Source organism: Deferribacter autotrophicus, assembly GCF_008362905.1.
Lineage (GTDB): Bacteria > Chrysiogenota > Deferribacteres > Deferribacterales > Deferribacteraceae > Deferribacter > Deferribacter autotrophicus.
The window spans coordinates 57,672-115,342 of sequence record NZ_VFJB01000006.1 but is presented as its reverse complement, the minus strand read 5'-3'; the positions used below and the strand labels follow the sequence as shown (position 1 = coordinate 115,342).

Genomic DNA, 57,671 nt, shown 5'->3' with positions numbered 1-57,671 from the left:
AAGGCATCATCATTTTTATTTTTCAATAAGATTTCATTACCATTGAAACTTGGTTCAATATCTAGGAGACTAAGTAACTTCAATAAAGTTCGTACATCTCTCAAATTTGGAACATTATCTATTTTATATTCACCATCACAAAGAATAGTTGCAGCAATAATGGGTAATGAAGCATTCTTAGAACCGCTAACTTTAACCTTACCCTTTAAAGTATTACCACCCTCAATTACGAGTTTTTCCAAATCAATACCCTCTCTTTTCCACTCAAATCTTTCTTCAATTCAATCTCTCGACCCTTGAAAATCTCAAACAAATTATCTCTCTTATTATGCGGTACTTCAAAAATTATAAATCCATCTTTTTTACACAAATTAGGTAGTTTATACAACAACTTTTTATAAAATATCAACCCTTCATCCTCCGCAAAAAGGGCTTCTTCAGGCTCATATAAAATCGACTCTTCATAATTATCCATTCTATCCACATAAGGAGGATTACAGGTAATTATATCAAAATATATCCCTTGCTTAAAAAGATTATCTATTTGAAGCACATCAAAACAAACTGGAATAAATCTTTCATTCACTTCTAAATTTACGGCATTTTTCCAAGCTATTTGCAATGCCCTAAAACTTATATCCACGGCTACAGCTTTTAAATTTTCATTATTTTTAATCATAGAAATAGGTATACAACCGCTACCAGTGCAAAGGTCGAGCATTATTCCCTTATTTACTCTTTTTAATGCTTCTTCCACAAGTATTTCTGTTTCATAGCGAGGGATCAACACATTTTCATCTACATAAAAATCATATCCATAGAAATGCCTTTTTTTCGTTATATAGCTAATAGGATATTTCTTTTCTACCTTTTGCAACACATTTAATAAATTTTCATTTACAGGGAAAGGGTGCTGAAAGAAAAAAATTAGATTTTCATAAGGTATTTTATATACAAAAGATAAAAGTTCCTTTACCTGAGACCTGGAAACATGAGAAAAATTATCTACAATATAGGTATAAATATCAAATAATCTGTAATACTGCCCCTTTTTAAGAGACATCTAACTTTAAAGTCCAATCTCTTTCAGCTTTTCCGCCTGATCATAGGCTATTAGAGCATCAATGATTTCATCTAACTCCCCTTCCATCACCTGATCCAAATTGTAAAGAGTCAAGTTAATCCTATGATCAGTAACCCTGTTCTGAGGAAAATTGTAAGTTCTTATCCTTTCACTTCTATCCCCAGACCCTACTTGCAGCTTTCTGCTAGAAGCAATCTCTTCCTGCTGTTTTCTTATTTCCATCTCAAGAATTTTTGCCTTAAGTAATTTCATCGCTTTTTCTTTATTTTTAATCTGACTTCTTTCATCTTGGCATGAAACAACAATTCCTGTTGGGATATGGGTAATTCTTACTGCCGAGTCTGTAGTATTTACATGCTGTCCACCTGCACCGCTTGCCCTGAAAACGTCAATTCTTAAATCATTTGGATCTATTGTTACTTCCACATCTTCAGCTTCTGGTAAAACTGCCACAGTACATGCAGACGTATGAATTCTACCACCTGATTCTGTTACAGGGATCCTCTGCACCCTGTGACCACCACCTTCAAACTTCAAACGGCTATAAGCACCTTTCCCTTTCACCAAAAGTACAACCTCTTTATATCCACCAACACCTGTTTCATTATAATCCACTATTTCGGTTTTCCACTTCTTTTTCTCCGCATACCTCATATACATTCTCAAAAGATCCGCAGCAAAAAGAGTAGCTTCATCTCCACCTGTACCAGCCCTAATTTCAAGATAAATATTTTTTTCATCATAAGGATCTTTTGGCACAAGAAGAAGTTTTAGTTCCTGCTCAAGTTTCTCAAGCAACTCTTTCCCTTCTTCAATCTCCATTTCAGCCAATTCTTTCAGTTCTTTATCTCCAGATTCAAGTATCTGTTTAGCTTCAGCTATATCTTGCTCGACCTTTTTATATTCTTGATACTTTTCAACTATTGGCTTTAATTCAGCATGCTCCTTTGCTATCTGCTGATATGTTTTGTTATCTGTCATTATATTTGGATCAGATAACTTCTCTGTAAGAATATTATATTTTTCTACAACCTCATCTAACTTATGAAACATATACAATCCCCTCACCTTCTACTTCTTTATCCAAAGCAAGTTTTAACGAAATAAGAGCCACTTCCAACTGACTCTCATCTGGCTCCTTTGTTGTAAGCTTCTGCAGCCACAAACCAGGCTTTATAAGTGACCTTACAACAGGATTATTATAGTATTTATCACTCAACTTCAAAATTTCATAGGAAATACCAGCAATAACTGGTATAAAAATAACTCTACTGAGTAACTTTATAAGAAAATGAGCATCCTTTGGAATGAGTGAAAAAACAATAATACTCACTATCATCACAATGAGAAGGAAACTCGTACCACATCTTGGATGAAATCTACTCATTTCCTTAGCATTAGCTACACTAAGCTCTTTTCCTTGTTCGTAGGTATAAATTGCTTTATGTTCAGCCCCATGATATTCAAAAACCCTTCTAACATCTTTAAAAAAGGTAATAACAAAAAGATAAAGTATGAAAAAAATAACTCTTATCACCCCATCCACAGCATTGTACAGCAAAAAAGAATTCTTCACTGCTGGCATCACATGTTTTAACAAATCAGTAATCAACAACGGCAAAAAAACAAACAATCCAATTCCAAATCCAAGACCAAGAATCATACTTATAAAAAGTTCTTTTTTACTTACTTTTTCTTCCCCTTCACCAAAAGCATGATACGCAGAAAAATTCAATGCACTAATACCTAATATTAGAGCATTATAAAGCGCAACAAGCCCTCTTATAAAAGGTTTCTTAAAAAAAGATTTTGAATCGATACTAATATCTTTCTTTTTAACCACAATTTTACCATCTTCACGGCGAACAGCAATAACAAACTTACCAGGTGCTCGCATCATAACACCTTCTATAACTGCCTGTCCACCAACATCTAACTTCTTTTTATTCATATATCACCATACCACAATAATTTATTTATTTTATACTTATTCAAAAAGCCAGTTATTATAATAGCCAACATTCGTGAAAAATAAAGAAATTTAATAAAAATTTTTAATCCTACGCTAACATTCTGCTAAATATTGATTAGATAATGTTTCAAGACCAAAAATCACAGGATATTGAGCATTTGTAGCTCAATATCCTGTACATCTAATTTAATCTGTTATATTTTCTTAAAAGCTCTGCATATTTTCTTTTCACATCCTGCGCCTTACCGCAAGTCATATCCCCTTCTTTACATTTGTCTGTAACACAGCTTGGACCAGCATATTTGAATATACCAGGTGCGACCTTCAAACATTCCTCAAGCATTAACTCGGCAACCCTTCTAATTTCCCATTGTGCCCTATTGCAACATCTCAACTCAAAAAAATGTAAGAGTTCTCTAGCATTCATCGTTACAATTATTTTTGTTTCACATGCATTTGGTAACACATACCTAGCATCCTCAGTAGGCACACCTGCTTCTATCATTTCGTCATATAAATCAGCAATTTTACTCATAAAATCTTCATATTTTAATTTTAGCTCTTCATTTGCCTTGATAGAAGGGGGAAGTATATATTCAAAACCACCTTTATGTTTTACGTATCTTTGCGATCTCTGCGAATAGCTGGCAATCCTATGTCTTACAAGCTGATGTGTCATCGCTCTAGAAACGCCTTCTATTCCAAAAGTGAATGACACATGCTCTAATACTGAATGATGCCCAATACTCACTATCTTTTCAATAAATTTCAACTGGTCAGTTTTTTCAATACTGTTCTGCAAACTATCAATATCAGCTTCAGAGGAATAACACAGCTTTGCAGCAAGAGCAGCTGTAAGCTCAGGATCGTGCGTATATTTTAAAAGCTTAACTTTTACTTTCGCTTCTTTCAACTCGATTACACCAAATTATTTGTTTTTCTTCAAACTCTCAGCGTAATTCCCGTATTTTTTCATAAATTTCTCTACTCTACCTGCTGTATCCACAAACTTCTGCTTACCTGTAAAAAATGGGTGACATGCAGAACAAATCGCAATACCTGTTTTTTTAGCAGTTGATAATGCTCTTATTTCGTTACCACAAGCACATTTAAATACCACTTCGTTTACTTCAGGATGAATACCTTTTTTCATTTATCCTATCCTCCATTACTAATAATTTTTCAAAGTTTAACTTTTAACACAATTTATTTTTCTTTGTAAAGCACTATTTACTCATTGACTCAAGAAACTCTTTATTGGTCTTAGTCCCTTTAATTTTATCAAGAAGAAACTCCATAGCATCCACAGAGTTCATATTACTCAAGAACCTTCTGAGTATCCATACTTTATTCAACTCTTCTTTAGTAAGTAAAAGCTCTTCTCTTCTTGTACCTGATTTATTAATATCAATAGCAGGAAAAATCCTTCTTTCAGCAAGCTTCCTATCAAGATGTAGTTCCATATTACCTGTTCCCTTAAACTCTTCAAAAATTACCTCATCCATTCTCGATCCAGTATCAATAAGAGCAGTAGCAATTATCGTCAGAGATCCACCTTCCTCAATATTTCTCGCAGCACCGAAAAATCTCTTTGGCTTATGAAGCGCATTGGCATCCACACCACCACTCAATACTTTTCCACTTGGTGGTTCAACGGAGTTGTAAGCTCTTGCAAGCCTTGTAATACTGTCAAGAAGAATACATACATCATTACCATGTTCAACAAGTCTTTTTGCCTTGTTTAAAACCATCTCAGCGACATGCACGTGTCTGAAAGCTGGCTCATCAAAAGTAGAACTAACTACCTCTGCTTGCACAGATCTCTGCATATCCGTAACTTCTTCAGGACGTTCATCTATAAGCAAAATTATAAGATATACTTCTGGATGATTTTTAGTAATACTGTTCGCAATGGATTTCAGAAGCATTGTCTTACCAGCTTTTGGTGGAGCAACAATAAGCCCCCTCTGCCCTTTCCCAACGGGTGCAAGCAGATTCATAATTCTTGTATCATAGGCTGCAGGAAAAGCCTCTAGATTCATCCTTTCGTCAGGAAATAATGGAGTTAAGTTCTCAAAAAGATTACGCTGCCTTTTGGGTGGCTCCCAATTCACCCTCTCTACTTTCAAAAGAGCAAAATACTTTTCATTATCCTTTGGAGGTCTGATTTCACCCTGAATGGTATCACCACTCCTAAGTCCAAGCCTCTTAATCTGAGCAGGTGAAACATAAATATCATCAGGCCCAGGTAAATAATTGGCATCAGGAGACCTTAAAAAACCAAAACCATCAGGGAGAACCTCTAAGACACCTTCTCCGTAAATTTGTCCATTTTTCTCACTTGCAGCCTTTAAGATTTCAAAAATCAATTCCTGCTTCAAAAGATTATCTGCATGCTCGATATCAAAATCATTGGCAATAGCAACAAGTTCTTCAATAGACTTTTTCTTTAATTCCGATAAATTCACACTACACCTCATTGTTTGATTGAAATTGTTTATGGATTATTTATTTCCTATGTCTTAAGTTATGAACACACAAAACCCGATGTATCAAAACAACAATTTCTGTTTTTTGTATAAGTGTGAAATTAATAACATTGAAATCACTTGTCAAGATTTTTTTAATAAACATACAAACTATTTTTTCTCAAGTTATTATAAATTAATTTCCAGCTTTTTATTTTTAATTCCTATTTAAAATTAGTCATTGATTAAATTGTGGCAGAAGTGGGAAAAATCAAAGATTCAAGCAAACGGTTATTCCATTATGAAATGGTTATAAAAAATATTATGTATAAGTAAGTTACAGCAAAAAGGTAAATTTGTTTATAATCTGAAAATAACGGATTTTATCACAATCTTAATCCAGCACCAGAAGGTTACAATCCTTACTTTTCATTGAAGACTTGCTGTGTTAATGATATTATATTCATTAATGAAAGAAGTAGCTGCAGCAATTATACTTGATGATGAAAAAAGGATATTATTAGCACGTCGTAAAACAGGAGAAGTTCTAGCTGGTTATTGGGAATTCCCGGGTGGTAAAATAGAAGACGGAGAAACTCCTCAACAATGTATAGAAAGGGAGCTTTTCGAAGAATTGAATGTAAAGTCCGTCGGAAAAAAGATTCTGGGGGAAATAATATACCATTATAATCGTAATAAAATCAAATTGATAGGTGTATTAACTGATTTAATAGATAAAAATTTTTTGCTAACAGTTCATGATAAGATTCTGTGGGTGTCATCTACAAAAGTACTAAATTATAATTTGGCACCAGCAGATGTAGTTCTCTTTCAGAAAATTAGAAGGTATATAAAAAATGTTTGATCCTAAGTTTAAACCAGGACAAAAGATAAGTAATAAAGAAAACATAAAGGTTCAAGTAAACGGTTATGAAAAATTATTATGTGTGAGCGAATTACAACAACTGGGTATAATTGTTTACGATCTGAAAACAACATATTTTATCACAATTTTAGTCCAGCACCCGGGAAGAGTTAAAGTAAATTTATTACACGGATTTTATTAGGCTTTATCACGATAAATTTACGGTAAAGGTTTTCATTATATTTGCTTATTACCTTTAAAAGCGTATTTGTAATATTAATAAGCTCATCATAGCGATAGCGTAAATATATTACTCCAATTGTTTCTATCTTATGAGCAAATACCCATTCTCCAAAATCTGAATCTTCCGTGATAATAATTGCTCTTTTATTTATTGCAAGCTCAATCACTTTTTGGTCGGTAATTCCTGGGTAATTTTCCATAACAGATATTACATCTATTGATTTTTGACGAAGAATTTTGACTAATTTATAATTGACACTTTCATCAATTAGAAATTTAACCAACAACTTCCTCGTTAGCTACCAAATCGGCAGAATAAGCAAGAACAGCTTTAATATCTTCTTCTGTTAAATTAGGATATGAATCAAGCAACTTCTCAATAGGCATACCTTCACTCAACCTACGAAGAATGAGCTCAACAGGTATTCTGGTGCCTTTTATCACAGGTTTACCCAGCATTACAGTAGAATCATAGATGATTCTTTCTTTATAGTCTATTTTGCTCATAATTGCACCTCTATATCATATTTTAGAATAGTTTCTAATTTACGGCAAGCGATTTTATAACAAAGGTAATTGGTAATATAATATTGAAAATTTAAAAATTCTTATAGTTGTGATAAAATCATAATGACAGTTGCGGCTAAAAAGACATGACGCTAACAGCCCTGTTCCTGTCCATAACAGTGGCAAGTAAGGAACAGGAGGAGGAAATGACTAATTTGGTTAGTTTAGGCGGATTTTCTTTATTGTTAAAGTCAAGCAAAAATCCCCATCCTTAGGGGTTTGAAAATTCCCCAGTTAAATTCAGTTGTTATCAACAGATTGTAAATTTGATTCGATAGCTTTCACCTGTAATCCTGAATATATGAGCATGATGAACCAATCTATCAACAATAGCTGATACTAAACAGCATTTCCAACTATGTTAGCCCACTCCTCAAAAGACCTATTCGTGGCAATAATAATTGAACCATTTTTTATATATGCGCCTTATTATCTCAAAAAACTCAGCCACATGATTTAGCGGTATATTCTTAATCCCAACCTCATCTAATAATTAACAAATCAACCGAAAAAATGGCGGGAGTGGGAAGGAATCGAACCTTCCTTTCGCCACAAGGACGAAACAGTGGGCTTTGAAGGCCCCGGGAGGCACCAGCACTCCAACCACTCCCAGTCCAATGTAATTTACAGTTTTTTTCACAAAAATCAATATCTGCTAATATTTGCGTCCCCCAATTTTACAAATACCCCTAATAAGTAAGGGTATTAAAGGTATTAGAGGTTGTAAGGGTAATAAGGGTTGTAGAAGTGGTACTAGAATTCAATTTCTATAATTTCCTCAACCTAAACCTTAACCTAAACTTTTTTAAACGTTGAACATTGAACATTGAACTTTTTCTACTTTCCAACCTCCCCATTCTCCCATACAACCCATACAACCTTTAATACCTTTACAACCCTTACTACCCATTATTTATATATTATTTTTCTTGTTTTTAACATAATTATCAATATAATTGAACTATGATTCACCAAGCTACAAACTTTTATGAATTAACTGCATACAAACTTGGTAGATTTTATAATGCAATAAATCTTACTGTCCATTTCTTTACACTTCCTGAAATATATATTGACTCTGCTCAACCTGTAATGGAAAAACATTTCATCGAGATTGCTAAAAACCATATACCAAGGTACTGCTTGTTAACCCATTATCATGAAGATCATTCAGGTAACGCGGCAAAACTAAAAAAATTATTTAATACCAAAATAATCTCTCATAAACTTTCATATTCTTATCTCTCTAACGGGTTTAAACTTTTTCCTTACGAAAAAATGATATGGGGAAAACCTGAAAGATTCACTCCTGATCTCTTTTATAAAGAGCTTTTGGATTTAGGAAAATACACATTTAAAATAATCCATACACCAGGACATTCAATTGATTCAATATGTCTTTTAGAAATAAATAGAGGGTGGCTGTTCACCGGAGATTTATATATCTCATCAAAACCTAAGTACCTTAGAAAAGATGAGAATATCTACGAAATTTTAAAAAGTCTAAAAAAAGTTTTATCTTTAGACTTTGAAGTGATGTTTTGTGCCCATAAAGGAATTATTACTGACAATCCAAAACTACTAATTAAGAAAAAAATAACCTACATTGAAGAAATTATCGAAAAAGCCAAAAATCTGCGGAAAAAAGATATGTCTTTAAAAAAAATCAGGAATAAACTGCTAGGCAAAGAGGATATAACTTCTATTGCAACAAATTTTGATTTTTGTAAATTAAATTTTATCAAAGCAATTTTTCAGGAGGAACTCAATGAAGGCAATGGTTATCAATAAAATCTGCAACGTCCTCAATGAAGCCCCTTTAACTTTAGTAGATATTCCTGCACCTAACATAAGTAATAATGAAATTTTAATAAAAGTGAACACCTGTGGTGTATGTCATACAGAACTTGATGAAATAGAAGGAAGAACTCCTCCATCTTCCTTTCCAATGATACCAGGACATCAAGTAGTTGGAAAAGTTATAGAAAAAGGCAAAAACGTAACACTCTTCGAAATAGGTGATAGAGTAGGTGTAGGTTGGATTTTTTCAGCTTGCGGTAAATGTGAATTTTGCCAAAGGGGGCTTGAAAATCTTTGCAATGATTTCAAAGCCACAGGTAGAGATGCTCATGGTGGTTATGCAGAATATATGAAAATAAATGAAAATTATGCTGTAAAATTACCCGATAATTTCAGTGATGAAGAAGCAGCACCTTTATTATGTGCCGGTGCAATAGGATATCGCTCATTAAAACTTGCAAATATTAAAAATGGAATGAATCTTGGCTTAACGGGATTTGGAGCATCTGCACATCTTATTCTGAAACTGGTCAAATACCTATATCCTGATTCAAATGTATTTGTTTTTGCAAGAAACCCTAAAGAACGCGAATTTGCATTGGAACTTGGCGCCGCATGGAGTGGAGACACAACTGATAACGCTCCTGAATTGCTTCATGCAATCATAGACACTACCCCCGTTTGGAAACCTATCGTTGAAGCAATGAAAAATCTTGCTCCGGCAGGAAGACTTGTAATAAATGCTATTAGAAAAGAAGATATTGATAAAAATTACCTTTTAAACCTTTCTTACGAAAGGGATTTATGGCTTGAAAAAGAGATAAAATCTGTAGCCAATGTTACAACCTCTGATATTAAAGAATTTGTTGAAATTGCCTCAAAAGCAAATATTAAACCGGTTTATCAAACATACTCGTTGGAAGAAGCCAATTTAGCATTAAGGGAATTAAAAGAGAAAAAAATAAAAGGTGCAAAAGTATTAAAAATCAACTGAACCTACTCACAAACTATTTCTCTTTTGCAACTAGAAACAGGTAAGATAATTTTAAATGTTGTTCCTACACCTTCTTTTGATTCCACTTCAATCTTCCCCTCATAATTTTCAACAATATTCTTAACAATTGTTAACCCCACCCCTGTTCCTTCCTCTTTAGTAGTAAAACTCAAAGAAAATACTTTCTCTACAATCTCCGGCGGAATCCCTTTTCCATTGTCGGCGACAAATATTATAACATTTTCATCAACAATATCTGTACCAATAACAATTTCACCACCACTTTTAGTTCCAAATTTTTCTGTTATTGCATCTTTAGCATTTACAATTAAATTCAACAAAATCTGCTCTAAATGATTTTGATTTATATAAAGATCACAGCATTTGTTGAATTTAATTGTAAACTTTATATTCTTTCCTACAAGTCTGTTGTAGAATGAAGTAATTTCTTTAATAAACGAGCATAAATTAACTTCTGTAATTCCATAAGAATCAGTTTTACCTAGATTTTTTAATGAATATGTAAAATTTTTTAGCACTTCTACATATTTATGAATTTGCTCGATAATTTTTTTATCAGGATTACTATCATCCACCCTTGCTCTAAGATAATCTGTCAGTGAATATATACCTGTAAGTATGTTCTTCATATCATGGGCAATATTATGGACAAACCTTCCCATTGCCACAAGCTTTTCGTTTTGAATTAAATTTCTTTCTAATCTTTTAAGCTCTGTTATATCCTGCTTAATTGCACAAAACTCTACAATTTCCCCTTCCTCATCAAAAAGAGGAAAGATTATACTCTCATCCACATAAAGTTCACCATTTTTCTTCCTGTTTACAAATTCCCCTTTCCACTCTTTCCCTGATAATATTGTATCCCATAAATTTTTGTAAAACGCTTCATTTTGATGATCAGTTCTCCAAATCCTAGGATTTTTTCCATAAACCTCATCAAAAGTATAACCACTTAGCTTTTCAAATCCATAATTCACAAATACTATATTTCCTTTTATATCCGTAATAATTACCCCAAATGGAGCCTGATTAATGATTGAGTTTAAAGTGAAATATTTATCTAGGAAATCCTCTAGATTAGTCCTGTCCTCAAGAGTAAAAACAATATTATCGTCAATTTTTGAAACAACTATTTTAAAAACTTTCCTTAGTTCTTTAATATCAATAGTAAAAGATTCATTTTCCCTGTTATCATTGTAGTAATCTCTAATTTTATCAATAATTATTTCATAGTTGTATAGGCTACTAAATTTACTATTAACAAATATTACCTCAAGGTTTTCATTTGTAACTAATATTGGATAATTATAACTGTCAAATATCTGTTTTAAATCCATTTAACATCCGGTATTTTACTGAATCTCTATGAGCTGTAAGCCCTTCACTATCTGCCATATCCATAATGTTTTTTCCAAACTTTGTCAGGTAGCCTAAAGAGCACTGAATGATGCTGCTTCTTTTAATAAAGTCATAAGTACCTAGAGGAGAAAAAAATCTCGCACTTCCCCCTGTGGGAAGTGTATGATTAGGTCCTGCAAAATAATCCCCCACAGCTTCAGGAGTATAATGCCCCATGAATATGGCACCCGCATTTTTAATCTTATAAAGATATTCAAATGGATTTCTCACACACAGCTCAAAATGCTCTGGAGCAATTTTATTTACAAAATCTATCCCTTCTTCAAGATTCTTAACAAGTAAAATACCTCCAAACTCTTTCAACGATTTCTCAGCTATAGATCTACGCTCCAACTTAAAAAGCTGAGAAATCAGCTCTTGTTCAATTTCCTTTGCAAGATCTTCATTATCAGTAATTGTAATTGCACTGGCAAGCTCATCATGCTCAGCCTGTGAAAGCATATCAGCTGCCACAAAGGTAGGATCAGCACTATCATCAGCAAGAATAAGTATTTCACTAGGACCAGCAATCATATCTATATCTACTGTTCCAAAAACCATCTTCTTAGCCAAAGCTACATAAATATTACCAGGTCCTACTATTTTATCCACTTTTTCCACACTCTCAGTTCCATAAGCAAAAGCAGCAATTGCCTGAGCTCCCCCCACTAAGTACACCCTATCCACACCTGCAAGGTAAGCCACACCTAGCACAAGTTCATTTATCTCCCCACCACTTGTAGGGCTCATCATATAAACCTTATCCACTCCAGCAACCTTTGCTGGCACAGCATTCATTAGCACAGTGGAAGGATAGCTTGCCTTACCACCAGGTACATATATTCCAACTTTTTCTAGCGGAGTAATCTTCTGCCCCAAAACAGCTCCATTGCTCTCCACTAAAAAGGTTTTCTCCAGTTGAGCCTGATGAAAAAACTCAATATTATCCTTTGCTCTGTTGAAGGCTACCTTTAAATTTTCAGGAATTTTTTCATAAAAGGTTTTAAGCTCACTTCTCTCAAAGTAAAATTTCTTTTCAAGATCATAGTTATCAAACTTTTTAGTTAATTTAATTAAAGCCCTATCACCCTCTTTTTTTACTTTTTGAATAATCTCAATTACAGAATTAAGATATTTCTCCTCAAAAATTTCTCCTCTATTTAAAATCTTTTCAATCTTCTCAGAGTCAGGATAAAATATCATCGTTAACCCCTATAATTTTTCCATTCCCTGTATTTTTACCTTTATAAAGTTTCTCATCAGCTACTTTAATTATATATTCTGGTTTTATTTCACTTATTTCTTCAGAAGGAACTAACACAATTCCTCCAGTAATATCTAAAGTTTCTGGCAATGCTAGTTCTACACGCAACCTAGCAACAATATCTTTTATCTTTTTTGCAACACCTTGTGTCATTAAATTATTAGCTTCTGGCAATATTAAATAGAATTCATCTCCACCAAACCTTCCCACAATATCAGCTTTTCTGAATGTTTCTCTCAATATCTTAGCAAAACTTTTTAAAAAGTCATCACCTGCAAGATGACCTTTAGTATCATTTATCTCTTTAAAATTATCGATATCAAAAATTCCAAAAGCAAAACTCTTTCCATATCTTTCATACATATTTACAAATCGCTCAAGAAAATCATAGAGAGCAAGTTTATTATAACTACCTGTTAAAAAATCTATTAACATTTGTTTTGATAATCTCTCAGCATCAAACAACTTTCTAAGAGATACTGCAATTTTAAATGATAAATCTTTAATAAAATCTGTTCCTCGTCTTTCAATAAATCTTTTAGGATTAGCCGAATATAAATTTAGCGAACCGATAATTTTACCATTCTCAATTATTGGCGAAATTAAATATGAATTCATCTCTTTACAAACATCATACTCACTAATAAAGTTAACCCTTCCTACCCCCGCATAAACCTTCTTCTCCAAGAAAAAATACTTAAAAATCTTTCCCTCTACAAAATAAACTTTCTCATCTATTATATCACTCTCTCTTTCAAAAGGAAAAGCTTCCCTATCAATAAAAAGCGCTGCTTTATCAATTTCAAAAATCTCTTCAAGATACTTTAGAGGTTTTTTTGCAATTTCATCTATTGATTCGGAAAGCAAAAAAGCATATTCAACAACCTTAAAACCCTTCTGTTTAACCTCGTTTTCTTTTATCAGCTCCAGAATCCCTTCCAGTTCTTTCTTTAGGTCATGATTTTCTTTTAAGATTTCATTAAGTTTTTTACTCACTACTTTAAATCTCCCCAGGTTTTTCCAACCCCATAATTCACTGAAAGGGGTACATCTAGTTCGATCACGCTTTCCATCAATTCTTTTGTATCTTTTATAAATAGATCAATCACATCATCTTTTACTTCAAAGATCAGTTCATCATGTATCTGCAGTATCATTCTAGCATCAATCTTTGTATCTTGTAAATATTTATATACACTAATCATAGCAAGTTTTATAATATCTGCTGCAGATCCTTGAATGGGAGCATTAATAGCAATTCTTTCGGCACGCTGCCTTAACATCTTATTTTTACTATTAATATTCCTTATAAACCTCTTTCTGCGAAGTATGGTTTCCGTATACCCCTTTTCACCGGCCTGTTTTATAATACTTTCAATATAATCCTTTACCTTGGGATAAAGTTTAAAATATTTATCGATAAAATCCGACGCTTCTTTTTGTGAAATTCCTGTATCTCTTGCTAATCCATAAGGGCTTAGACCGTACACTATACCGAAATTCACTGCTTTAGCAATCCTTCTTAATCTGGCATCCACCTTATCCACATTAAATATCTCTTTGGCTGTCTTTGTATGAATATCCTCATTTTTATGAAATGCTTCTAATAATTTTTCATCTTTTGACAAATGAGCCAAAATTCTAAGTTCTATCTGAGAATAATCAAAACTCACAAAACTGAACCCACTCTCGGCCTCAAAGCAATCTCTGATCCTCTTTCCATAATCCGAACTTGTAGGAATATTCTGCAAATTCGGATTTGTAGAACTTATTCTGCCCGTTGCAGTTCCTGTTTGATTAAACTCTGAATGAATCCTTCTAGATTCATCTGCATAATTTAATAAGTTTACAGTATATGTGCTCTTAAGTTTATTCAATTCTCTATATGCAAGAATTTTTTCAATCAATATAAAATGCTCTGGATTCTGAATAATCAGCTCTTTTAAAGCCTCTTCAGATGTTGAAAAACCTGTTTTTGTCTTCTTAACCGGCTTCAAACCCAGCTTTTCAAATAAGATTACCGATAACTGCTTAGGCGAATTTAAATTAAACTCTTCTTTGCAATAATCAAAAATCTCTTTTTCAATGTTAATTAATTTTTCATCAAGCTCTTTGTGTATATTATATACCTTGTCTGCATTTATCTTAATCCCAATTTTTTCCATCTCTGCAAGGATAAGCAATATATTGCATTCAATATCACGATAAAGTTTTTCTAGCTGAAGGTTTTTAAGTTTACTAACTTCTTCTTCTGCCAAAGAAGATAACCTTTTTAAAAAAGTCTCTACACTCTCATCTTTATGTTTTTTAACGCTTCCTTCATCCGGATTATTCATCCAGGATATTATTTTCAAATCATAAAACTTTTTCAGATCTACCTTATTATTTTTGATAATCCCTTTTAAATCATAAAAATAATTAATCTCTTTAAGTATTGAAAAATCATTAACCAACTTTCCATTTTTGAAAAGAAATAATTCATTATCTATCCAAGCAGCCAAATCAACATAATTCTCCCCCGAAACTGAATCATCAAAACCTTCTCCAAATAGTCGCTTGTAAATAGTTTTTAGTTCAAGATCACTCAAATATTTCTTAAGCTTCTCATTGTCTTGTTTATTATCACGTATCTCAATATCATCTATTTCTTCAAGCTTAATTAATGACCTGCTAAAAAAAGCATCCTCTTTTCCTGCTAACAGCTTCTCCTTTAGCTTACCTTTTACTTCATCAATATTTTCATATAGGTCTTCAAGAGATCCGAATTGACTAACAAGTTTTGCTGCAGTTTTTTCTCCAACCCCTCTTACCCCAGGGATATTGTCAGATTTATCTCCACACAAAGCTAAAAAATCCTTAATCTGCTCTGGATAAACGCCTATCTTTTTAAAGACACCATCCCTGTCCAGTGCAATGTCATCCTGATAATCATATATTTTCACTCTATCATTTACGAGTTGATGCAGATCTTTGTCCTTTGTTATAAGGTATATATTTTTATCATCATTCCTTTTAATTAAAGTATAAATTATATCATCAGCTTCAGTGGCTTCTTTTACTGCCACACAGACACCCATTAATGGTAAAATTTCTTTCAATCTTTCAATTTGAGGGATTAAATCTTCTGGCGTCTTTTCTCTCTGTGATTTGTATTCCTTATGAATTTTATGCCTATTAGTCTCACCCTTAGAATCAAATACTACATAAATTGTATCAGGATTAAGTTTTTCCCTTAAAGAGATGATTAAATTCAGAAATGAATGCAGTACCGATGTAGGTACCCCCTTTGAATTACTCAAAGGGGGAGTTTTATAATAAATTCTATAACTTACAGAATGACCATCAATAATCAGTATCATTTAACAAAAGCCAACCAATCACTGTATTTTTTGTTTTTACCTTTTACAATATCAAAAAATGTACTTTGAATTTTCTCTGTTATCTCACCTCTTTTACCGATTCCTATAGGTCTTCCGTCAAGTTCTCTGATAGGAGTCACTTCTGCTGCAGTACCAGTAAAAAACGCCTCATCTGCAATATACATTTCATCCCTTGTAAATCTTCTCTCAATTACTTCATATCCCAAATCTCTAGCAATTGTGATAATAGAATCTCTCGTAATCCCTTTCAGTATAGATGTAACAGGTGGAGTATATACAACACCATCTTTGATTATAAAAACGTTTTCACCACTCCCTTCAGCCACATATCCATCAGGATCTAAAAAGAGTGCCTCATCATAACCACTCATCAAAGCTTCCCTTTTTGCCAGTACGGAAGTAATGTAATTACCACAAGCTTTAGCTCTAGTTGCAATAGTATTAACATGAAATCTGTTAAAGCTTGATGTTTTCACTCTTATACCGTTTTTTATCCCTTCTTCACCTAGATATGCACCCCAACTCCACGCAGCAATAACTATATCAACAGGAAATTCATCATTTACTGAAAGTCCCAAACTTTTATATCCATAATAAACTATAGGTCTGATATAACAGCTTTTAAGCTCATTTTTTTTCACTGTATCGAGTATTGCATCAAATATTTCTTCCTCTGAAAAAGGTATTTTCATCATGAATATCTTTGCTGATTCAAAAAGCCTTTTAACATGTTCTTTGAGCCTAAACACCGCAGGCCCTTCATCTGTCTCATAACATCTTATCCCTTCAAATACTCCCACACCATAATGTAGGGTGTGCGTCAAAACATGAGTTGTTGCATCCTCCCAATTTAAATATTCACCATTTTTCCATATAAGCTTCCCACCTTCAAACATGATTCCTCATTCCTCCTATATATTTTCTTCTTTAAGCGGCCTTCTCATTATGTCATAAAATGATTCTTGAGGATCTTTTGACTCGTAAATTATTTTATATACCTCTTCAGTTATAGGCATCTCAATTTCCAATTTTTTAGCAAGTTCATACGCAGCTTTTACTGTATAAACACCTTCAGCAATCATTTTCGTACTCTCAGTTATTTCTTCAATCTTTTCACCTTTTCCAAGTCTTATCCCCACAGTTCTATTTCTGCTTAATTCACCAGTACAGGTAAGCACTAAATCTCCCATCCCAGACAAACCCATAAAAGTCTCTAATTTACCACCCATCTTCAAACCAAGTCGGGTAATCTCTCTTAGTCCCCGAGTGATAATTCCAGCCCTGGCATTATTACCAAAACCAAGCCCATCAGATATTCCTGTAGCAATGGCTATTACATTTTTCATTGCTCCACCAACTTCTACCCCAACGACATCGTCCAACGTGTAGCATCTAAAATATTCATTGGAAAATATCCGTTGCCATAACTTAGCCTCACTATTATCAAATGATGCTATGCTAACAGCGGTAGGTTTCCTCAAGGCAACTTCCTTCGCAAAAGAAGGGCCTGATAATACGGATAGTTTGACATTTACAACTTCTTCAAAAATCTCATGAACAAATTTTTTATGTTTTATTTCTATCCCTTTTGTTGCAACAATTACATGTTTATCATTTAACAATTCTTTAAACTTTACTAACGTATCTCTTGTGAATTGCGTAGGGACAACCCATAATATCTTATCAAAATCTGCACTCAATTCTTCAAAAAGAAAACATTTAAGTCTTTTATTTAGCTCTATACCTTTTAGAAATATACTATTTTCATGCTTTTTATTGATCGATTCTTTTACTTCTTCTTCAAGCACATAAAGCGATACGTCGTGATTATTATCTGACAATAAATTTGCTAATGCTGTGCCCCAACTACCACCACCGATAACTGCTATTTTCTCTTGCAATCAACTCCCTCCTATACTAAATTTAATTATCCCTATTTTAGGAGGATTTATGGCTAAAATCAACATTTATGATGTCGAAAAAATAAAAAATATTAATGAAAAGAGAGTCTGGGATCTATTAGTTCAATTTTATGAAACTCATTCTGAGTATTGTACATGTAGAGACTGTATTTTGGATGTTGTTTCAATTACTTTGAACACAATACCTCCTCATTATCAAGTTTCAGACGATCCTGCCCCTGCAATTAAAAAAATAAGTGACGAAGATATTTTAAAGACAATAAAAGAAGCTGCTGATAGAGTGGCAAAATACCCACATCACATATAAAAAAAGGGAGCTTTTAGCTCCCTTTTTAGTTCTCATCATAAACTATATCGTCATAAATATTCTGTATCTTATTTCGATGATTTGCCTCTTCAACGGCCATTCTTCTAAAGAACTCTTCTGCTTCACTTCCAGCAAATTTTTCTGCAAGCTTTTCGTAAAATATTCTTGAATTATCTTCATGTTTCATAGCTATTCTTAATACATCCTGAACTGACATATCTTCAGTAATCACCTGCGGAAGAACCATTTGTGCTATACCCAAATCTGTAGTATAAAATTTAGTATCAAGTCCTATATGTTCAATCTTCCCTGTTTCCATAGCTTTCGTAATCATTTCTCTATGTTTCACTTCCTCTTCAGCCAACTCTTTAATAATAGCTTTTGCACCAAGATCACTTAGCAAATCGTAAAGTTTCATATAAAAATCATGAGCCTTCTGCTCTTTATCAAGCGCATCTTCCAGCGCTTTTTTCAGTGTAATTTCACTCATATCTGTCCTCTTTAAACAATCATACTCTTAACAATATTAATTAATAAGCTTGGGAATACTGTTAAAAGCAATACTACAACAGATGCTATAAACGTTGCAATAAACGCTGCTGGTCTTAAATTAGCTTCTACATCGTATTCAGCTTCTTTAAAGTACATGTATACTGTAACTCTCATATAGTAGTAGCATGCAATTGCACTGTTCAATACACCGATAATGGCAAGCCAGTAAATTTTAGCTTTTATTGCTGCCATAAAGATGTAAAATTTACCGATAAACCCTGCAAGTGGTGGAATACCTGCCAATGAGAACATAAATAGTAACATTGCAAGGGAATATAATGGATGTTTTTTAGCCAATCCAGCAAAGCTTTCTAATCTTTCATCATCAATTATCCCTTTATTTTTAAGCACTGAAAGTAATGTAAATGCACCGATATTCATAAAAGCATAAATCATTGTATACAATGCTATAGCTTGATAACCAATATCATTTGCAGCAACCAAGCCTATCAACATATATCCAGCATGTGAAATTGCTGAATAAGCAAGCATCCTTTTAACATTGTTTTGAGCAATAGCCACCAAATTACCATATGTCATTGTTAACACAGCTAATATTGCAAAGAACAACTGCCATTTTTCAACAACTGGCACACCTGCAACCATTAAAAATCTAACCATACCACCAAATGCTGCTGCTTTGGGTGCTACTGTCATGAATCCAGCTACCGGAGTTGGTGCCCCACTATAAACATCAGGCGCCCACATATGGAATGGAAACGCTGAAATTTTGAATGCAAATCCTGCAAACATTAATATTAACCCAAAGATTATGCTAAAATGTGAAACGCCGTTATTTCTAATAAACTCTGCAATAATATGGTACTTAGTACTACCTGTATACCCGAATACATAAGTCAAACCATATAAAAAGATTCCTGATGAGAATGCACCCATTATAAAATATTTTATACCTGCCTCATTGGAAGTCAATTCTTTTTTGTTGTACCCAGCAAGTATATACATAGAAATAGCCATTGTCTCTAAGCCAAGATAAAATACAGATAAATCTGTAGCACTAACCATAAACATCATACCAATGATACTGAAAAACATTATAACGTAATATTCACCTTTGTTGATCCCTCTATCTTTAAGGTAATCAACAGAGCCAAGCGTACTCATTATATAAGCAAAAGCAAATGTTAGAAAAAATGCATAAGAGTACACATCCCAAACAACCATTTTGTTAAAACCGAATATTTTAAATCCATTAAATGGAGGAATTGACGCAATCAATGCCAATAAAACAAAAGCAATCCCAAAATACCCCACTCCAGATTTTCTGTCCTCACCGGCCAATACATCTATCACAATCAGTAAGAGGCCAAAAATCGTCATTAAAATTTCAGGCAATATTGATACGATACTTTGTGCCATTACGAGCCTCCCTATTTAAGCGCTATTTTAACTGTATTTATTTGTTCTATCAGGTTCTTAACACTTTCATGCATATATGAAGTGAATGTCTCTGGATACACACCCACCCAAAATACAATAATTATAAGTGGAAACAGATAGATAAACTCTCTTACATTCACATCTTCAATATTTTCCCACCTACTGTTAAACTGCTGGAAAAATACTCTCTGATACATCCAAAGCATATAAACAGCTGCAAAAATTACACCAGAAGCTGCTATTATAGCATAATCTGAAAATGCCTTAAAAGCACCAACAAGCACAAGAAATTCACCTATAAACGCTCCCATACTTGGAAGACCAATAGAACCGAAGGTAAATATTGCAAAAATTGTTGCATATACAGGTACTTTTTGAGCAATACCACCATAATCTGCAATCAATCTTGTATGTGTTCTTTCATAAATCAAACCAATTAATAAGAAGAGTGCACCTGTAATTATACCGTGATTGAACATCTGAAGAATGCCACCTTCAATACCTGATTGATTAAGTGCATATATACCTAATGTTACAAAACCCATGTGACTCACAGAAGAATATGCAACAAGCTTTTTCACATCCTCCTGAACCATAGCTACCAGTGCTCCATAAATGATAGCCACTACAGATAGTATGGCCACAAGAGGTACAAACTTAATTGAAGCAATCGGTGTAATAGGTAAACAGAATCTCAAGAAACCATAAGTACCCATTTTCAAAAGTACACCAGCAAGTATTACAGAACCTGCAGTTGGTGCTTCCACGTGTGCATCAGGCAACCATGTATGGAATGGAAACATAGGTACCTTAATTGCAAATCCCAAGAAGAATGCTAAAAATACTATTGTTTGGAATCCTAGTGAATATTGAGCACTAGCTGCAGTTATTTTTAATATATCAAATGTATATTCACCTGTTAGCTGTCCATGTTTGAAGTAAAGAGCTATAATTGCAAGCATCATTAATACTGAACCTGCAAGTGTGTAGAGGAAGAATTTGATAGCAGCGTAAACCCTTCTTTTGCCGCCCCAAACACCAATAATGAGATACATAGGTATGAGCATTGCTTCCCAAAAAATGTAGAAAAGGAAGAAATCCAATGCAACAAACACACCAACAATTGCCGCTTCTAAAATAAGCATTGCAATGTAAAACTCTCTTTGCCTTTTACCTATATATTTAAATGATGCTAAGATTGATATTGCTGTTAAAAGAGTTGTAAGAAATACCATTAAGATGGATATCCCATCCACACCTACATAATAGCTAATCCCCCAAGCTTTAACCCAATCATATCTCTCAACAAACTGCATTGCTGCAGTACCTTTATCAAAATTCCACATCAAAGGCATTGTGAGAATGAATTCGATAACACTTGCAACAAATGCAGCCCACATTGTAGCTTTACCACTTCTCCATAGGGCGAATATCACAAGTGCCGCTACAACTGGGAAGAAAATCAGAATTGATAAAATATTACCCATCATATCAAGCCCCCTACACCATATAGAAAATTGTTAATAATAGTATTACACCAAGTACAAAAGTGAATATGTATGTCTGTATTCTTCCTGTTTGAATAATCCTGAAAAATCTACCAAGAAACTGAGCCACCCATCCAAAGGCATTTACTATGAAGTCGATGAAATTTGCATCGAACCCTTTCCACAAGAATTTTGAAATCATTATAATTGGCTGTACAAAAAGTACATCGTACAACTCATCAAAATACCATTTGTTATAGAAAAATTTATGTACAGGTCTAAATGTCTTAACTGTCTTAGCAGGTAATTCAGGCATTTTAACATAGTATAAGTATGATACATAAATACCCGCTGCAGCAACAACAACTGAAAGAGCCATTAAGCCGTAGCTTGTACCAGCTGATAAGTGTGGTATATGGAAATGCTCAGGCACAAGAACAGGCTCAAGGAATTTATGGATAAACCCATGCTCAGGTGGAAATCCGAAGAATCCTGCCAATACTGACATAATAGCCAAAAGTATCAAAGGAAATGTCATTTGCCATGGTGATTCATGGGCATGATCATAAAGGTGTTTATCCCTTGGCTGTCCAACAAATACGTACCACCACAATCTAAACATATAAAATGCCGTCATAAATGCTACAACAGTACCTACAAACCAAGCAAATTTATGCCCACTTGCAAATGTCATAGCTAAGATTTCATCCTTACTGAAGAAACCAGCAAAAGGTGGAATTCCTGCAATTGCTATACATCCAATCAAGAATGTATAGCCCGTAATCTTCATTTTATTTAAAAGTCCACCCATTTTTCTAATATCAAGTTCATCCTGCATAGCATGCATTACGCTACCAGAACAAAGGAACAATAGTGCCTTAAAAAATGCGTGTGTAAAAAGGTGGAAAATACCTGCCACATAGGCACCAACACCGGTAGCCATAATCATATAACCTAACTGGCTCACTGTTGAATAAGCCAAAACTCTCTTGAAGTCATACTGTGTTAAACCGATTGTCGCACCAAGTAATGCTGTAGCAGCACCAACAAAAACCACTATATTACTTGTAATATGAGCTTCTGAGAAAAGTGGATTACATCTAGCTACCATATAAACACCAGCAGTAACCATTGTAGCAGCGTGGATTAATGCAGAAACTGGTGTAGGACCTTCCATCGCATCAGGCAACCACACATGAAGTGGAAACTGTGCAGATTTACCAATCGCACCGCAGAACAATCCGAATGTCATTAAGTCAAGAAGGCTCAAATCCAGTCCAAAAACATTAAATGTAGTATTCTTAACATGCTCAATAATTTCATAATTAAAAGCATCCTGATATGTTAGACTTTTGAATGTCATAATTACAAGTAGCAAACCTATATAAAATCCGAAGTCACCAATTCTGTTTACTACAAATGCTTTTTTAGAGGCATCTGCAGCACTCTTTTTATGAAACCAGAAACCGATCAATGCATAAGAAGATAAACCAACCAATTCCCATCCAACAAAAAGCATTAAGAAGTTGTTACCCAGTACTAAAATTAACATTGAAAGGGTAAACATTGATAAATATGTAAAGAATCTCCAGTATCCAGGATCATGATGCATATAACCGATAGAATAGATATGTACCATAGTACTAACAAATGTTACAACAATAAGCATTATTGATGAAAGCGGATCTATAAGAATACCAAAAGGGATTGTAATCTTTCCAGCAATAACCCATTCATAAACAGTGGCATCTACTCTATATCCGCCGGCAACCTTAAAAAACGTCATAATAGCCAAAGCTAATGATACCAAAACACCGGCAATAGCCACATAGTGAGCATTCCTCTTTATGTAAAGCCTTCCAAATATCCCGTTTATTAAAAATGCAGCTAATGGCGCTATTAGTATACCTAACTCAATCATATCCCTACTCCTATCCTCTTAGTGAATTGATTTCATCAGCATTTATTGTGGCTTTATTTCTGAAAAGTGTAATTATCAACGCCAACCCTACAGCAGCCTCAGCAGCAGCCACACACATAACAAAAACGATAAAAATTTGACCAGTCATTGTATGTAAATATTTCGAATAAGCGGCCAAATTTATATTAACAGCATTTAACATCAATTCCAGCGACATAAACATTACTATTAAGTTTCTTCTGATAAGTACTCCAGTAATTCCAATACCGAAGAGTATCGCGCTTAATATCAAGTAATGCTGCAATGTCATTTCCATTATCCACCTCCCCTACTCTTTCTTCGCCAGAACAATTGCACCAATCATCGCCACAAGCAAAAGGATAGAAGCAACTTCAAATGGTACAAGGTAATTAGTAAACAGTTCTTTACCAAACAGTTTAACATTCCCCATCTCTTTAATCATCTGATCAGTAATCCCACCTTCATGTCCGAGAATATTGCTTGTCTTAATTGCTATAAAAACTTGCACAACTAGTATTATTGAAACAATGGTTCCCAAAGCATACCTAAAAGGTATTTTGATAAATCCATGCGATTTTGGATTAAGCAACATAACTACAAAGAGATACAGAACCAAAATAGCTCCTGCATAAACCAAGACCTGGATTGCAGCTATAAATTCTGCATTAAGCTGTACAAAAATACCAGCTACACTAAAAAAGGTTAACAACATCCACAGGGCTGAATGGACAGGGTTAATTCTTGTTATCATAAATAGTGCTGATACAATGGCTAAAAACGCCAAAATATAAAATGCCACCTGCTCCATTTTATTCTCCTTTACCTTCTTCTATATATTCTTTATACTTTTTAACCAAAAACTTAATATTAACCCTGTAACCATCTCTTGTTGGTCTAACAACATCATAGCTTCTGCCCATGTGGATTGCATCAACTGGACATGCTTCTTCACAAAATCCACAGTAAATACACCTATCAAGCTCTATCTCGTATTTCCTAATTAATCTTTCTCCATTTGGACCTGCATCCGTTTCAATATGGATACATTCTGATGGGCAAACTCTTTCACATAAATAACAACCAACACATTTTGGCTTACCTTGTTCATCCGTTTTCATGTAATGAACGCCCCTAAATCTTTCAAAAATAGGGGTGGCCTCAAAGGGATATTTATATGTAACTGGTTTTTTAAACATATGTTTCAGAGTTACACCAAGCCCCTGCATTATTTCAGTAAAAAATACGTAGTCAAATATATTCCTCGCCATAATTCACCCCTATCTCACGATATATACAATAATAGATGTAATAAGTACGTTAGCTAGCGCAATTGGAATAAGGACTTTCCAACCAAGTGACATCAACTGGTCGAATCTTAACCTTGGCAAAGTCGCTCTTAACCATAGATAGAAGAACATAATGAAGAGAACCTTTATAACAAACCAAACAAATCCTGGTAAAATTGGTCCATTCCATCCACCTAAAAATACTATTGTTGCAATAGCAGAAACCACATACATATTTGCGTATTCTGCTAAGAAAAAGAGCGCAAACTTCATACTAGAGTATTCTACATGGAAACCAGCAACAAGCTCTGTTTCTGCTTCAGGTAGGTCAAATGGAGCTCTGTTTGTTTCTGCTATAGCAGAAATAAGGTATATAACAAATGCGACAAATTGCGGAACAATAAACCACAATCCTTTTTGGGCAATAGTAATATCTCTTAAAGAAAGTGAACCTGCCAACAACACTGGACCAACTAACGCCAGTCCCATAGCAGTCTCATAACTGATAACCTGTGCAGATGATCTTAAACTACCAAGGAGTGCATATTTGGAGTTTGATGCCCAACCAGACATAATAATACCATATGTACCCACAGATGAAAGCGCCAAAATGTACAAAAGACCAATATTTATATCTGAAATATAAGGTTGTACCTCTTTACCAAAAATAACAAACTTATCAGCAAAAGGGATAACAGCAAAGGCACTTAATGCAGGTATTAAACTGAGTAATGGTGCAATAATATATACAGGTTTATCCACCATATCAGGCACAATATCTTCTTTCATTAATAACTTCAAACCGTCAGCAATAGGCTGCAGTAAACCTTTCCAACCCACATGGGTAGGACCAAGCCTTACCTGCATATGACCGATAACCTTCCTCTCTGCCCATGTCATATAAGCTACACTCAACAGAAGTACAGTGATAACAATTAGGATCTTAATAACTGTTAAAATTATCCCCACTAACATACCCTTACCTCTTCTAAATTTTTATATATGCTTTATTAAATCTACCTTCAAATAACTTCCTTCGTAAAACAGAGGTGCTGTTTCTTTAAAATCTTTTGGTAATGAGATTGCGCCTTGCAAAATCTTTTTATCAACTTTTACTCTATATTTGTAAGAATCATTACCTATTTTAATGGTTAAATAATCGTTATCCTTTACATTTAATTCTTTTGCATCTTCAGGGTTAATTTCTATGATTGGTTCACCATATACTTTACTCAAATCATAAGACCTTCTTGTATACGAACCGCTATGTAACCTCAAATAAGCAGGGTACAATTCATATTTACCAGAACCTTTAATCTCAAATTTTACATCACCATCAATTTTCACTTTATATGGATAGCTTACAATACCACCATTCCAATCCACACCTATATACAATGGGTTTTCAACTTCAATCATTTCCCTGATTTTGTCTGTTTCATATGGTAATGTTGTACCGAATTTTTTAGCAAGCTCTACAATGACATCTTTATCAGTCTTCACACCTTTATCTACAGCCTTATGTAAAGACTGAACTCTACCTTCAAAGTTTGTAAAAGAACCATCTTTTTCAGCAAAGGTAGCCACTGGTATATAAACATTTGAAAGCTCAGCTGTCTCACTAAAGAATGGATCCGTAACAACAAATAACTCCAAATCATTCAATAAGTTTAGAATATCAAAGTATTCGGATCTAACAGCTAAATTCTCTCCCAACACAATTAATGCCTTTATTTTATCAGCTTCAATCCCTTCTCTAAGCTCAACCCCTTTATCAGTCTCCACAAGTCCTGGATTCATTCCATTGAAACATCCCATATCAACAATACCTTGGGAATTATTCTTTGCTTTAGCTGGAACCAATTTTACATTTGACACTTTATCAAGAACCTTTTTAGCAATTTCTACATCTTTAGGATTATAAGGGTTAAACACGAATACAGGTTTATCATCATTTTTAAAATTATCAGCAGCTTCGCTATACTTGTTGTTTTCACCATCTAATGCTTTTAAGAACAATTCAAACTCATTATAAAGTTCTGATGGTTTATATACATAAAACTCTGTGGCCACTCTTTTTAGTGGTGTATAATTCGGATAAAAAACATAGAGGTTTGACTCTTCTCTTCTACCTGCAACCCTTACTGAATAACCTAATACTGGGTTAGATTCTGTAACATCGATATTGAAAACAATTAATGCATTGCTTGATTCAACATCATTGTAGGTGCCATCAGGAAGTGCATTAATTGTTTCAAGGGAATAGATATTGTTTGTTTTAACAACTTCTCTAGCAAACTTTTGAGCAAGAAAAGCTTCTTCGTTCGTTAATCGTGGTGAAATAACAAAAGCTACACTATCATTACCATATTTGGATATTACCGCACTTAATTTTTCATAAATTGTATTTAATGCACCATCAAAATCTACATCCTTAAACTCATTACCGTCTTTAACTTTTGCAGTTACAGGTCGCTGTGTAGAATTGATAAGTTCATAACCAAACCTACCTTTAGCACAAAGAAGCCCTTTGTTTACCCCTTTATACACATCTTCTTTAATTCGATACACTTCATTGTTTTCATGATCAATAATTACAGTACAGCCACATGAGCAGTATCCACAGATAGATTCTGTATGCTCAAGATGCCATGGTCTGTTTTTGAAAAGATACACTCTGTTATTCAGCGAACCTACCGGACAAACACTCATACATTGTCCACAGTATTCGCAGTTCCAAGGCTGATCAAATGCTGTTCCAATATATGTTTCAACGCCTCTGTTGATAAATGATATAGCCTCTACATTTACAATCTCATCACAGATTCTCACGCATTTTCCACAAAGCACACATCTGTCGATATCTCTTTCAATAAATGGGTTTGTATGATCTACTGGACTATTATTTGGTTTTTCATCAAATCTAACTTTAGTTATTCCAAACTCATATGTTAAGTCCTGCAGCAAACACTCACCACCCTTGTCACACACAGGACAGTCAAGAGGGTGGTTTATCAATAACAATTCAATTAATGTCTTCCTAATCCTTTTTAGCTTCTCACTATTAGTAATTACTTCCATATTATCAGTTACAGGAGTTGTACATGCAGTCATCAATTTTGGGCTGCCTTTAACCTCAACAAGACAAACCCTACATGCACCAAAAGGGTTTAAATTTTTATGATGACACATTATTGGAATATAAACACCGGCTTTCTCAGCCGCTTCCAAAATTGTTGTCCCTGGTTCTACTTTAACTTCTATTCCGTCTATCTTAACGGTCAACATAGGCCATCCTCACTCTTAATCTATTGCATTAAATGGACAGTTTACTATACATTCACGACACTTAACACACTTACTTTTATCTATATATGCTGGCTTACCTTTCTCCCAGGTAATGGCACCAACAGGACATACCTTAAAACAGATACCACATTTCTTACATCTATCTTCATCCACAACGAACTCTATCAAGTCTGGACATTCTCTCGCAGGACATTTTTTATCTTTTATATGTGCTTCATACTCATGTCTAAAATACTTTATTGTTGTAAGGACTGGGTTTGGAGCGGTTTGACCCAAACCACAAAGTGAAGCAGTCTTGATATCCATTGCAAGGGATTCGAGTAATTCTATATCACCTTCTCTACCTTCACCCTTACAAATCCTTTCAAGGATATCGAGCATTGTCTTTGTACCTATTCTACAAGGAATACATTTACCGCAAGATTCTCTTTGGGTAAAAGTCAAGAAGAACTTAGCAACATTAACCATACAGTTAGTTTCATCCATTACAACCACACCACCAGAACCCATCATGGCTCCAGCAGCAATCAATGAGTCATAATCTATAGGGGTATCAAGCATGCTTTCTGGTAGACAACCACCTGATGGTCCACCAAGCTGAACAGCTTTAATCTTTCTCCTTTTAGGGATACCACCACCTACATCAAAAACAAGCTGTCTAACAGTAACCCCCATTGGCACTTCAATAAGTCCTGTACTCTTAACTTTACCGCTCAAAGCAAATATCTTTGTACCCTTTGATTTTTCCGTACCAATAGATGCATACCATTCTGCACCATTTTTTATAATCAGAGGTAAGTTGGCAAAGGTTTCCACGTTATTAACGTTTGAAGGTTTCCCCCAAAGCCCTTTAACAGCTGGGAATGGAGGCCTTGGTCTTGGCATCCCTCTCTCACCTTCAATGGATGCAATCAAGGCTGTCTCTTCACCACAAACAAAGGCACCAGCACCTTCTTTAAGGTGAAGATGAAACTCAAAATCAGTACCCAATATATTTTTGCCTAAAAATCCTCTTTCTTCAGCTATTCTAATAGCTTTTTTAACACGTTTTATTGCCAATGGATACTCAGCACGACAATAAATATACCCCTCTTTACAACCAATCGCATATGCTGCAATAAGCATCCCTTCAATCACTGCATGCGGGTTCCCCTCAATAATACTTCTATCCATGAAAGCACCAGGGTCACCCTCGTCAGCATTACATATCAAATATTTCAAATCCCCCTTTGATGCTCTACAAAATGTCCACTTAAGTCCAGTAGGGAAACCACCACCCCCTCTTCCTCTCAAACCAGATTTTTTAACCTCTTCAATAACCTCTTCAGGAGTCATCTCTTTTAAAACTTTCTTTATTGCCTCATATCCACCATAAGCAATATAATCATCTATATCTTCAGGATCTACTTTACCACAATCAGCCAAAACATAGCGTTTTTGCAGTTTGTAAAAATCATAGTAATCTTTCTTAGCAGCCCATTTTTTAACAACTTCACCTTTAATTATATGCTCTTCAACAATGGTTGGAACCATTTCTGGAGTCACATGCTCATATGTTACTTCTTCCTGGCCAGGAATATGTATATCAACCAAAACGTCCCTTGCACAAAGACCCCTACAACCGGTAGCTTTTACTTTACAATTCCTCTCTTTTACTTCACCAATAAGTCCATGCTTTTTAAACTCTTCTTCAAAGGCTGCCATTACATCAGGACCACCTGATGCAACCCCGGCAGTACCCATACAAACGTGAACTTCAATTTGATCTATTTTTTGAGCACTCATAACCTACCCCTAATCCTCTTTTTTAGCATATTCCCTAAAAATCTCTCTTGCTTTTTCAGGGGTCAAATTACCGTAAGTTTTATCATTAATCATAATAACAGGTGCCATACCACAAGCACCAATGCATGAAACTTCTTCCAACGTGAATTTCAAATCACTGGATGTTTCTCCATTTTTGATACCAAACTCTTCAGTTACCACTTCGGAAATACGACCAGAACCTTTTACGTGGCAGGCTGTACCTCTACAAACCCTAATCACATATTTACCACGCGGTGTAGTATAAAATTGCGCATAAAATGTAATTACCCCATAAATCGTGTGGGGTGACATATTTAAATTTTCTGCAATTCTATCAACCATATCTTTTGAAAGATAACCGTAATGATCCTGAACTTTTTGTAACACAGGAATGGTTGAACCTTTCTTCCCCTTGTATTCTGCACAAATTTCATCAATTGCTGTTAAATCTAATTCCTGTAGAACTTCTTGTTCTTGCTGTTCATTTTTTTCCAATGTGTTCTCAGCCATAGGCTTCCCCTATCTATCTATTTCACCTAAAACTATATCTACACTACCGATAATACCAACAAGGTCAGCAATCATATGCCCCTTTGCCATAATAGGTAGAGCACCCAGATTCACAAAAGAAGCAGCACGAATTTTCAACCTGTATGGTTTCTCTTTGCCATCACTCACAATATAGAAGCCCACTTCCCCTTTTGGAGCTTCAACGCAAGCATAAGTCTCACCTTTAGGAGTTCTAAAACCTTTGGATATGAGATAAAATCTTCTAATAAGCGATTCCATCTTTTCGTAAACATCTTCATGAGATGGCATCCCAACTCTTGGGTCATCTGTCATTACTGGCCCTTCAGGTATCTGCTCTAACGCCTGCTCAAGAATCTTTCTTGATTCTCTCATCTCCTGCATACGAACTTTGTATCTTGCATAGATATCCCCTTCTTCAAAACATGGGATATCAAAGTCAAATCTATCGTAAATACTGTAAGGCTCAGCTTTTCTTAAATCAAACTTAATACCAGAACCTCTCATAATAGGTCCGCTTGCACCGTAATTCATTGCATCTTCACCGGAGATATAACCCACACCAACTGTTCTCTTTAGCCAGATACGGTTTTTAGTAAGCAGTCTTTCGTATGTATTACAACGATCTTCAAAGATATCTATAAACTCCTTCAACCTATCAAAAAATTCAGGAGGAACATCTTCTCTGATTCCACCAATTCTGATCCAAGAGCTAGTCATCCTTTGTCCAGTAGCGATCTCAAACATATCAAGTATCATTTCCCTTTCTCTAAACGCATAAAGGAACACTGTCATAGCACCAATATCTAAGGCATGAGTAGCAATCCATACAAGGTGGCTTGCAATCCTAGCAAGCTCTGCAAAAATCACTCTCAGATATTCTGCCCTTTCAGGAATCTTCACATCAAAAAACTTTTCAACTGCCAAGCAATAAGCAAGGTTATTTGAAAGAGGAGCAAGATAATCCAACCTATCAGTTAAAGGGATAAACTGATGGTAGGTTCTATTTTCAGCTAATTTTTCCACACCTCTATGCAAAAAACCAATATCTGGTCTCACATCAACTATTGTCTCACCATCAAGGTCTACTACAAGCCTCAAAACCCCGTGCGTACTGGGGTGCTGAGGTCCCATATTAATTGTTATAACTTCGCCTAAATAATCTTTATCTTGAACTTTTACATTCTCCATAGCCAACCCCTACTTTGTAAACCTTATACCTAAGTTCTGCTCATCAACTTTATTAAACCATTTACGTTCTTTTAATGGGAAATCTTTTCTAAGAGGATGTCCTTCAAAGAAATCAGGAAGCAAAATCCTTCTCAAGTCAGGATGACCTTCAAAAATCACACCAACAAGGTCATACTGCTCTCTTTCCATAAAGTTGGCACCTTTCCAGATGTCAGTAACAGTCTCTATCTTTTCATCAGGAATCATCACCTTAACAAAAACCCTAATATTATTCTCAATAGAATAGAGATTATAAACCACATCAAATTTCATATCTCTATCAGGCCAGTGGGTAGCAACAATATCGACAATATACTTAAAAGAGAATTTCTCTTTTAACTCTTTCAAAACATCTTTGAAAAAGGATTTATCAACTTGAAGAAAATTACATTTAAACTCTACTTTACCTGAAACTTTTCCTGGGTATTTTTCATTAAAATACTGAACAATTTCATTAAATGTCATATCCCACCTCATTTCCTGATAACTTTTTCATGCTTTATCTTTTCTTGAAGAGCAACTATAGCATCAAGAAGAGCTTCAGGCCTTGGAGGACACCCAGGAATATAAAAATCTACAGGTACTATCTCATCCACACCCTGAACAGTGGAGTAAGTATTAAATATACCACCACTTGTAGCACAACTCCCCATAGCGATAACCCATTTTGGCTCTGGCATCTGATCATACACCTTTCTAACAACTGGTGCCATTTTTCTTGTCACTGTTCCTGCCACAATCATTAAGTCAGCTTGCCTTGGTGTAGCCCTAAAAATAACACCAAGCCTATCGAGGTCATACTTAGACGCACCAGCTGCCATCATTTCGATAGCACAGCAGGCAAGACCAAACGTTACAGGCCAAATAGAAGATCTTCTAGCCCAGTTAATAACACTATCAATAGTTGTAGTAATAATGTTGTCTGAAAACTTGTGCTCGATCAAGCCCATTCTAACGCTCCTTTTCTCCAAGCATAAAAATAACCAAAAACAAGAATGATGATAAAAATAATCATCTCAACTAAACCAAAGATTCCTACCAGATCGAATGCCACAGCCCATGGGAACAAGAAAACAGTTTCCACATCGAATATTACAAACAACATTGCAATAATATAAAACTTTACACTGTACCTTTTCCTTGCATCAGAAAACTCTGGCATACCACATTCATAAACACTCAACTTTACTTTCTCTGGCTTATTAGGCCTAACTATGACACCTACTGAAATTGTGATAACACCTATTAAAGCTGAAATTATTAACATTAGTGCTATTGGTAAATAAGGACTCATAACCCACCTCTGTATTTTGTATACAGTATGCATTTTCTATCATATCAAAACGAAAGTGTCAACAAGAAACATTGTTTTAATAAAGGATAACGCAATATTATGATTATCTATTTCAGCTATTGATAGACCATTTATCAATAAAACTTTTCATATCATCTGGAAAACCTATTTTAAAACTCACTAATCGCTTTTCAAAAGGGCATTGAAATGACAGATAATAAGAGTGAAGTGCCTGCCTTGGGAAATCGATTTTTTTACTCAATTTATTTCCATAAACAGTATCACCTATCAAAGGAAATCCAAGGTGTGACATATGAACCCTTATTTGATGAGTTCTCCCTGTGTAAATTTTTACATCAGCAAGAAAAATATCCTTCCATCTTTTTAGAACCCATATTTCACTTTTGGCAAACCTACCATTCTCCACCACTGCCATCTTTTTTCTATCAACAGGGTGTCTACCTATTTTGTTTTCCACTATAACATGTTCCCATTTTGGATTACCATAACAAAGCGCATAATATTTCTTCTCTACCATACGCTCCTTAAAAAGATGGGACAACTTCTCTTTAACTACTCTATTTTTCGCAACAATTATTAACCCAGAAGTATCTTTATCCAGCCTATGAATAATTCCTGGCCTCAATTCATCCTCATCATCCAATTGATACTTATTAATAATGGCATTAACCAGCGTATTGTATTTATTACCTGGAGCAGGATGTACACAAAGACCTGGTTGTTTGTTTATAATGATATAGTATTCATTTTCATATATTATATTTAGTGGTATATCTGCAGGCTTTAAATCAAGAGGCTCTTCTTTCGGAATTTTAACAATAATAATATCATTTATATTTATTTTATAAGAAGGCTTTACTTTTTTACCATTCACCAAAACCAAACCATCTTTTATCAAATTGGTACAAAAACTTCTTGACCTATCAATTTGTCCAGAAATGTACTGATCTAATCTAACTTTAGATTCTTCAGCTACGATAGTTACTTCACTTTCAATTTCCACTATACAACTCCTTGAAATTGTAAATAGTTGCCACTGAAGAAGTGGCAACTATTTTATAATAATTGATTTATTTCAATATTCCATAAAAATCCCCATTTTTGGATAATTTTTACAAAAAAAATGAGGGATGTAACCTCCTATTATAAAATGAATTTCATAAAATGAGAACTTATTTAATTAATAAAATCATAAAAAATTTTTCATTTAATAATTAGTTGCCACTTAAAAGTGGCAACTAATTAATAGTTAATATGTTTTTCCTTATCACACTGATTATTATCCATCAATTACTAAAATCTGTTGTCTAATATAATTTATCGTAAACTCTAAACTTTTCGGGGTTTTAAAGGGGGTTTACCCCCTTTAAGTATCATTTTTATAAATATCACAAATGAATAATTTTCCATTTATCAATAAAATACACTTTTTCAGCAGTAACTAATTAAACTATGTCTTATCTATATGCAACCATAAAATCAAAATCAAACTTCAAGAACTACTCATTTTTTATAAAACAGTAATATAAAATGCATCGAACTTTCACAACCACTGTTGTCAGCCTGCCGACTCATCATACAACTTGCCCAAATGCGGTCGTAGTAATCGGGGTAAACGAAGCCGATTAATAAGGTCGTAAGAGTTGTAAAGGCTGTAAAAGTAATAAGAGTTGTATGAGTGGAAGAAAGTTCAACGTCCAATGTTCAAGGTTCTATGTTTAAAACGGGTTAAGGTTGAAGTTAAAAGAATAAAGATTAGATACCACAACCTTTACAACCATTGACAACCATAAAAATCATCCTCCTATTCATTAAAAAATTGGATTAATCCAGGTTAATTTTTTATTGACATATCATCGTCAAACTGTTAGAAGTTTTCACCACCTTGCTGCGTGCATTTTTAGGTGCGTGGCTAAAAAACCACAAGGAGGAAAAATGAGAGTATATGAAACACTTTTTATCGTAAAACCAGATCTTTCACAGGAAGATGCTATCAAGGTTTTTGAAAGCTTCAAAGAAAATATCACAAACAATGGCGGCAAAATCATCAATGAAGAAGTATGGGGTAAAAAAACCCTTGCTTACAAAATTCAGAAATTCAGTGAAGGATACTACTTTTTAATCAACTTTGAAGCAGAACCAACATATCCAAAGGAACTTGAAAGAAGACTTAAACTCAATGAAAGTGTTATCCGTTTCATAGTAGTTAAAATCGATGGCAAAAAGTTTAAATTAAAGAAACAAGCTCCAGCACCAGAAGAAACACCAAAAGCTGAAGAGCAACCTGCTGAAGAAAAAACTGAGGAATAAAATGGGTTTTTTCAATAAAGTAATCCTTCTTGGCAATGTTACAAGGAATCCTGAGGTAAGGTATATCCCTGGTAGCGGAACACCTGTTGCATCTTTTGGCCTTGCCATAAATAGAAGATACAGACAGGGTGATGATACAAGAGAAGAGACCTGTTTTATTGACATAGTAGCCTTTTCAAAGTTGGCTGAATTTGCTGGAGAATATATTGCCAAGGGGATTTCTGTTCTTGTGGAAGGGCGCCTTACATATCGCACATGGGAACAGGATGGACAAAAAAGAAGCAAACATGAAGTTGTAGCTGAAAATATACAACTTGTGTGGAAAAAGGAAAAGTCTGCTGATGCATCAGACCTGCTTGATGATGTTGCTGAAGACAGCTTTGATGAAGATGACATACCATTTTAAATTAAGTATACTGTTAGGAGGTTTATAGATGGCAATAGTTAGAAGAAGATTTCAAAGACAAAAAGTTTGTAAATTCTGTTCAGAAAATATTGATATTGATTATAAAGATGCAAATCTTTTAAAACAATTCATCACAGAACGTGGTAAAATCATGCCAAGAAGATTAACTGGAACCTGTGCTAAACATCAAAGAAGATTAGCTGACGCCATAAAGACTGCTCGTATTATGGCATTATTACCTTTTACATTAAATAAATAATATAAGGGGAATCCCTTCCCCTTTTTTTATCTATGGTGAATCCCATACCAATAATTCAACTTTTAGCAAGTATAATATTATTTACTTTCAACGCATATAACCCATATTTTGGGTTTTTCTTTGGGCTAATTTCGCCCCTATTTTTACTCTTTTACTTAAATTCTTTAAAAAGATTTCCTTTCGAGCTTTTGATTGCAGTCATTATTCACGCTGCTATTTTCAAAATAGTCACAGTTTATTATATTTTCATGGTAGTTATTCCATCCTTCATCATATTAACAAGAAAAGAAAAAGCTGAATTATTATCAGGTTTACCCGCTTTACTGGCCTCTATCATCGTTTTAATTTTGTTGCCAGAAATAAAAACAGCATTAATAAAAAACTTAGAATTTAACCTTTCAAACTATCTTGAACTTTTAAGAAATAGTGCTACAACAGAAAAACTATTTTATATTGAAAAAATCGAAAAGAATAAAACTTACATCGCAGCTCTTTTTATATATCTAATGCCATCACTCTCTTACAGCTACATTGCTTTTACAACATATATTAATAAAAGATTTTTTTACAAATTTCAAAAAATCCCAGTACAGCCTTTTCAGGTGCCATTTCAGCTGATACCCGTATTAGTGGTAGGTGGTTTTTTAATTTTAGCCAATTACATTATTACAAAAATTATATCGTACAACACGTTAATCATCTTCTTTACACTGTTTTTTGTGCAAGGAATTGAAATTCTCGAGTTCTGGTTGAAAAAAATCAAAGTACCTATAATTTTTAAATATGTAATCTACTTTTTTATTTTAGTAGAACCACCTCTTACTATAATTTTGAGTATTTTTGGACTCTTTGATACCTGGATAGATTTTAGAAAATTGAATAAGGGAGGACAAAATGGATGAAAAAAAATATTTTGAGTCATTATTTATCTCCCTTGTCGCAACATTTGAAACAAATGCCTTAATAGCTATGGGAAAACTCACAAATCCCGTCGATGGTAAAGTGGAAAAAGATCTTAACGCTGCTAAAATGAATATTGACATTCTCAGAATGTTAAAAGAAAAGACAAATAATAACTTAAGTGAACAAGAATTGAAACACCTAACAACTACAATTACAAATTTAGAATTAAATTATGTGGAAGAGATAAAAACTGATGGGTAAAGCAAATGCGCCTAAAATATCTATAATCATTGCCTCTATCCTGGCAGTAGTAAAGATTGTTTTCGGATTATTAGTTAATTCAATGGCAATCATTGCTTCTGCAGCTGATTCAATCTTTGATATTATATCATCTGCTATAAACTTTGTTGCAATTAAAAAATCTGAAGAACCACCTGACGAAAAACACCCTTATGGCCACGCCAAATTTGAATCCCTTGCCACTTATATCCAATCATTGATTATACTTTTATCAGGTGGTTTTATACTTTATAAAAGTATTATCAAAATTATCCGCAAAGACCCCGTAACGGATTTAACTACCGGTATCTACATAATGACTTTCTCATTAATAGTTACATTTTTTCTAGTCATTTACCTAAATCATATGGCAAAAAAAACAGACTCTTCAGTTATAGAAGCAGACGCATTACATTATAAAGTGGATTTACTAAGTAACGGTGGCGTTATTTTAGCTTTACTGATTATTAAATACACTAATTTTCAAATAATTGACCCTATTATTTCTATCCTTACAGCATTTTATATAATTTATTCAGCAATAAAATTAAACCTAAAAGTCAGCATGGAACTGCTCGACACTGAACTTCCAAAAGAAATAAAAAACGATATTTTAAATGTTTTGAAACAGTTTGATAAATACCATCTAGATACCCACAAAATCAGGACTAGGAAAGCCGGTAATAAAAAATTCTTAGATATGCATATCACTCTTTGCAAAAACCTTACTTTGGAAGATGCACACAAAGTTGCAGATTTGATTGAAAATACCTTAAAAAAAGAGATAAAAGATTTAGATGTTACTATTCATATGGATCCTTGTGATGAAAAAACTTGTCCGGGATTTGATGCTTGCAATAACAATAAAATCCGTTTAGATAATAATAAACAAATTAAATGATAAAAAGGAGGATGTAGTGAGAGATTTTATGGAAAATGTTATTGCTGAACGTTTAGGCGGTAAAATGTTTGGCAAAGACACCAAAATCTACAAATTTGAGAAAATAAAAAGAGCAAAAAGGGCTGCTTTAGAGGCAAATCCTGGAAAAGAACTTATAGATCTTGGAGTGGGTGAACCTGATGACATGGCAGACATGAGTATCGTAAAAGTTTTGCAAATCGAAGCTGAAAAAAAAGAAAATAGATTCTATGCAGACAATGGAATTCAAGAATTTAAAGATGCTGCAGCAGAATATATGAAAAAAAGATTTGGTGTCGATATAGATCCTGTTAAAGAAGTAAATCATGCAATTGGTTCAAAACCAGCCCTTGCAATGCTTCCATTTTGTCTAATCAATCCTGGTGATATTGCTTTGATGACAGTACCTGGATATCCTGTTACAGGAACAATCACAAAATACCTTGGTGGAGATGTTTTCAATTTGCCTTTAACAAAGGAAAACAACTTTTTACCTGATCTAGATTCTATCCCTGAAGATGTAAGAAAAAGGGCAAAAATCCTGTATTTAAACTATCCAAACAACCCTACAGGGGTTCTTGCACCAAAAGAGTTTTTCGAAAAAGTTGTAAAATTTGCAAAAGAAAACAATATAGCAGTAATCCATGATGCTGCATACATTGAGCTTACTTATGGCGAAAGACAACCATCCTTTTTAGAGATTGAAGGTGCAAAGGAAGTAGGTGTAGAGATTCATTCATTATCAAAATCGTTTAATATGACTGGTTGGAGAATGGCCTTCGTATGTGGTAACGAACTTCTCGTGCAGGCTTTCGCCACTGTAAAAGACAATAACGATTCTGGACAATTTATTCCAATACAAAAGGCAGCAACCTATGCTTTACAACATCCTGAATTGATAGATAACGTTAGAGAAAAATACCAAAGAAGACTACAAGCTTTGGCAAAAGTTTTAAAAGACCTAGGTTTTTACGTCAATGAACCTAAAGGAACATTCTATCTTTATTTTGAAATACCAAAAGGAACAAAAAGTGGCAGAGAATTCAAAAGTGCAGAGGAATTTTGCGATTACCTGATAAGAGAAAAACTCATTTCTTCTGTTCCATGGGATGATGCTGGACATTATCTCAGATTTACTGTAACCTTTGAAGCAAAAGATCTTGATGATGAAAAAAGAATAATTGATGAGGTAGCAAAAAGGTTATCTGAAGAAGAATACATTTTCTAGAGCCTGTTAAAGGCTCTTCTCTTCTTCGAATCTAAAATGGAGAAATATTATGAACATTGTTTTTATGGGAACACCTGAAATAGCAGTACCCACCCTTTCAAAACTTGTAGAAATGGGATTCAATGTAAATCTTGTGGTTTGCCAACCGGATAAACCTAAAGGAAGAGGAAAAAAACTTCAACCTCCTCCCACAAAAGAGTTTGCACTAAAACACGGTATAGAAGTCTATCAACCTGAAAAATTAAAAAACAATGATGAAGCGTATTATAAAATTGCTGAGAAAAATCCAGATTTTTTAGTGGTGGTAGCTTACGGCAAAATTTTACCTGCTAAAATTTTAAACATTCCGGGTAAAGCTCCCATAAATGTTCACTTTTCCCTTTTACCAAAATATAGAGGTGCAGCTCCTGTTAACTGGGCAATCATAAATGGAGAAGGAAAAACAGGTGTTACCACCATGCTAATGGATGTAGGACTTGATACCGGTGATATTCTTTTGATGGATGAAACCAGTATTGATAGAAAGGATGCCGTAGAACTTTCAAAAGAATTGTCTGAAAGCGGTGCAAATTTACTTATAGAAACAATTAAAAATTTTGATTATATTACTCCAAAAAAGCAGGATGATTCTGCAGCAACCTATGCACCCATATTAAAAAAAGAGGACGGATTGATAAATTTCAATGAATCAGCAGAAGTAATCGAAAGAAAAATCAGAGGATTACAACCCTGGCCTACGGCATTTACCTACTACAATGGAAAGTTGGTAAAATTTTTTAAAGCGGATGTTACAAAAGACAAAAAAGAATTGTCACCAGGCACTATATTTGATGTCACAAAGAAAGATTTTAAAGTCAAATGTATAGAAGGTTCACTGATTGTTAAAGAGATTCAATTCGAAGGGAAGAAAAGAATGCCTGTAGCTTCTTTTCTCGCAGGATTTTCAATCAAAGAAGGTGATAGGTTCGAACCAAAAATTTGAACTAACCCCTTGAAAAATTATCCGTTTCATAGAAATTATAATAAAAACAACTAATGGAGGTTTAACTGTATGAATTTAAACACTTTAAAAACAGCCTTTCTGCTTGGGTTGTTAACTCTCCTTTTCATATTTATCGGGGGATTATTAGGTGGTAGAACAGGAATGATGATAGCATTTATATTTGCTCTTGGAATGAATTTTATCTCATATTGGTTCAGTGATAAAATTGTACTGGCAATGTACAGAGCTAAAGAAGTAAGCGAAGCGGAAGCTCCAATGCTTTATTCAATTGTAAGAAGACTCACTCAGAAAGCCGGAATGCCAATGCCTAAAATCTACATAATTGATACTCCCACTCCTAACGCTTTTGCTACAGGTAGAAACCCCAGCCATGCAGCAGTGGCAGTAACCACAGGGATTCTACATTTATTAAACGAAGATGAATTGGAAGGGGTATTGGGGCATGAATTAGCCCATATTTACGGTAGAGATATTCTTATCTCCACAATTGCCGCATCAGTGGCTGGTGCAGTAATGATGCTTGCCGATTGGGCAAGATGGGCATTTATTTTCGGAGGTTTCAGATCGGATGACGATGAAAATCCTGGCGGTGCCATTGGAGCTTTGATTGCCATGCTAATAGCTCCCATTGCAGCCATCTTAATTCAGATGGCCATTTCAAGATCTAGGGAATACCTTGCTGATGAACGTGGAGCTAAGCTTTCGGGAAAACCTTTAGCATTGGCAAGTGCACTTGAGAAAATAGCTTATGGTGTGCAAGCTGCACCAATGAATGCAAACCCTGCCACAGCCCATATGTTCATTATGAATCCATTGCGAGGCAGGGATATATTATCATTATTTTCCACCCATCCCCCAATAGAGGAGAGAATTAAGAGACTTAGAAAATTAGCATATGGCGGATAAAATAAGGGTTGTAGAGGTTTTAGAGGTAGTGAGGATATATTTCTCTATTTCTCCTTTTACCTTACAACCCTTACTTCCACTACTGCGAAAAAGGGTACCTTATAATGGCAGATAACATTAGGAGGAGGCTTTACAACCTCCTCCTTCATTTTTTTAACGGCCAGATAAAAGAAGATTTCTTCACAGACACCCCATATAGGAAATTTTATAGAAAAATTTATTTTGAAATCTTTAGACATTTCGGATTCATTCAATACGTTTTGACAAAATATCTCAAAAAGGATACCCCTGTTGAATCAATGGCTTCTCTCACATTGGGAGCGGCACAAATCCTCTTTTTAGATGACATCCCTGATTATGCAGCTGTAAATGAATCGGTGGCTTTAACCCCCAAAAAACAAAAACCTCTCGTTAATGCAGTATTAAGAAATATTGTGAAAAACAAAACGAATCTTTTAAAAGAATACCACATTTATTACGATTTTCCCCACTACTTTTTTGATAGGTGGCAAAAAGAATTTAAGGATGAAAATGAATTTGAAAGTTTTTTACAATCCTTTCACAAAGTCCCGAAATATTATCTTGTTTCAACCAATGACTTATCCATAAAAGAATATGAAGAAGGGTTTAATAACAGCATTTATTATCCTATGGATATCAATTCTTATACGATCCCTTTACTAAAAAAATTCCAGAATGTATCAAATATCCTAGATTGCTGCGCGGCACCTGGTGGGAAAACCATTCTGCTTTCCAAACTTTATCCGAATGCCAGGATAAAAGCTGTTGAAAAAAATCCTGATAGAGTAAAGGTTTTAATGCAAAATCTAAAAAAATATAAGTGCAATAATGTTGAAGCAATTAATGCCGACTTTCTGCACTTTACAGATAATATCCAGTACGATCTGATACTGCTTGATGCTCCATGCACAGCCCTTGGAACCATTAGAAAACATCCGGAAGTCTTATGGCTAAAAAATGATAAAGATATTAACAGGATGTCAAAATACCAGAAAAAGTTTCTTGAAAAAGGATTAACACACTTAAAAAAAGGTGGGCATTTAATCTATAGCGTCTGTTCCCTTGAGCCTGAAGAAGGGTTCGAAAATATCCATTGGCTCTTAAAGAAAAATAATAATCTAAAACTTGTCACACCTGAAATAGATAAAAAATTTATAAAAGATAACTGTTTCTACCCATTACCTCACAAATCTGAAGGGGATGGATTTTTTGCTGCTATCCTGACATACTGAAGAATCTTGTTGAAATTTTATAAAAGATTTGTAAAAGTCAAAATATGAAAGATAAACGTAAATTAATAAAAGAACTGGAAGAAATTGCCCAAAGACTAAATATTTCCGTACGTTATGAAGCTACAAAGGCAAAGGGTGGTCTTTGCAGAGTGGAAGATAAATATTATATCATCATAGATAAAAAAGCTACTCCTGAATATAAAATATCCGTTCTTGTAAGATCTTTAAGAAAACTTGATTTGAATAATATCCATATAAAACCAAAACTGAGAGAATTCATTGAAAACTACTAATAAAATAGATAACATTTATCATACACTTGAAGATGTTTACAAAACTTTATCAGAACCATCAGTAACCAAAATATCTAAAGAGTCCAAAAAAGATCCTTTCAAAGTATTGATTAGCTGTCTCATTTCATTGAGAACCAAAGATGAAGTTACTATTGCTGCATCTAAAAGACTCTTTTCTGTTGCAGATTCTCCGCAAAAATTATCCGAACTTGAAGAAGACGAAATTGCAAAACTAATTTATCCGGCAGGATTTTACAAAAAAAAGGCGAAAACTTTAAAAGAAATTTCAAAAACAATAGTAAATAAATACGGTGGTCATGTACCTGATACCATAGAAGAACTTTTAAAGTTAAAAGGTGTTGGAAGAAAAACTGCCAATCTTGTCATTGTAGAAGGCTTTAACAAAGATGGTATCTGTGTTGATACCCATGTACACAGAATTTGTAATAGACTTGGTGTGGTCAAAACAAAAACTCCAGAAAAAACAGAGATGGAATTACGTAAAATCTTACCAAAAAGCTACTGGAAGAAATGGAATGAAATGCTGGTAAGTTTCGGACAAAAAATATGTACACCTATTTCTCCAAAGTGTTCAACTTGCAAATTATACAAATTGTGTGATAGAATATCCGTAGAAAAGTGGAGGTAAGGATGAAATATATAGATGAGGTTGACAAGCAGATAATAAATATTCTCGTTAAAGACGGAAGAACTTCCTATGCAGATATATCGAAAGCGGTTGGAATGAAACCTCCTTCAGTTATAGAGAGAATAAAAAAGCTTGAAAAAGAAGGTATTATTAAGCAATACACAGCGAAAATTGATTATAAAAAATTGGGTTATGATATATTAGCTTTTATCGGTATCTCCATCGATAATGCTCAACATATTGAAGACTTTGAAAAAACACTTACAAATTTTGATGAAGATATCATAGAATGCCATCATGTAACTGGCGATTTTACAATGATTTTGAAAGTTGTTACAAAAAATACCGAAACACTATCACAATTGATAAAAAAAATCCGAAATATCACAGGTGTCAGGCAGACCAATACAATTCTCGTCTTTTCCACAATTATGGATAAAGTCAGGAATGTAGATTAATTTATTTTTCCGAAGTACATTTGAAGTTGGCTTAACAATGGTATCCGTAATTATTCCAGTACACAATCGCATTACTGTCTTGAAAGATGCAATAGAATCGGTACTTTGTCAAACATTTAAAAATTTTGAAATAATCATAGTGGATGACGGTTCCACCACAGATATTGCCACAGCTTTAAAGCCATATTTAAATTTGATCAAATATATCCGGTTTGAAAAGAACAGAGGTGTAAGTGCTGCAAGAAATGAAGGTATAAGACTTTCAAAAGGTGAGTATATTGCTTTTTTGGACTCAGATGACATTTGGCTTCCGTTTAAACTCGAAAAACAAATAAGTTTCATGACACAAAACGGTTTTGAAGTATGTCATACGGATGAATTCTGGTATAAGAAGGGAGTGTTTATCAATCAGGGTGAAAAACATAAAAAGTTTGGTGGCAAAATTTTAACAAAAATACTTGACCATTGTAGAATCAGCCCTTCAAGTTTTATAGCAAAAAAAGAAGTTTTTTATAAATCTGGTATTTTCAACGAATCACTGCCCATTGCTGAAGATTATGACCTTTGGCTGCGTATTGCCCTCTTTTATCGAATAGGATTTTTAAATCTGAAAACCATTGTAAAAAGATTTTTTTTAAATGACCATCTCAGCCATAGTGTCAAAAACATAGAATATTACAGATTACTTGCCTTACGAAAATTTTATAGTAAATACAAAACACATTTTAATCATGAAGAAAAACTGAAAATTATTCAAATGATTAATAGAAAAGAAAAAATCGTAGCTTCAGGTTTATCCAAAAAAACATTGAAAGAAACGAACATTTAGTCTACTATGCCCACCATGAAAAAGTTATTGGTATTGTTTTTTTTATCTCTTTTATTCATCTCATGTTCACTCATTGATTTAAAAACGCAAACAAAACAAAATATTCACAATATTCAAAGCAATCCCCCTGTAAAAAAAGTTGAAATAGTAAAAAAACCTATTTTACCGCCGTTAAAAGATGATGAATTTATACTTTTCTCACCCAATATCAACTTTGAAACCTCCTTACTTTTCGATAAATCATTAAGCCTTGATTTAACTTCAGAAACTTTCAACCAAAAAGATTACGACATTCCAATTGTGGTTAATGCAAGAGTGAAATATTTCATAAAACGCTACACAAAACTTTACCCTGTTACTTTTCAAAGGTGGCTGAACAATGCAAATAAATATATTTACATTGTAAAAGATATCTTCAGAAGGATGGAATTGCCCACAGACCTCGCATGCCTACCTTTTGCAGAAAGCGGTTTTGATGTTTATGCATACTCCTGGGCTGGTGCCAGTGGAATGTGGCAATTTATGGAATCCACCGGAAAAATTTATGGTTTAAAAAACAACTTTTGGGTGGATGAAAGAAGGGATTTTGAAAAAGCAACAATTGCAGCGGCAAAATATCTAAAGTACTTATATGAATATTTCAATGACTGGTATCTTGCCATAGCTGCCTATAATGGCGGCTTTTATAAGGTCTTGAAGGCCACACAAAAATACAAAACAAAGAATTTTTTTAAGATATCAAAATATAGATTTTTAAAACAAGAAACAAAAGATTACGTTCCAAAATTTATCGCCCTAACTATAATTTATAAAAACTATCTTGAATATGGCTTTGAGCCACCTCAAACTGATCCTTTAATTTACGATAAAATAAAGCTCAATCAACCTGTAAATTTATATGTAATAGCAGATTTGCTCAACACTGAATTTGAAAAACTTAAAGAGTTAAACCCTTCCTTAAAAAAACCTATTACACCTCCAAATGACAATTTTGAGCTAAGAATACCATATGGTACAAAGCTGTTTTTGGAGAAAAAGATAGCTGAGCTCTCACCAGAAGAGTTGTTGCAGGTAAAAATCTACTATGCAAAGAAAAAAGAAAAACTTTACAAAATTGCAAGAAAATTTGGAGTCTCTGTTTCATCTATAAAAAGATTAAACAACTTGCGGTATGACTTCGTGCTTTTTTCTGGCCCCATTTTTATCCCAATAAAAAAGTATGAAAAGTCCCTTGCGATGCAAAATTTTGCAAATGACATTAATGCTGTAACTCCAAGGATTTACATCGTGAGAAAAGGTGATACTCTGTATAATATAGCTCATAAATATGGATTATCAGTTTATGAGCTTATAAAACTCAACAAAGGAATTAATCCAAGACTCATTAGACCTGGAGACCCAATTATTGTTTCTAAAAAATATAAATACAGAAAGAAAAGATATAAAAGATACACCCTTACCAAAAACAGAAAATACCTTATCAGAAAGGGTGATACACTATGGAGTATTGCAAACAAGTTTAACACTTCTGTGGAAAAAATTAAAAAAACTAATAAACTGAAAACAACCCTTCTAATTCCTGGTACTTACATCACAATTCCGAATTAGTTTGTGAAATAGTGAAGTAGGGAAGCGGGGAAATGGAAATTAATTAAAGTTCAAGGTTTATAGATAAGATTTTTTTCACACTTTCTAAAAGAACATCCGGATCGAAAGGCTTTTCAATAAACTCCACTGCACCCAGATCAAAGGCCACGACCATATTTTCTATATTACTGTAAGCTGTGATTACAACTACAGGTATCTCTTCATCTAAATTTCTTATCTTGCTAAGAAAATTTAAACCATCCATAAAGGGCATATTTATATCTGTAATTACAATGGAATATTCTCCATCTTGCAGCAAAGTATAGGCATCTTTCCCGTTATCAGCAATATCCACACAAAAGCCTTCGTTCTCCAGAAAAGTCTTCAACCCCTGCAGGGTATTAAAATCATCTTCCACAAGTAAAATCTTATAAGACATTTAACTTTCCAAACAGCTTAGAAATATTTTCTTCAGTGATTTTTGCTAAATCAATAAGCGTAACACCATAGAAATCAGCTAAAAACTTGGCAGTATAGATGGCATAAGCAGGCTCATTTGTTTTACCCCTTTTTGGAACAGGAGCTAAATATGGAGAATCTGTCTCCACCAAAACTCTGTCAAAAGGAACATCTTTTGCAGCATCCCTTATTTCAACAGCTTTCTTATATGTTACATTGCCCGCAAATGAGATAAGAAATCCATTATCTAATGCCCACTTTAAAATTGTTCTATCCCCATTAAAACAGTGAATAATCCCTTTTAACTTCCCGTTACTGTTCATTTCGTTCAAAATCTTTACAATATCTTCACTCGACTCCCTGTTATGAATGACTATCGGTTTATCAAGAGATAGCGCAAGATCAAGAAATATTCTGAAGACATCTTTTTGAATATCAGCTGGAGCATAGTTTCTATAATAATCAAGTCCTATTTCTCCAATAGCCAAAACCTTTTCATCTTGTATAAGCTCTTCAAAATATCCAAGGTCTTTTATTTTAAAATTTTCAGAATCATGAGGATGTACCCCCACAGCAGCATAAATAAAGGGATACTGTTTTGCAACGCTCAAAGCTTTTTTTGAATCTTCAAGATTTATACCAATATTTATAATTCTGCCAATACAATTCTTTTTGCAATTTTCAATAACTTTATCAAGGTTTGAACCAAGCGGTTCAAAATGAATATGGGCATGAGTATCTGTAAAAAACAACCCCTCTTTTTTTAACTGTTCAATAGATGTCTCAAGATCACTCATTTTATTACACTTCCTGCAGGTACTTCATCAGGCAATTCAACCACCACATGTTTATCACCAATCCATGCAGCAAGTATCATCCCTTCTGATTTTACCCCCATAAGCTTTGCAGGCTTCAAATTGGAAACAACAGCAACAGTCTTACCCACAAGAGTTTCAGGCTCATAACTTTTTGCCACACCTGCTACAATCTGCCTGATATCACCATTTCCTAGATCAACTCTTAACTTTAATAATTTTTCAGATTTCTTAATCTTTTCAGCTTCAAGTATTTTCCCGGCTTTAATTACAACCTTTGAAAAATCATTTATCGTTATCTCTTCCACTACCTTTTCTGGCTCACTCTTTTTATTTTCAGCAGTTACCTTTTCAAGAAACTCTTTCTCATCAATTCTTGGGAAAAGCTGCTTCACTTCACCTATTTTGTTGCCTGATTCAAGAAGCTTCACTTTTTTCAAATCTTCAAAGCTTTCTTTGAAAATATCTACTTTAATATTAAGTTGCTTTCTAATCTCTTCAGAGGTATCAGGCATAAATGGATAGATAAGCAAAGATAAAATACGAATTCCATCAAGCACTACGTATAATACAGTTTCAAGTCTATCTCTCTTGCTCTCATCCTTTGCAAGCATCCATGGTGCATTCTTATCAATATATCTATTTAACTCAGCCACAAGTGTCCAAATACTTATCAATGCTTTATTGAAGGCTATTGCATCAATATGTTTATCCACCTCATCAAACACTTCTTCCACTTTTTTAAACAGCTCAATATCTGATTCATCTTCCACTTTGTATTCCGGAATTACCCCATTGAAATATCTTTTTACCATTCCAAGGGTTCTGTTCAAAAGGTTTCCTAAGTCATTTGCTAGATCACCATTGATTCTATGAATAAGGGCTTTGAAAGAAAAATCACCATCAAGTCCAAACGGCACTTCTCTCAATAAAAAGTACCTGATAGCATCAACTCCAAAAGTATCCACAAGCCAGTTCGGATCAATGGCATTTCCAAGAGATTTACTCATCTTCTGCCCTTCTACAGTCCACCACCCATGGGCAAAAACCTTTTTAGGTAAAGGTAAACCGGCACTCATCAACATTGTAGGCCAGTAAACGGTATGAAATCTTAAAATGTCTTTTCCTACAAGATGAACATCAGCTGGCCAGAATTTTTTAAACTGCTCGCTCTCATCAATATACCCAATGGCAGAAATGTAGTTTGTAAGTGCATCTATCCATACATAAATCACATGTTTATCATCACCAGGGACAGGAATCCCCCATTTAAATGACACACGACTCACCGATAAATCTTTCAACCCTTCTTTAATAAAAGATACTATTTCGTTTTTTCTTGAAGGTGGTTGAATAAAATCAGGGTTCTCCTCAATATACTTCAAAAGAGCATCTTGATACTTTGACATTCTGAAAAAATAACTTGGCTCTTTCAATTTTTGTGTTTCTCTGCCACAAGATGGGCAATTGTTACCATCGAGAAGCTGAGTTTCTGTCCAATAAGTTTCACAAGGTGTACAATACCACCCTTCATATTCACCCAAATAGATATCACCGTTTTCCTGCATCTTCTTAAAAATCTTTTGAACAGCCTTTTTGTGAGACTCATCTGTAGTTCTGATAAATTTATCATTTGAAATATTGAGTTTTACCCATAAGCTTTTAAAACGCTCTACCACAGAATCAGCAAGTTCCTTAGGGCTAATCCCTTTTTTCGCTGCTGCCTGTTCAATTTTTTGGCCATGTTCGTCTGTACCTGTGAGAAAAAACACATCATAACCACACATCCTTTTGTATCTGGCCAAAACATCAGCAGCCACAGTTGTATATGCATGCCCAATATGAGGAACATCATTTACATAGTAAATGGGAGTGGTAACATAAAACGTCTTCCTACTCATATTTCTCCTCCGCTTTGTTCGTCCAAAATATCTCGAAATTCTATAAATTCACCTTCTTCCAAATCGTCTTCGTATGTTTCATACATTAGGCAGCACATTAGCCTGCCACAAACACCTGAAATTTTTGAAGGGTTCAAAATCAGATTTTGGTCTTTTGCCATCTTAATGGAAATATTCTGAAAAGTCCTTAAAAAAGATGCACAACAAAGCTCTCTCCCACAAACTCCAATTCCACCAAGTATCTTTGTGGCATCCCTTACACCAACCTGTCGCATTTCAATACGAGTTCTGAAAACTCTTGCAAGGTCTTTCACAAGCTCTCTAAAATCTATCCTCCCATCGGCGGTAAAATAAAATGTCAGTTTTTTTCTATCCAGTGTGTATTCAGCTTTTAAAAGCTTCATCTCATGCTTATGTTTTTTTACAAACTGCTTACAAATAGCCAAAGCCTTTATCTCATCTTTTCTATTCTGGGCTAACTGCTCAAGATCCTTACTGGTTGCAGCCCTTAAGACCTTCTTCATTACAGATAAATCTTCTATCTGAATCTTTCTATCAGGGATGACAACTGTAGCTATATCTTCACCTTTCTCAGACTCTACAACGACAAAATCACCCCTTTTTGCTTCCACATTGTTAGTTAAAAAGTCGTATATTTTTCCAGCCCTCTTAAAGGCTACACCTATTGCATTTATCTCAATCACTTGCTACCTCAATCATTTTTGTAATTAAATACCCTTTTGCTATATCAAGATTTATATTATAGTCAACACTTTTCAAAATATCCAGCAGATAATCAGAATAATCAAGATATTTTTCATTCATACTTTTCAAATATAGCGCTCTGAAATCTTTGTAAAATCTTTTTAAGATAACCTTTAATTCATCTCTTTCTTTAACCTTGCTAATAAAGTTTACAAATTCTAAAAGATCAAAATTTTCCAAATCAACGTCATAAATCTCTTCTTCCTCTTTTACAAAACTATGTAACTGTTCCATTTCATTAGGACTCAACCTGTGAAACATAATCTTGATACTTCTCGACCTAATAGTAGGAATTATCATTTCATAATTATGTGTAACCAATATAAATGTAGTATCCTGTGGTGACTCCTCTAATGTTTTCAGCATAGCATTGGCTGCTTCTCTTTTTATTTTATGAAAATTATCCAATATAAAAAATTTTCTTTTTCCGCTAAAAGATGATAAAAAAGCCTTTTCATTAAGCTCTCTAATATTATCAATTTTAAGCTCATCCTCCTCCAAAATCACTACATCCGGATGGCTTTTATTATCAATCTGCCTGCAACTGCTACAACTGCAATCCTCGAAAAACACCCCATTTTCGCAGTGCACCCCTTTTGCAAGGTAAATAGCAAATAATTTTTTACCAACCCCCTCATTGCCATAAAATATATATGAGGAATGAAATGTATTGTTTCTCGCTACAACTTTAAAATACTCTTTCAAATGATTATGTCCAAGCAGCATTTACAATTTAGCCTCAATTTCCTGTTTAATATTTTCAAAAATATCATCAATACTTTTACTACCATCTATTACAATTACATTTTTAAAACTTTTTGAATACCACAAAAAACCTTCCCTAACCTTTTTGTAAAATTCAAGACCAGACTGTTCGAATTTCCCCTCTTTTTCCATTTTTCCAGCTACCTTTAACCTCTCCAAAGCTCTATTTAAAGCAACTTCAGGTTTAATATCAATAATAAAAGTGATATCAGGCCACCATTTTACACTGATTTTCTCTAACGTTTTAAGTATATTAATATTCAATCCTCTACCAAAAATCTGATAAGCATAAGTTGACGATATAAATCTGTCACATACAATTATATTTCCATCTAAGATATTTGGTTCAATTACCTTTTTTTGATGCTCAAGCCTATCAGCACTATACAATAATAACTCTGTTTCAGAAGTCACATCAAACTCAGTAGAAAGGAGGATATTTCTTAAAACCTTGCCAACCTCAGTTCCACCAGGCTCCTTCGTTAAGATAACTTTCTTACCTAAAGACTTCAAATAGCTTACAACTAACTGAGATTGTGTTGTCTTCCCACATCCATCAATCCCATCAATTACAAAAAATAGTCCTTTTTTTAAATCAGCTTCTTGCACAATCCTCTTTATCCCCTTGTAACTTTTTTATTGTATGAGGGATAGCATCTATCACCACTTCCAAATTCTCAATAGCCCCCTTTGGACTGCCGGGTAGATTTAATATCAAAGTATCTCTTCTTGTTCCTGCAAGAGCCCTTGAAATGATAGCGTGTGGAGTTTTCTGAAAGCTTGCCATCCTCATGGCCTCTCCAAATCCAGGTAGTTCCTTATCAATAACTTTCTTAGTAACATCTGGAGCTATATCCCTAGGAGAAATGCCAGTAGAACCATTGGTAATAACAAGATCAAACCTTTGCAGGTCACAAAAATCTACAAGCATATTTTCAAGCATTTCTTTTTCATCAGGTATCATTTCATACCTGATGAATGAAATATCCATTTTCTCTCGCAAATACTCTTTCAGCTTAATACCTGTAATATCTTCCCTTTCCCCTTTGCTCCCCTTATCACTCAAAGTGATTATAGCAACACTAAAACCATCTTTTGGCTTAATCTCAATTTCATCACCCACCTGAATTTCACCATCATTTTTCACGACGGCAAATATCCCCTCCTTTGGCATAATACAGTCACCAGCCTGATAATAAATTGCACACCTGTGATGACAAATTTTCCCAATCTGAGATATTACAAATTCGATACCATTGATTATAATTCGCTCTCCAACCTTCATCTTGCAAAGCTCAATACCTTGCGTGGTTATATTTTCTGCAAAATCACCACTTTTCACATCAAGACCAAGTTTTCTCATCTTTTCAATACTTTCGATGGCTAGAAAACTTACCTGTCTGTGCCAGTCACCTGCATGGGCATCACCCACTATCCCATGCTCATTTCTGATATGCACTTTATCCACATTATGTTTTCTTGTACCTTTTTTTTCACTTATGGAAATTGCATAAACTTTTCCCATATTCCACCTCTCTTTCGAAAACTTTTATAAGATTTTACATCCAAAGTCAAACAGTAGGATTTCTGGCGTCACCCCATTTTTTACAAAACCTTGTTTATATACGCCAGAGATAAAATATCTTCCGGGTTTAAATCCCCATAAAACCGCCATAGACGGCGGTTTTAGAGGGATTTACCTCGCAAGTTACCTGGATGTGCCACGAGAATGAAGAAGATATTTTATCTCTGGCTTTTGTCGCATAATTTATTGAAATTAATAACATCTTCTTGTTCTGTGTCAAAAATATTGGGGTGACTCCAGGTTGGATTTAAAATATTTAACGAAGATAATTAATTAAAATTGTCAAAGTAAAACCTGATAAGAGTGTAGAAAGAAAAATCACAGTAGATAAAAACTCTGGTGACCTATTAAATTTTATTGCATACATCAAAGGTAATAAAGCACTTGGTGCTGAGGTTTGAACCACCGCTACATTTTTTTCCACACCTTTTAGACCAAGCAAATAAACTATAAAAAGAGCAATTATAGGCGAAATTACCAGTCTTAAAAAAGAAGCCACTAAAGCCGGCCTTAAAAACCTGCTAGAAATTTTTATATTAGATAGCTGTAAGCCAAGGATAAAAATTAAAAGAGGAATTGCAGCCATAGATAACAGTCCAATCGTTTTGTTTAAAAAGTCAGGCAATTGTATATTAAACAAAGAAAACCCTATAGCTACTAAAAATGCGTGAATAAGAGGAATTTTTAAAACATCTTTAATAGCATAAAAAAAGTTTTTTTCATTAGATGAAAGCATAATGGCAAGAGTTGATAATGGAATATTAAATACAATAAAAAAGATTATGGAATAAAATACCCCTTTTTCACCAAAGACAAAACTGATCAAAGGAAGTCCAAAATTTCCTACATTTATCATTGAAACAGAGAGTATAAAAGGGATTTTATACTGCTCATCGATTCTTAATAGTTTGAATACAACAATAGCTATAACTATAAGAGCAATAACAAGAAACACCATAAAAACAAATGGCCTATAGAGTAAGTCTATTGAAATCTTATGAGTGGTTAGAGAATAAAAAACAAAAAGCGGTGCAAAGATTGTCAGTGTAACATCTGTTAAAGACTTAAGTTCGATATGTTTAAATCTGTTATAGATAAAGGCTACCAATATTATAAGAAATATTGGTAGCACACTCTGTAAAAAAATTAAAAAAAGTTTCATCTACTCACAAATTTTCTTAATTTCCTCTCTTGTAAGACCAATCTCTTTCATTTTCAATATCTTATCCACACTGCATTTATTTTCACTTTTAACCTTAATCTCCGTTTTCTCATTTCTAATCTTTTCAAACATATCCGGTTCTTCCTTATACTGTTTTAATAAAAAAGCTAACGCTTCAGCAAACCTTTCGGCATCCTCTTTATTATTAAATGAAATCTTTATAGACTGATCACACCCTCTATTATCTAGCAGATTCCAATCCACCTTTATCTCTTTAAAACCTATTACTGGTTCCTTCTTTGATGTCCCATAGCACCCATAAATTGTCCCACCTGAAACTTTTACAAAATATTCTCCCAAAGATCTTGCGATATAAACCTTTGGGCTTTTCCCATAGACCTCAGCAGTTTTAATATAGAGTTTATCTTTCTTCTTATGAACCCAAGTAAAAGCAAGTAGTCTGAAATTATCAGAATGAATGGTCTTGTAATATTTATAATCTTTTGATGGAGAATTTTTATTTAGTGTCTCTTTAATAATATTCAAGCTTTGATCAATTGAATTTATTTCACCACTGTCAATCACAATTTTTTTCGCACAACCTCCTGCAAAAAAAATCAAAAGAAACAAAATTAACATAACCTTTTTCATAATATTAACCTCCACTATAATTTAACATATTTTGTTATTATCATTGCAACAGTGATAGCAAGAAAGATTCTAGTCCCAAGTATAATAACACCGTTTCCACCAATAGCAACAAAAAGAAGGGTATCCTCAAAAACTGCATGACAAACAGACAAAAAGAGACTTGATAACAAAATTTCCTTGCCGCTCATTTTACCGCTCATTGCATTTCTTATCAATATCCCAGCTCCATAGGCTATACCTAAGACTAATCCCACAACCATTGTTATGGAAGAATTTGGAGTAAACCCTACTTTTTCTAAAGGTCGTTCAAGAATAGATTGCAATTTGGTATACAATTTAGAGTTTTCAAAAAACTCATATGCAATCATCAGTAAGGTAATTACTATAATTAGTTTTAAAGATAGCTTTGCTGCATTTACAAAAGAATTTAGGAGAGAAAATTCCATATAATATTAACCCCAATCCCTGTTATAATTGCCAGTATCAATCTAAAGAATACCGTAATATAAATCCTTACTCCTGATTTTGATAAAACAATCCCCTCTATTATTAAGTTATGAGCAATCCCCAAAACAATCCCTATAATTGTAATCTGTTTTGCTGTCAGATCCATAGCCGCCATGGAAGCAAGGGCAGGATAAAGGTTTATCAAAAAACCTGAAAGAAGTACAATGGTAGCTTCACCTGGCAACCCCATCAAAGCTGTTATAGGTTCAAAAAAATTACCAATCTTCATAAGAACACCACTTTGCTTCAACATATCAATGAGAATATAGAAAGGGAATGTGTAAATTACAATTTTACCGCTGATATTAATCCCTTTTTTAAGACCGTCTAGAATATGCTTTACAAAAATATTCATCACCTGTTAATAATTTAAATTAACTAAATTTTCAACCAAAACAATAATAACGTTAGAACGTTCTAACGTTTTAACGTTCACAAGTTTATTAAATCGTAAAGCGTAAACCGTGAAATAACTATAAATAACCACAAATATCTATTTTACCCCTTAAACTAACTACTAACTAACCTTTAACAACTTTCAACATCTCTTCAACCTTAACCTAAGCCTTAACCTCAACCTTACCCTTTTCTAAACCTTGAACTTTGAACTTTGAACATTGAACTTTGAACCTTGAACCTTGAACTTTGAACTTTGAACCCGTGTAATAAAAGTATATGAACATAATATAGCTTTCGACGTCCTTGATATTATTAGACTCACTTGAGTTAGTCGATAGCTCTATTACACGGGTTGAACTTTGAACTAAAAAGAGTTCAGGTGTAGATTAACACCCGAACTCTAAAATCTTGATTATAAGAAATATATTGTAGCCAAAAGACCGGTTAAAGTCATTGTAATAGTATAAGGAAAAGCAAGTTTTACCATTTCCATATAGGATAATCTTATCACCGGTGCAAGTGCAGATGTCAAAAGAAATAAAAATGCAGCCTGACCGTTTGGCGTGGCCACTGAAGGTATATTTGTTCCCATATTGATTGAAACGGCAAGTTTCCATAATTGTTTTATCTTTTCAAGTTGTTCAGGTGTTGCTTTATGCAAATTTTCTCCAAGCAATGGAATTATATCTTTAAAATAATTCACCGTTTCACTCATATAAACTGTTGCCACAAAAACGTTATCGCTAATAGCTGACAATGCACCATTTGCCAAATAATATGCAGCAAGCTGTTTTGTCCCTTCAAATCCCAGCACATAATCGATAATAGGCTGGAAAAGATGGTTAGTATGAATTACTGCAACAATGGTGAAAAATACAACCAACAATGCGGTAAAAGGTAACGCTTCTTCAAAAGCATGCCCAATTTGATGTTCATCAATAATCCCATTAAAAGCAGTAAGCAAAACTATCACCATCAAACCGATTAATCCCACTTCTGCCAGATGTAATGCTAAAGTTAACATAAGTATCACACCAGCAATTGCCTGCACAATGAGTCTCATTTTCATCTTCGCATCAAAACTTTTATTCTGCTCCTCCACGTAATCCACAAGAATTTTCCTAACATTCTCAGGCATTTTGTGTCCATACCCCAATAGTTTAAATCTCTCCAGTAAAAAGCAGGTTGTAATTCCAACAATTAACACCGGAATGGACACTGGAGCACAATGTACAAAAAAGTCTTTAAAATGCCATCCCACCATATAGCCGATTAAAAGGTTTTGCGGCTCACCCACAAGAGTTGTGGCACCGCCGAGAGCTGTTCCCACCGCTCCATGCATCATGAGATTTCTTAAAAATGCTCTAAATTCATCTAGTTCTTTTCTGTACTCATCTTTTACTTCATCATCACCTTTTACACTGTGAGCATCATTAAAATGTTTACCTGAAACTACTTTATGATAAATATTATAAAAACCGTATGCCACGGTAATTATAACCGCTGTTACAGTCAATGCATCTAAAAAAGCTGATAAAAAAGCACCCAGAAATGAAAAAAGTAGCGAAATGGCTATTTTTGAACGTATCTTTGTCAAAAGTCTTGAAAACAGAAATAACAAACCTTCACGCATAAAATAGATACCAGCTACCATAAACATCAGTAATAAAATAACCGGAAAATTATGAAGAACTTCTTTATACACCGATTGAGTATCCGTCATCCCAACTATCACAGCCTCAAGAGCCAAAAGCCCCCCTGCAGGCAGTGGATAGCATTTCAACGCCATTGCTAGAGTAAAAATAAATTCAACAATCAATAACCATCCAGTAATAAAATGACCCACTGTGTAATACAAGATTGGATTAATCACAAGAAACAGTAATAGGATATTTTTATACCAACGCGGGGCATGTCCTAAAAAGTTATTTGTAAAAGCTTTACCCAAATTCATTCTCTCCTCCAGCTTTTTTGTGAAACATAACCTAACATTAATTTTAAATCAATTAAAACAATATTTTATAAAACTATTTTTTGTAATTCTTTATCATAAATCGGTATAAGTTAATATCTTGTTAATTTTTAAATACTTAGAAGTTCATAAAATAAATTAGCCGATAAGAATAATTATTGATTTTCAACAAATTTCAAATTAATATCATCACATGGCGGTTTTGAACGTAATTTCATCTGGCAGCAAAGGAAATTGTTACCTTATACAACATAAAGATGCCGCAAT

64 protein-coding genes and 1 tRNA gene (2 of these 65 cut by a window edge) are annotated in these 57,671 nt (G+C 34.0%); 20 read left to right on the top strand and 45 right to left on the bottom strand.

Going from position 1 to position 57,671, the window contains the following annotated elements:
* From murA to rho, 7 genes are all read right to left on the bottom strand, one after another.
* Positions 1–242: the beginning of a UDP-N-acetylglucosamine 1-carboxyvinyltransferase gene (gene murA, locus FHQ18_RS08300; protein WP_149266703.1), read on the bottom strand. The gene continues 1,021 nt to the left of window position 1, outside the view; 242 of the gene's 1,263 nt are visible here — the first part of the coding sequence; the start codon lies at positions 240–242; the stop codon falls past the left edge of the window.
* Positions 227–1,063, bottom strand: a complete 837-nt coding sequence (gene prmC, locus FHQ18_RS08295) for a peptide chain release factor N(5)-glutamine methyltransferase (RefSeq protein WP_149266702.1) — start codon at positions 1,061–1,063, stop codon at positions 227–229. Before prmC ends, murA begins: the two co-directional genes overlap by 16 nt.
* 6 nt (positions 1,064–1,069) lie before the next feature.
* Complete coding sequence (prfA, locus tag FHQ18_RS08290; protein WP_149266701.1) at positions 1,070–2,137, bottom strand: peptide chain release factor 1; 1,068 nt, start codon at positions 2,135–2,137, stop codon at positions 1,070–1,072.
* A complete protein-coding gene (locus FHQ18_RS08285) occupies positions 2,127–3,035 on the bottom strand; it encodes a DUF1385 domain-containing protein (RefSeq protein WP_149266700.1) in 909 nt (302 codons plus the stop codon). The genes prfA and FHQ18_RS08285 overlap by 11 nt, the downstream gene beginning before the upstream one ends.
* Before the next feature lie 202 nt (positions 3,036–3,237).
* A complete protein-coding gene (thyX, locus tag FHQ18_RS08280; protein WP_149266699.1) occupies positions 3,238–3,969 on the bottom strand; it encodes an FAD-dependent thymidylate synthase in 732 nt (243 codons plus the stop codon).
* Between the two features lie 15 nt (positions 3,970–3,984).
* Complete coding sequence (gene rpmE, locus FHQ18_RS08275; RefSeq protein ID WP_149266698.1) at positions 3,985–4,209, bottom strand: 50S ribosomal protein L31; 225 nt, start codon at positions 4,207–4,209, stop codon at positions 3,985–3,987.
* 73 nt (positions 4,210–4,282) lie between these two features.
* Positions 4,283–5,524, bottom strand: a complete 1,242-nt coding sequence (gene rho / locus FHQ18_RS08270; protein ID WP_223144600.1) for a transcription termination factor Rho — start codon at positions 5,522–5,524, stop codon at positions 4,283–4,285.
* 469 nt (positions 5,525–5,993) lie between these two features.
* On the opposite strand from rho, the gene FHQ18_RS08265 reads away from it, so the two are divergent.
* Positions 5,994–6,389, top strand: a complete 396-nt coding sequence (locus tag FHQ18_RS08265; protein ID WP_188020376.1) for a (deoxy)nucleoside triphosphate pyrophosphohydrolase — start codon at positions 5,994–5,996, stop codon at positions 6,387–6,389.
* 170 nt (positions 6,390–6,559) lie between these two features.
* Here the strand turns inward: FHQ18_RS08265 and FHQ18_RS08260 are convergent, their stop codons facing one another.
* The 4 genes from FHQ18_RS08260 to FHQ18_RS08245 form a co-directional block, all read right to left on the bottom strand.
* Complete coding sequence (locus FHQ18_RS08260) at positions 6,560–6,916, bottom strand: DUF5615 family PIN-like protein (protein ID WP_149266695.1); 357 nt, start codon at positions 6,914–6,916, stop codon at positions 6,560–6,562.
* Positions 6,909–7,139, bottom strand: a complete 231-nt coding sequence (locus tag FHQ18_RS08255; RefSeq protein ID WP_149266694.1) for a DUF433 domain-containing protein — start codon at positions 7,137–7,139, stop codon at positions 6,909–6,911. The genes FHQ18_RS08260 and FHQ18_RS08255 overlap by 8 nt, the downstream gene beginning before the upstream one ends.
* 310 nt (positions 7,140–7,449) lie before the next feature.
* Positions 7,450–7,518 (bottom strand): hypothetical protein, encoded by a 69-nt coding sequence (locus FHQ18_RS12920; protein ID WP_425457900.1) that lies wholly within the window; start codon positions 7,516–7,518, stop codon positions 7,450–7,452.
* 195 nt (positions 7,519–7,713) lie between these two features.
* Positions 7,714–7,810 (bottom strand) — tRNA-Sec (locus tag FHQ18_RS08245).
* 352 nt (positions 7,811–8,162) lie between these two features.
* On the opposite strand from FHQ18_RS08245, the gene FHQ18_RS08240 reads away from it, so the two are divergent.
* Both FHQ18_RS08240 and FHQ18_RS08235 read left to right on the top strand, forming a co-directional pair.
* A complete protein-coding gene (locus FHQ18_RS08240) occupies positions 8,163–8,990 on the top strand; it encodes an MBL fold metallo-hydrolase (RefSeq protein ID WP_149266693.1) in 828 nt (275 codons plus the stop codon).
* A complete protein-coding gene (locus FHQ18_RS08235) occupies positions 8,968–9,993 on the top strand; it encodes a zinc-dependent alcohol dehydrogenase family protein (RefSeq protein WP_149266692.1) in 1,026 nt (341 codons plus the stop codon). Before FHQ18_RS08240 ends, FHQ18_RS08235 begins: the two co-directional genes overlap by 23 nt.
* A 2-nt stretch (positions 9,994–9,995) precedes the next feature.
* On the opposite strand, the gene FHQ18_RS08230 is transcribed toward FHQ18_RS08235, so the two are convergent.
* The 6 genes from FHQ18_RS08230 to FHQ18_RS08205 are packed head-to-tail and all read right to left on the bottom strand — an operon-like array spanning position 9,996 to position 17,957.
* Positions 9,996–11,351: an ATP-binding protein gene (locus FHQ18_RS08230; RefSeq protein ID WP_149266691.1), complete on the bottom strand. Its 1,356-nt coding sequence runs from the start codon at positions 11,349–11,351 to the stop codon at positions 9,996–9,998.
* Positions 11,329–12,615 carry a histidinol dehydrogenase gene (gene hisD, locus FHQ18_RS08225; RefSeq protein WP_149266690.1) on the bottom strand — a complete coding sequence of 429 codons (1,287 nt, stop codon included), beginning with the start codon at positions 12,613–12,615 and terminating at the stop codon, positions 11,329–11,331. The genes FHQ18_RS08230 and hisD overlap by 23 nt, the downstream gene beginning before the upstream one ends.
* Positions 12,599–13,672, bottom strand: coding sequence for a GGDEF domain-containing protein (locus FHQ18_RS08220; protein ID WP_149266689.1), 1,074 nt, complete (start codon positions 13,670–13,672; stop codon positions 12,599–12,601). Before FHQ18_RS08220 ends, hisD begins: the two co-directional genes overlap by 17 nt.
* The gene (locus FHQ18_RS08215; RefSeq protein ID WP_149266688.1) at positions 13,672–16,035 is read right to left on the bottom strand and encodes a DNA polymerase I; all 2,364 of its coding nucleotides are present in this window, start codon (positions 16,033–16,035) and stop codon (positions 13,672–13,674) included. The genes FHQ18_RS08220 and FHQ18_RS08215 overlap by 1 nt, the downstream gene beginning before the upstream one ends.
* Positions 16,032–16,952 (bottom strand): branched-chain amino acid transaminase, encoded by a 921-nt coding sequence (locus FHQ18_RS08210; RefSeq protein ID WP_149266687.1) that lies wholly within the window; start codon positions 16,950–16,952, stop codon positions 16,032–16,034. Before FHQ18_RS08210 ends, FHQ18_RS08215 begins: the two co-directional genes overlap by 4 nt.
* 15 nt (positions 16,953–16,967) lie before the next feature.
* Positions 16,968–17,957, bottom strand: a complete 990-nt coding sequence (locus FHQ18_RS08205; protein ID WP_149266686.1) for an NAD(P)H-dependent glycerol-3-phosphate dehydrogenase — start codon at positions 17,955–17,957, stop codon at positions 16,968–16,970.
* A gap of 49 nt (positions 17,958–18,006) precedes the next feature.
* Here FHQ18_RS08205 and FHQ18_RS08200 point away from each other — a divergent pair, with 49 nt between their 5' ends.
* Positions 18,007–18,285 (top strand): late competence development ComFB family protein, encoded by a 279-nt coding sequence (locus FHQ18_RS08200; RefSeq protein ID WP_149266685.1) that lies wholly within the window; start codon positions 18,007–18,009, stop codon positions 18,283–18,285.
* Positions 18,286–18,310: 25 nt separating this feature from the next.
* On the opposite strand, the gene FHQ18_RS08195 is transcribed toward FHQ18_RS08200, so the two are convergent.
* From FHQ18_RS08195 to FHQ18_RS08120, 16 genes are all read right to left on the bottom strand, one after another.
* Positions 18,311–18,775 (bottom strand): ferritin-like domain-containing protein, encoded by a 465-nt coding sequence (locus FHQ18_RS08195; protein ID WP_149266684.1) that lies wholly within the window; start codon positions 18,773–18,775, stop codon positions 18,311–18,313.
* 11 nt (positions 18,776–18,786) lie between these two features.
* Complete coding sequence (locus tag FHQ18_RS08190; RefSeq protein WP_149266683.1) at positions 18,787–20,217, bottom strand: NADH-quinone oxidoreductase subunit N; 1,431 nt, start codon at positions 20,215–20,217, stop codon at positions 18,787–18,789.
* Positions 20,218–20,228: 11 nt separating this feature from the next.
* Entirely contained in the window at positions 20,229–21,728 is a 1,500-nt protein-coding gene (locus FHQ18_RS08185; RefSeq protein WP_149266682.1) for an NADH-quinone oxidoreductase subunit M, read from the bottom strand.
* A 10-nt stretch (positions 21,729–21,738) separates the two neighbouring features.
* Complete coding sequence (gene nuoL / locus FHQ18_RS08180) at positions 21,739–23,646, bottom strand: NADH-quinone oxidoreductase subunit L (protein ID WP_149266681.1); 1,908 nt, start codon at positions 23,644–23,646, stop codon at positions 21,739–21,741.
* Between the two features lie 10 nt (positions 23,647–23,656).
* Positions 23,657–23,962: an NADH-quinone oxidoreductase subunit NuoK gene (gene nuoK, locus FHQ18_RS08175; RefSeq protein ID WP_149266680.1), complete on the bottom strand. Its 306-nt coding sequence runs from the start codon at positions 23,960–23,962 to the stop codon at positions 23,657–23,659.
* A 12-nt stretch (positions 23,963–23,974) separates the two neighbouring features.
* Positions 23,975–24,475 carry an NADH-quinone oxidoreductase subunit J family protein gene (locus tag FHQ18_RS08170; protein ID WP_149266679.1) on the bottom strand — a complete coding sequence of 167 codons (501 nt, stop codon included), beginning with the start codon at positions 24,473–24,475 and terminating at the stop codon, positions 23,975–23,977.
* A gap of 1 nt (position 24,476) precedes the next feature.
* Entirely contained in the window at positions 24,477–24,935 is a 459-nt protein-coding gene (nuoI, locus tag FHQ18_RS08165; protein ID WP_149266678.1) for an NADH-quinone oxidoreductase subunit NuoI, read from the bottom strand.
* A gap of 9 nt (positions 24,936–24,944) precedes the next feature.
* Entirely contained in the window at positions 24,945–25,928 is a 984-nt protein-coding gene (nuoH, locus tag FHQ18_RS08160; RefSeq protein ID WP_149266677.1) for an NADH-quinone oxidoreductase subunit NuoH, read from the bottom strand.
* A gap of 21 nt (positions 25,929–25,949) precedes the next feature.
* Positions 25,950–28,241 (bottom strand): molybdopterin-dependent oxidoreductase, encoded by a 2,292-nt coding sequence (locus FHQ18_RS08155; protein WP_149266676.1) that lies wholly within the window; start codon positions 28,239–28,241, stop codon positions 25,950–25,952.
* 15 nt (positions 28,242–28,256) lie between these two features.
* The gene (nuoF, locus tag FHQ18_RS08150; protein ID WP_149266675.1) at positions 28,257–30,047 is read right to left on the bottom strand and encodes an NADH-quinone oxidoreductase subunit NuoF; all 1,791 of its coding nucleotides are present in this window, start codon (positions 30,045–30,047) and stop codon (positions 28,257–28,259) included.
* A gap of 9 nt (positions 30,048–30,056) precedes the next feature.
* On the bottom strand, positions 30,057–30,578 hold the full coding sequence (nuoE, locus tag FHQ18_RS08145) for an NADH-quinone oxidoreductase subunit NuoE (RefSeq protein ID WP_149266674.1): 522 nt from the start codon (positions 30,576–30,578) through the stop codon (positions 30,057–30,059).
* Positions 30,579–30,587: 9 nt separating this feature from the next.
* Positions 30,588–31,787, bottom strand: a complete 1,200-nt coding sequence (nuoD, locus tag FHQ18_RS08140; protein WP_149266673.1) for an NADH dehydrogenase (quinone) subunit D — start codon at positions 31,785–31,787, stop codon at positions 30,588–30,590.
* 9 nt (positions 31,788–31,796) lie between these two features.
* On the bottom strand, positions 31,797–32,291 hold the full coding sequence (locus FHQ18_RS08135; protein ID WP_246798709.1) for an NADH-quinone oxidoreductase subunit C: 495 nt from the start codon (positions 32,289–32,291) through the stop codon (positions 31,797–31,799).
* An 8-nt stretch (positions 32,292–32,299) separates the two neighbouring features.
* Positions 32,300–32,776 carry a NuoB/complex I 20 kDa subunit family protein gene (locus FHQ18_RS08130; protein ID WP_149266671.1) on the bottom strand — a complete coding sequence of 159 codons (477 nt, stop codon included), beginning with the start codon at positions 32,774–32,776 and terminating at the stop codon, positions 32,300–32,302.
* The gene (locus FHQ18_RS08125; protein ID WP_149266670.1) at positions 32,767–33,120 is read right to left on the bottom strand and encodes an NADH-quinone oxidoreductase subunit A; all 354 of its coding nucleotides are present in this window, start codon (positions 33,118–33,120) and stop codon (positions 32,767–32,769) included. The genes FHQ18_RS08130 and FHQ18_RS08125 overlap by 10 nt, the downstream gene beginning before the upstream one ends.
* 112 nt (positions 33,121–33,232) lie before the next feature.
* Complete coding sequence (locus tag FHQ18_RS08120) at positions 33,233–34,144, bottom strand: RluA family pseudouridine synthase (protein ID WP_246798707.1); 912 nt, start codon at positions 34,142–34,144, stop codon at positions 33,233–33,235.
* 932 nt (positions 34,145–35,076) lie between these two features.
* Between FHQ18_RS08120 and rpsF the strand changes: the two genes are divergently transcribed.
* The 15 genes from rpsF to FHQ18_RS08045 all read left to right on the top strand — a co-directional run bounded on the left by rpsF (position 35,077) and on the right by FHQ18_RS08045 (position 46,444).
* Positions 35,077–35,451: a 30S ribosomal protein S6 gene (rpsF, locus tag FHQ18_RS08115; RefSeq protein ID WP_149266669.1), complete on the top strand. Its 375-nt coding sequence runs from the start codon at positions 35,077–35,079 to the stop codon at positions 35,449–35,451.
* Between the two features lies 1 nt (position 35,452).
* Positions 35,453–35,857, top strand: a complete 405-nt coding sequence (gene ssb, locus FHQ18_RS08110) for a single-stranded DNA-binding protein (protein ID WP_149266668.1) — start codon at positions 35,453–35,455, stop codon at positions 35,855–35,857.
* Positions 35,858–35,885: 28 nt separating this feature from the next.
* The gene (rpsR, locus tag FHQ18_RS08105; protein WP_149266667.1) at positions 35,886–36,116 is read left to right on the top strand and encodes a 30S ribosomal protein S18; all 231 of its coding nucleotides are present in this window, start codon (positions 35,886–35,888) and stop codon (positions 36,114–36,116) included.
* Between the two features lie 32 nt (positions 36,117–36,148).
* Positions 36,149–37,018 (top strand): DUF2232 domain-containing protein, encoded by an 870-nt coding sequence (locus FHQ18_RS08100; RefSeq protein ID WP_149266666.1) that lies wholly within the window; start codon positions 36,149–36,151, stop codon positions 37,016–37,018.
* Complete coding sequence (locus tag FHQ18_RS08095) at positions 37,011–37,280, top strand: DUF1844 domain-containing protein (RefSeq protein WP_149266665.1); 270 nt, start codon at positions 37,011–37,013, stop codon at positions 37,278–37,280. The genes FHQ18_RS08100 and FHQ18_RS08095 overlap by 8 nt, the downstream gene beginning before the upstream one ends.
* Complete coding sequence (locus FHQ18_RS08090) at positions 37,273–38,199, top strand: cation diffusion facilitator family transporter (RefSeq protein ID WP_149266664.1); 927 nt, start codon at positions 37,273–37,275, stop codon at positions 38,197–38,199. The genes FHQ18_RS08095 and FHQ18_RS08090 overlap by 8 nt, the downstream gene beginning before the upstream one ends.
* A gap of 16 nt (positions 38,200–38,215) precedes the next feature.
* On the top strand, positions 38,216–39,445 hold the full coding sequence (locus FHQ18_RS08085; RefSeq protein ID WP_149266663.1) for an LL-diaminopimelate aminotransferase: 1,230 nt from the start codon (positions 38,216–38,218) through the stop codon (positions 39,443–39,445).
* A gap of 49 nt (positions 39,446–39,494) precedes the next feature.
* The gene (gene fmt / locus FHQ18_RS08080) at positions 39,495–40,427 is read left to right on the top strand and encodes a methionyl-tRNA formyltransferase (RefSeq protein WP_149266662.1); all 933 of its coding nucleotides are present in this window, start codon (positions 39,495–39,497) and stop codon (positions 40,425–40,427) included.
* 69 nt (positions 40,428–40,496) lie between these two features.
* Positions 40,497–41,354, top strand: a complete 858-nt coding sequence (gene htpX / locus FHQ18_RS08075; RefSeq protein WP_149266661.1) for a zinc metalloprotease HtpX — start codon at positions 40,497–40,499, stop codon at positions 41,352–41,354.
* Positions 41,355–41,458: 104 nt separating this feature from the next.
* On the top strand, positions 41,459–42,607 hold the full coding sequence (locus FHQ18_RS08070; RefSeq protein WP_149266660.1) for an RsmB/NOP family class I SAM-dependent RNA methyltransferase: 1,149 nt from the start codon (positions 41,459–41,461) through the stop codon (positions 42,605–42,607).
* A gap of 44 nt (positions 42,608–42,651) precedes the next feature.
* The gene (locus FHQ18_RS08065; RefSeq protein WP_149266659.1) at positions 42,652–42,900 is read left to right on the top strand and encodes a hypothetical protein; all 249 of its coding nucleotides are present in this window, start codon (positions 42,652–42,654) and stop codon (positions 42,898–42,900) included.
* Positions 42,887–43,549 (top strand): endonuclease III domain-containing protein, encoded by a 663-nt coding sequence (locus FHQ18_RS08060; protein WP_223144599.1) that lies wholly within the window; start codon positions 42,887–42,889, stop codon positions 43,547–43,549. The genes FHQ18_RS08065 and FHQ18_RS08060 overlap by 14 nt, the downstream gene beginning before the upstream one ends.
* A 2-nt stretch (positions 43,550–43,551) precedes the next feature.
* Positions 43,552–44,007, top strand: a complete 456-nt coding sequence (locus FHQ18_RS08055; RefSeq protein ID WP_149266658.1) for an Lrp/AsnC family transcriptional regulator — start codon at positions 43,552–43,554, stop codon at positions 44,005–44,007.
* A 37-nt stretch (positions 44,008–44,044) separates the two neighbouring features.
* Positions 44,045–44,836: a glycosyltransferase family 2 protein gene (locus FHQ18_RS08050; protein ID WP_149266657.1), complete on the top strand. Its 792-nt coding sequence runs from the start codon at positions 44,045–44,047 to the stop codon at positions 44,834–44,836.
* 15 nt (positions 44,837–44,851) lie between these two features.
* Positions 44,852–46,444, top strand: a complete 1,593-nt coding sequence (locus FHQ18_RS08045; RefSeq protein WP_149266656.1) for a lytic transglycosylase — start codon at positions 44,852–44,854, stop codon at positions 46,442–46,444.
* A gap of 43 nt (positions 46,445–46,487) precedes the next feature.
* On the opposite strand, the gene FHQ18_RS08040 is transcribed toward FHQ18_RS08045, so the two are convergent.
* The 12 genes from FHQ18_RS08040 to nhaB form a co-directional block, all read right to left on the bottom strand.
* Positions 46,488–46,862 carry a response regulator gene (locus FHQ18_RS08040; protein WP_149266655.1) on the bottom strand — a complete coding sequence of 125 codons (375 nt, stop codon included), beginning with the start codon at positions 46,860–46,862 and terminating at the stop codon, positions 46,488–46,490.
* Positions 46,852–47,679, bottom strand: coding sequence for a TatD family hydrolase (locus FHQ18_RS08035; protein WP_149266654.1), 828 nt, complete (start codon positions 47,677–47,679; stop codon positions 46,852–46,854). The genes FHQ18_RS08040 and FHQ18_RS08035 overlap by 11 nt, the downstream gene beginning before the upstream one ends.
* Entirely contained in the window at positions 47,676–49,598 is a 1,923-nt protein-coding gene (metG, locus tag FHQ18_RS08030) for a methionine--tRNA ligase (RefSeq protein WP_149266653.1), read from the bottom strand. Before metG ends, FHQ18_RS08035 begins: the two co-directional genes overlap by 4 nt.
* Positions 49,595–50,302 carry a PSP1 domain-containing protein gene (locus tag FHQ18_RS08025; RefSeq protein ID WP_149266652.1) on the bottom strand — a complete coding sequence of 236 codons (708 nt, stop codon included), beginning with the start codon at positions 50,300–50,302 and terminating at the stop codon, positions 49,595–49,597. The genes metG and FHQ18_RS08025 overlap by 4 nt, the downstream gene beginning before the upstream one ends.
* Entirely contained in the window at positions 50,295–51,089 is a 795-nt protein-coding gene (locus FHQ18_RS08020; RefSeq protein WP_149266651.1) for a DNA polymerase III subunit, read from the bottom strand. The genes FHQ18_RS08025 and FHQ18_RS08020 overlap by 8 nt, the downstream gene beginning before the upstream one ends.
* Positions 51,090–51,737: a dTMP kinase gene (gene tmk / locus FHQ18_RS08015; RefSeq protein WP_149266650.1), complete on the bottom strand. Its 648-nt coding sequence runs from the start codon at positions 51,735–51,737 to the stop codon at positions 51,090–51,092.
* Positions 51,724–52,653, bottom strand: a complete 930-nt coding sequence (locus FHQ18_RS08010) for an MOSC domain-containing protein (protein ID WP_149266649.1) — start codon at positions 52,651–52,653, stop codon at positions 51,724–51,726. The genes tmk and FHQ18_RS08010 overlap by 14 nt, the downstream gene beginning before the upstream one ends.
* A gap of 316 nt (positions 52,654–52,969) precedes the next feature.
* Positions 52,970–53,875: an AEC family transporter gene (locus FHQ18_RS08005; protein ID WP_149266648.1), complete on the bottom strand. Its 906-nt coding sequence runs from the start codon at positions 53,873–53,875 to the stop codon at positions 52,970–52,972.
* Positions 53,876–54,526 carry a hypothetical protein gene (locus tag FHQ18_RS08000; protein ID WP_149266647.1) on the bottom strand — a complete coding sequence of 217 codons (651 nt, stop codon included), beginning with the start codon at positions 54,524–54,526 and terminating at the stop codon, positions 53,876–53,878.
* A 14-nt stretch (positions 54,527–54,540) separates the two neighbouring features.
* Positions 54,541–54,972 carry a nucleoside recognition protein gene (locus FHQ18_RS07995; RefSeq protein ID WP_149266646.1) on the bottom strand — a complete coding sequence of 144 codons (432 nt, stop codon included), beginning with the start codon at positions 54,970–54,972 and terminating at the stop codon, positions 54,541–54,543.
* Complete coding sequence (locus FHQ18_RS07990; protein ID WP_149266645.1) at positions 54,954–55,388, bottom strand: nucleoside recognition domain-containing protein; 435 nt, start codon at positions 55,386–55,388, stop codon at positions 54,954–54,956. Before FHQ18_RS07990 ends, FHQ18_RS07995 begins: the two co-directional genes overlap by 19 nt.
* A 456-nt stretch (positions 55,389–55,844) precedes the next feature.
* A complete protein-coding gene (nhaB, locus tag FHQ18_RS07985) occupies positions 55,845–57,386 on the bottom strand; it encodes a sodium/proton antiporter NhaB (RefSeq protein ID WP_149266644.1) in 1,542 nt (513 codons plus the stop codon).
* 211 nt (positions 57,387–57,597) lie between these two features.
* Here nhaB and FHQ18_RS07980 point away from each other — a divergent pair, with 211 nt between their 5' ends.
* A protein-coding gene (locus tag FHQ18_RS07980) for an MBL fold metallo-hydrolase (protein ID WP_149266643.1) crosses the window boundary here: on the top strand, positions 57,598–57,671 show its beginning. It continues 694 nt past the right edge of the window; 74 of the gene's 768 nt are visible here — the first part of the coding sequence; its start codon is at positions 57,598–57,600; the stop codon falls past the right edge of the window.

Coding starts and splice junctions, on each gene's coding strand:
- FHQ18_RS08055 (WP_149266658.1), top strand. CDS start 43,552: ATGAAATATATAGATGAGGTTGACAAGCAGATAATAAATATTCTCGTT.
- prfA (WP_149266701.1), bottom strand. CDS start 2,137: ATGTTTCATAAGTTAGATGAGGTTGTAGAAAAATATAATATTCTTACA.
- hisD (WP_149266690.1), bottom strand. CDS start 12,615: ATGATATTTTATCCTGACTCTGAGAAGATTGAAAAGATTTTAAATAGA.
- FHQ18_RS08005 (WP_149266648.1), bottom strand. CDS start 53,875: ATGAAACTTTTTTTAATTTTTTTACAGAGTGTGCTACCAATATTTCTT.
- nuoD (WP_149266673.1), bottom strand. CDS start 31,787: ATGGAGAATGTAAAAGTTCAAGATAAAGATTATTTAGGCGAAGTTATA.
- FHQ18_RS08065 (WP_149266659.1), top strand. CDS start 42,652: ATGAAAGATAAACGTAAATTAATAAAAGAACTGGAAGAAATTGCCCAA.
- nhaB (WP_149266644.1), bottom strand. CDS start 57,386: ATGAATTTGGGTAAAGCTTTTACAAATAACTTTTTAGGACATGCCCCG.
- FHQ18_RS08095 (WP_149266665.1), top strand. CDS start 37,011: ATGGATGAAAAAAAATATTTTGAGTCATTATTTATCTCCCTTGTCGCA.
- FHQ18_RS08070 (WP_149266660.1), top strand. CDS start 41,459: ATGGCAGATAACATTAGGAGGAGGCTTTACAACCTCCTCCTTCATTTT.
- FHQ18_RS08170 (WP_149266679.1), bottom strand. CDS start 24,475: ATGGAGCAGGTGGCATTTTATATTTTGGCGTTTTTAGCCATTGTATCA.
- FHQ18_RS08040 (WP_149266655.1), bottom strand. CDS start 46,862: ATGTCTTATAAGATTTTACTTGTGGAAGATGATTTTAATACCCTGCAG.
- FHQ18_RS08210 (WP_149266687.1), bottom strand. CDS start 16,952: ATGTTTGAAGGTGGGAAGCTTATATGGAAAAATGGTGAATATTTAAAT.
- nuoI (WP_149266678.1), bottom strand. CDS start 24,935: ATGGCGAGGAATATATTTGACTACGTATTTTTTACTGAAATAATGCAG.
- FHQ18_RS08045 (WP_149266656.1), top strand. CDS start 44,852: ATGAAAAAGTTATTGGTATTGTTTTTTTTATCTCTTTTATTCATCTCA.
- FHQ18_RS08035 (WP_149266654.1), bottom strand. CDS start 47,679: ATGAGTGATCTTGAGACATCTATTGAACAGTTAAAAAAAGAGGGGTTG.
- metG (WP_149266653.1), bottom strand. CDS start 49,598: ATGAGTAGGAAGACGTTTTATGTTACCACTCCCATTTACTATGTAAAT.
- FHQ18_RS08195 (WP_149266684.1), bottom strand. CDS start 18,775: ATGAGTGAAATTACACTGAAAAAAGCGCTGGAAGATGCGCTTGATAAA.
- FHQ18_RS08000 (WP_149266647.1), bottom strand. CDS start 54,526: ATGAAAAAGGTTATGTTAATTTTGTTTCTTTTGATTTTTTTTGCAGGA.
- FHQ18_RS08265 (WP_188020376.1), top strand. CDS start 5,994: ATGAAAGAAGTAGCTGCAGCAATTATACTTGATGATGAAAAAAGGATA.
- FHQ18_RS08185 (WP_149266682.1), bottom strand. CDS start 21,728: ATGATGGGTAATATTTTATCAATTCTGATTTTCTTCCCAGTTGTAGCG.
- fmt (WP_149266662.1), top strand. CDS start 39,495: ATGAACATTGTTTTTATGGGAACACCTGAAATAGCAGTACCCACCCTT.
- FHQ18_RS08010 (WP_149266649.1), bottom strand. CDS start 52,653: ATGGGAAAAGTTTATGCAATTTCCATAAGTGAAAAAAAAGGTACAAGA.
- rpsF (WP_149266669.1), top strand. CDS start 35,077: ATGAGAGTATATGAAACACTTTTTATCGTAAAACCAGATCTTTCACAG.
- FHQ18_RS08285 (WP_149266700.1), bottom strand. CDS start 3,035: ATGAATAAAAAGAAGTTAGATGTTGGTGGACAGGCAGTTATAGAAGGT.
- nuoL (WP_149266681.1), bottom strand. CDS start 23,646: ATGATTGAGTTAGGTATACTAATAGCGCCATTAGCTGCATTTTTAATA.
- FHQ18_RS08155 (WP_149266676.1), bottom strand. CDS start 28,241: ATGTTGACCGTTAAGATAGACGGAATAGAAGTTAAAGTAGAACCAGGG.
- rpmE (WP_149266698.1), bottom strand. CDS start 4,209: ATGAAAAAAGGTATTCATCCTGAAGTAAACGAAGTGGTATTTAAATGT.
- ssb (WP_149266668.1), top strand. CDS start 35,453: ATGGGTTTTTTCAATAAAGTAATCCTTCTTGGCAATGTTACAAGGAAT.
- FHQ18_RS08050 (WP_149266657.1), top strand. CDS start 44,045: ATGGTATCCGTAATTATTCCAGTACACAATCGCATTACTGTCTTGAAA.
- FHQ18_RS08130 (WP_149266671.1), bottom strand. CDS start 32,776: ATGGGCTTGATCGAGCACAAGTTTTCAGACAACATTATTACTACAACT.
- FHQ18_RS08135 (WP_246798709.1), bottom strand. CDS start 32,291: ATGACATTTAATGAAATTGTTCAGTATTTTAATGAAAAATACCCAGGA.
- FHQ18_RS07990 (WP_149266645.1), bottom strand. CDS start 55,388: ATGAATATTTTTGTAAAGCATATTCTAGACGGTCTTAAAAAAGGGATT.
- FHQ18_RS08020 (WP_149266651.1), bottom strand. CDS start 51,089: ATGCTGCTTGGACATAATCATTTGAAAGAGTATTTTAAAGTTGTAGCG.
- FHQ18_RS08190 (WP_149266683.1), bottom strand. CDS start 20,217: ATGGCACAAAGTATCGTATCAATATTGCCTGAAATTTTAATGACGATT.
- FHQ18_RS08240 (WP_149266693.1), top strand. CDS start 8,163: ATGATTCACCAAGCTACAAACTTTTATGAATTAACTGCATACAAACTT.
- FHQ18_RS08200 (WP_149266685.1), top strand. CDS start 18,007: ATGGCTAAAATCAACATTTATGATGTCGAAAAAATAAAAAATATTAAT.
- rpsR (WP_149266667.1), top strand. CDS start 35,886: ATGGCAATAGTTAGAAGAAGATTTCAAAGACAAAAAGTTTGTAAATTC.
- FHQ18_RS08255 (WP_149266694.1), bottom strand. CDS start 7,139: ATGAGCAAAATAGACTATAAAGAAAGAATCATCTATGATTCTACTGTA.
- FHQ18_RS07995 (WP_149266646.1), bottom strand. CDS start 54,972: ATGGAATTTTCTCTCCTAAATTCTTTTGTAAATGCAGCAAAGCTATCT.
- prmC (WP_149266702.1), bottom strand. CDS start 1,063: ATGTCTCTTAAAAAGGGGCAGTATTACAGATTATTTGATATTTATACC.
- nuoF (WP_149266675.1), bottom strand. CDS start 30,047: ATGAGTGCTCAAAAAATAGATCAAATTGAAGTTCACGTTTGTATGGGT.
- FHQ18_RS08090 (WP_149266664.1), top strand. CDS start 37,273: ATGGGTAAAGCAAATGCGCCTAAAATATCTATAATCATTGCCTCTATC.
- FHQ18_RS08100 (WP_149266666.1), top strand. CDS start 36,149: ATGGTGAATCCCATACCAATAATTCAACTTTTAGCAAGTATAATATTA.
- FHQ18_RS08215 (WP_149266688.1), bottom strand. CDS start 16,035: ATGATACTGATTATTGATGGTCATTCTGTAAGTTATAGAATTTATTAT.
- FHQ18_RS08125 (WP_149266670.1), bottom strand. CDS start 33,120: ATGAGTCCTTATTTACCAATAGCACTAATGTTAATAATTTCAGCTTTA.
- FHQ18_RS08235 (WP_149266692.1), top strand. CDS start 8,968: ATGAAGGCAATGGTTATCAATAAAATCTGCAACGTCCTCAATGAAGCC.
- htpX (WP_149266661.1), top strand. CDS start 40,497: ATGAATTTAAACACTTTAAAAACAGCCTTTCTGCTTGGGTTGTTAACT.
- nuoH (WP_149266677.1), bottom strand. CDS start 25,928: ATGTTAGTGGGGATAATTTTAACAGTTATTAAGATCCTAATTGTTATC.
- FHQ18_RS08230 (WP_149266691.1), bottom strand. CDS start 11,351: ATGGATTTAAAACAGATATTTGACAGTTATAATTATCCAATATTAGTT.
- nuoE (WP_149266674.1), bottom strand. CDS start 30,578: ATGGCTGAGAACACATTGGAAAAAAATGAACAGCAAGAACAAGAAGTT.
- nuoK (WP_149266680.1), bottom strand. CDS start 23,962: ATGGAAATGACATTGCAGCATTACTTGATATTAAGCGCGATACTCTTC.